Raw genomic sequence first — 57,079 nt, forward strand, 5'->3', positions numbered from 1 at the left:
GTCACCCATCGTCGACATGATCTGGAAGACGGCCGGCGCCAGCAGGATGACGAAGATCGCCGGGAAGATGCAGAACAGGGTGGGGAAGAGGATCTTGGTGGAGGCCTTCTGGGCCAGCTCCTCGGCCTGCTGCTTGCGGCGTCCGCGGATCGTCTCGGAGTGGGTTTTCAGGCTCTTGACCAGGCTGGCGCCGAATCGCTCCGACTGACCGATGACCGTAGAGAGCGCCAGCGCCTCGTCCAGGTCGGTGCGCTGGGCGAAGTGCAGCAGCGCCTCGCCAGGGGAGCGGCCGAGGTGGATCTCGCGGTCGGCGATCCGCAGCTCGAATCCCAGCAGCGGGTGGGCCGAGACGATCTCGTCGGCCACCCGCTTGAGCGCGCTCTGGAAGCTCAGGCCCCCTTCCAGGCAGATGACGAGCACGTCGAGCGCGTCGGGCATGGCCCGGCGGAGCTGGATTTGGCGCTTGCTCCGCCGCCGGTTCAGCCAGAGGCCCGGGCCGAACATGGCGGCGACGAAAACGGCTAGGGCGGCGGCGGCCGCGTAGGCCGGCGGAGCGGCGCCGGTCAAGCTCAGGCCGCCGCCGACCGCGAAGGCCAGCAGCATCAGCGACAGCTTGACGCCCAGGAAGACGTGGATCGCCTGGCGCTGGTAGAGCCCCGCCTGGACGAGCCGCGTGGAGAGGCGGTTGCGCTCGACCTCGTTCTCGGGCGCGATCACCTTGCCCAGCTTCGGCAGGGCGGCCCGCGCCAGCTTGGCGACGGACTCGGGCTTCTCCGACCTGTCGACCTTGCCCGCCAGCTCGTCGAGCCGGTCGTTCAACTTCCGCCCGCGCGACGAGAGGACCAGGCCGGCGAGCGTCGCCAGGCCTACGGTCGCCCCGAAGACGACGAACAAGATCCATGCTTCCTGATCCATGAGTGCCTCGTCCCGGTCGGGCTCAGAAGTCGAAGTTCACGATCTTACGGATCCAGAGCATCCCGACCACCTCCATGATGCAGGTCATCGTGAGGATCTCGGAGTGGTCGAACAGCATGATCGCGTAGCTGTAGTTCAACACCAGCATGACGAGCAGCATGATCGGCGGCATGGCCGCCAGGGTCCAGCCCTGCATCCGGCTCTCGGCGGTGAGGGACTGGATCTCCCCCCGGATCCGGTAGCGGTCGCGGACCACCGCGGCCAGCTTGAGGAGCATCTCGGCGAGGTTGCCGCCGGTCTGCTGCTGCACCAGGACCGCCAGGACGAAGATCTTCAACTCGACGATCCCCGTCCGCCGATTCAGTTCGCGGAAGGTCACCTCCGGCGAGAGCCCGAGGTTCTGCTGCTCGTAGCAAAAGGCGAACTCCGCCGAGATCGGCTGGGGGAACTCCTGGGCCACGCTGAGGACCGCCTGCGCCAGGCTCTGGCCGGCGCGGACCACCCGCGCCATCAGTTCGAAGGCTTCCGGGAGCTGCGAGCGGAGCCGCTCGATGCGGGCGTCTCGAACCTTCTTGACGTAGAACAGCGGCGCGACGAATCCCAGGGCCGCGGCCAGCCCCGCCTCCAGGGGCCGGCCCCGGACGACGAAGACGAGGAGACCGAGGACCCCCGAGGCCCCCCCCGCGATCGACAGCAGCCGGCCCGGCGTCACGTCCAGGCCGGACTGCTCCACCATCGACTCGAAGGACTGGGCCAGCGTGGGCGAGCCCTCGCCGGCGCGTACGGCGGCGTCCATCTGGTCCAGGTTCTTGAACAGCGACGCCTTCTTGGCCTTGGCGGCCGCCGCCTTCCTCTTGAGGAACTCCACGTCGACCCGGTCGTTCACCCGCGTCCGGTCGCGCAGGAACAGGTCCGAGGCGACCTGATAAACCGCCGCCACGAACGCGACGGCCGCCGCCGCCGCCAGCCCCAGGACGATCGTGTCGTTCACGACGCCCCCTCCCCTCGGCCCCGGCCGAACATCCCCCAGAGCTTGTCGCCGCCCTCGGCCTCAGGCACCCGCTCTTGCCGCGGCCCCGCCGTCAAGATCCGGCTCTCGAACATGTCGGGCGGCAGGACCATGCCCCCCTCCTCCAGGCGCTCCAGGCACTTGGGCCGGACCCCCGTGCAGTAGTGGTAGCCCTGGGCGGCCCGCGTCTCGTCCACCCCCGTCTGCTTGAAGACGAAGATGTCCTGCATGCTCACCACGTCGCCCTCCATGCCGACGATCTCCGAGATCTTCATGATCCGCCGCACGCCCCCGGAGAGCCGCGACGCCTGGACGATGAGATGGACCGCCGAGGCGATCTGACGGCGGATGATCCAGATGGGGAGGTCGAACCCCGCCATGCCGACCATCATCTCCATGCGGCCGATCGCGTCGCGCGTGTCGTTGGCGTGGATCGTGGTCATGGAGCCGTCGTGGCCGGTGTTCATGGCCTGGAGCATGTCGAGCGTCTCGGAGCCGCGGCACTCGCCGACGACGATCCGCTCGGGCCGCATCCGCAAGGAGTTCTTCACGAGGTCGCGGGTGGTGATGGCCCCCTCCCCCTCGATGTTCGGCGGCCGGGTCTCCATCCGGACGACGTGCGGCTGCTGCATCCGCAGCTCGGCCGCGTCTTCGATGGTCACCACCCGTTCGTCCTCGGGGATGAACGCCGAGAGCGCGTTCAGGAGCGTCGTCTTGCCCGAGCCGGTCCCCCCCGAGATCACCATGTTCACCCGCCCCCGGATGCAGGCGGAGAGGAAGTCCACCATCTCCTGCGCGATCGCCCGCTTCTCGACGAGGTCGTGGGCCAGGAGCGGCGTCTTTCCGGCGCGGCGGATCGACAGGATGCTGCCGTCGAGCGCCAGGGGGGGGATCACCGCGTTGACGCGCGAGCCGTCCGGGAGCCGGGCGTCGCACAGCGGCGAGGTCTCGTCGATCCGCCGGCCGACCCGGCCGACGATCCGCCGGACGATCTCCTGGAGGTGCTTCTCGTCGTTGAAGGCGACGTCGGTGCGCTCCAGCCGGCCCCGGCGCTCCACGTAGACGACCTTCGGCCCGTTGACCAGGATGTCGGAGACGGACGGGTCGCGCATCAGCCCTTCCAGCGGGCCAATGCCGAAGGTCTCGTCCAGCACCTCCTCGACCAGCTGCTCGCGCTGCGTGAGGCTCAGCAGGTCGTCGTGCCGCAGGCAGAGCTGCTCGGCGCCGCGGCGGATCTCGTCGCGGATCTCGGCCTCGCTCAGCGAGCCGATGGCGGAGAGGTCCATGTCCGAGATCAGCTTCTGATGCAGCTCCTTCTTGATGCGACGATGCCGCTCCTCGGCCGAGGGGGGCGCGGCGGCGCGACGATCCGTCATCTGGTCGTGGCTCGTGCTCATGGGGTGATTCCCTTCAGGGCGGCTGCCCGCCCCGGCCCCGCCGGACGTCGGGGGGCCCGGGCGGGGCCCGCTTCTACTCCAACTCTAGGGCGCATTCCGCGACGACGCCGCGACGGCCGGCTCACACCGCCGCCGCCGCACCCCGCTTCCGCCGGGCGAGCCATCCGGGAGCCTTGGCCGGGGCGGCCTCGGCCTGCGCCGGAGACAGTGCGCGGGCGATCTGCACCAGACTCCGGGCGACCTTGGAGGTCGGGGCCTCGATCACGAACGGGACCCCGTTGTTGTTGGCCCGCGCGACCGTTTTCGGGTCGTCCGGGACGCTGAACGCGATCGCGCCCCCCAGGGCCTCCTCGGCCTTCGCGCGCGGGACCTCGCCGGGCTGCCCGGCGCGGTTGACCGCCAGGCGGATCCGGTCGCCGGCCACGCCCAGCCGCGTCAGGTGTTCGAGCGACCGGTGGACGTTGCGCAGCGAATTGAAGTCCAGGCGGAAGGTGATCAGCAGGAGGTCGGCCTCGCGAAGCGCGGCGAGCTGCTCGTCGCGATACGTGTGGTCCACGTCCGCCACGACGACCGGGAAGATCGAGCGGGACAGGTCGAGCGCCCGGGCGACCCCCTCGGGGCGGACCAGGCCGGCGTCGGCCAGCCGCCGGGGCGCGGCCAGCAGGTGGACGCCCGAATCGTGCCTGGCGAACGAGCGCTCCAGCATCACGCCGTCGAACGGCGCGGCCGTCTTGCAGAGGTCGGCCAGAGTGTAGGTGGGCTTCAGGTCCAGCAGCGCGGCGAGGTCGCCGGCCTCCAGCTTCAGGTCGAACATCGCGGCCGAGCCGTGCTCCGCCGCCAGCGCCGCGGCGAGATTGGCGGCGATCGTGCTGGCCCCGGATCCGCCGCTCGGCGCCAGGATCGCGATCACCTTCGCACGCGACGCCCCGTTGTGGGCCGACGAGTCCATACGCTTGAGCGCGGCGGCCAGCTCGATCTCCAGGTCGGCCTTGTCCAGGTAGTCGCGAGCGCCGCCCCGCAGCGCCTGCACGACGAGCCGAACGTCGGTCGTCGGGCCCACGACCAGCAGCGCGCCGCCGCAGTGGGGGGCGAGCCGGGTCGAGAGCTCCAGGGCCGCCGCGGGGTCCGGGGGGAGCGCCGCGACCACCAGCTGGACCCCCTGCTCGCGGCTCAGCCGGGCCGAGGCCTGATCGCTCGGCAGGACGTTGGCCTTCGGGCAGTCCCGCTTGTGGAAGCCCAGCACGGCGCGGATGCGGTTGGCGATCGACTCGTCGTCGGCCACGATGAAGCAAGGCATGACTAATCCCTTACGTGAAAGGCGGCATTCCCTGAAACCGAGGCCGGCGGGCTCGCCGCATTCATCGCGCCTGTCGAGGGGGGGCGGGCGAGGCCAGGGCCGACACGCCCCGCCCGGACGGCCGGGCACGCTTGAGCACGGTGATCTCGTCGCGGCCGGAAAGTGTCCCGCGCAGGGTCCGGATCGAGAGCACCACCGGCGTCGGCTCGGCGGCGGGGGCGATCGACGGTTGCTGCTGCGGGAGGAGGTCGGCGACGGTCGCCGTGGAGTCCCCTTCGTCCGACACGTCGTCGGCGTTGCGGAGCGCGAGGTGGAGCGTCCCCTTGCTCTGGGCCAGGTCCAGGATCGACGCCTGCCTCGGCGTCACCAGCAAGGTGACCGACGGACACGTGGCGAGGTCGCCGGCCTTGCCCTTCGGCGCGACGACCGCATCGAGATCGTCCGGCGGGTCGACCTTGGTGTTGACGTGGGCGGCCAGCAGTTCGACGTTCTGCATCAGGGTGGTGGTGGTCGACTCGATGTCCTTGCCGGCGCCCGTGGGAGTCATGGTGAGCAAGACGTCCACCCGATCCCCCGGATGGAGCAGGCCGGCCAGGCTCGCCGAGAACGAGGGCGTCAAGATCGTCAGGGCCCGCATCCCGGGCGTGACCATCGACGCCATCTTCGAACGGTCTTCCTTGGCGGCAGGCGCCGGCGGCGCCGATCGATCCAGGCCGAGGTCCGCCAGCGTGGCCGTCGAGCCCTCGGCGTCCGTCTCGTCCGTGGGATTGCGGAGCGCGAGGTGGAGCGTCCCCTTGTTTTGGGCCAGGTCCAGGATCGACGCCTGCCTCGGCGTCACCAGGAGGGTGACCGACCGGGAATCCGTCGGGTTCGCCGGCTTCTCGGCCGTCGTCGCATCGACCATCGTATGCACGGCCAGCAATTCGAGGTTCTGCAGGACCGTGAAGCTCGTCGACTGGTCGGCCGACTGGGAGCCGTTGGAGCTCGACGTCAGCAGGACGTCCACCCGGTTGCCCGGTTGGAGGAAGCCGGCGAGGCTAGACGAGAAGGTGGGGGTCAAAATCGTGAAGGCCCGCATCCCGGGCTTGATCATCCCCGCCATGCCGGGCCTGCTCCCCTTGGGCAGGAGCTTGGGCTCGACGACGAACTCGCCTTTCAGCATCGGGATGGAAACCGTCCGCCCGACCGCCTCCTCGATGGAGGCGAACCCGGCGGCGGGGGCCTGGTCCTTGGGGACGTCGCGCACCGCGACCATCGATGCGTCGAGCATCTGGTCACGACGGAGGCTGGCCTTGGCGACGACCGCCGGCACGGTCGCCTCAGCGACGGGCGCCGGCTTCTTCAGGGCTTGCCGGACCCCCAGAACGGCGGCCAGGCCGCACCCCAGGGCCACCAGCACGACGGCCAGGGTCTGCATCCTCACGGCGTGCCCCCTTCATGGAACGAGACGGCGTCCGTCGAGGCAGTCGCGAGGGCCGGTCGCGGCTCGGATGGGGTGCGGAATTCGACGAGCTCGACGCCCCGCCAGGCGATCGTCACGAAGAAGCCCAGGCAGGTCATGGCGGCGAAAGGCACGAGCCGGCGACGGCGGTCGGGCCGGGCGGCCTCCTGTCGGATCGAAGGGGCCCCCGACGCGATGATCTCGCCGCGCCGCATGCGTTGGATCAGGAACAACAGGTCGACGGCCGTCGCAGCCAGGCCGCCGCTCAGGTACGTCAGCGCGAGCGAGTAGACCCCCGCGGCGATCGCCGAGGCGAGGAAGACCTGGACCGTCAGCGCGGGGCCGAGCCAGGCGCCGAGGGCCGTCAGCAGCTTCACGTCCCCCGCGCCCACGCCCCCCATGACGAAGAAGGCGACCAGCAATCCGAAGCCGGTCAGGGCCCCGAGACCGCTCGTCGCCAACCCGCCCCACCCGTTGAACCAGGCCGAAGCGGCCAGCCCGGCCAGGAGGACGGGGAACGTCAGGGCGTTGTAAACCTTGAACTTCCAGAGGTCGGTCGCGGCGGCGATCACGGTCGCGACCGCCGCCGCCGACAGGAACAGCACCTGCACGCGGTCCACGGGTCCGTCGCTCCCTTCCTTCTCATCGATTTCGAGGCAGTCCGGTTCGTTCAGGGGGCGCCCTCGAAGCCGGCGACCACCAGCTCAAATTTCAATGCGACGATGGGACCAACCCCGGATGCGGCCACGATCGCCACGCCGGCGATCACGCCGACTAGAAGTGCGTACTCGACCATGGTCGCGGCCTCGACGTCGCAAACCAGGTTTTTCAGGAGAAGTCTCGTAGTCGTCCCTCCTGAAAGAGCGGACCCGGGCGGGATAGGTTTCATCGGGCTGTCTCGGAGCAGAACGCCCCCCCTTTAAGAAAAGTAGGCGGGCCCGTCCTCGGGGGGGGGGCCCGCTCTGTGGCGGAGACGTCGATGGGCGAACCGGGGCGCTGCGGTCGCGAGGCCGTTACAGTGCGGTCGTGACCTCGCCGAACTTCGCGCTGAGGCCGGCTGAAAGGGCGGTCACGGCGACGATCGCGGCGACGGCGATCAGGGCGACCATCAGGGCGTACTCGACCATCGTGGCGCCGTCTTCTTCGGAAACGAGGCGGTTCATGAAGCTACGCATCGGGATCTCTCCTTGGGGCGGTTCTGGATGGGGAAGACTGGAGACGCCGGCATCCTCGGCCGGTCGTCCGGGTTCATCACGGCGGGCTGGGTCCGGCGGTCGGGGCGTTCGAGTTGAAGCCCCTGATGGAGCGAGGCGGGCGGCGAAGGACTTGTGAGAATCCCTTGAATCGTCGATCCGACTCGCTCGTTTCCGTCTCCTCCGTCGGCGGTCGGCGTTTCGTGCCGGCCTACACAGGTAATCAAGGTCACGAACGCCCCCGTGTCAAAGATTCGGCGGATCGAAGTGAAATCCGATTCATCGGCCGGCCCGTGATCTCCGGGCGTGCTCTCCGTGCACTCAATGGATCTCCCGCGTGCGCGCACGATCCGTTGTACCCCCGCCACACCGCCCCCCGACGGCGATCGCGACCTACTCTTGCCTTCAGGGGGTCGCGACGGGCCCTCGTTCCTCATGGCCCTCGGGCCGGGAGTCTCATCATGGTTCGCGTGAGTACGAGGAAGCGGAAGCCCCGTGGAGCCGCGGCGGTCGAGCTGGCGCTCTTGCTGCCGATGATGTGCTTCATCTGCGTGGCCGCCATCGACTTCTGCCGGGCCTTCGCCGACGCGATGACGGTCTCCGAGTGCGTGCACGTCGGCGCGCTGCGGGGGATGCTCGCCCCTGCTTCGACGCCCCTGCCGACCGCGACCATCGAGGCCGCCGCGCTGGAGCGGGCGGCGCGCCTGGAGACGCCCCCGGAGATCGTGGTCCGTTCGGGCTCGGACGCCGCCGGCACCCCCTATGTCGAGGTGGAGGCGAGCTACGTCATCCATCCCCTGTTCAACTACCCCGGGGTCCCCGAGACCATTTCGATCGTTCGGACGGTCCGGATGAGGCGGACCCCCTCGTGACCGCATTTCGGGAGATTGAAGACGATGATCAGGCGAGACCGTCAAGGCCGGGGTCGGCTCCGACGGGGCGTGGTGCTCGTGGAAGCGGCCATCGTCTACCCGGTGTTCCTCATGCTGATCCTGGGCACGATCGTGATGGGACTGGGGATCTTCCGCTACCACCAGGTCACCTACGTGGCCTGCGAGTCGGCGCGTTGGGCGTCGGTGCGGGGGCCGGCCTACCGGGCGGAGACCAATCAGGCGGCTCCGACGACGGCCGACGTGCTCACCTACGCTCGGGGCAAGCTGGTCGGCATGGACTCGAACGCGCTGACCGGCAGCCTCACGATGTCGACGACGTCGGCGACCGTGACGCTCCAATATCAGTGGGTGCCGGAGGCCTACTTCCCGGCGATCACGTTCACCAGCACTGCGACCGCGCCGATCACGTATTGAGCGGCGGCCCGGCCGCGAAGGGAGGCGACCGTTGACTCGCGACCGAACCGACGCCCGGAGGGGCGCCGTCGCCGTCGTGGCGGCGGTCAGCATGATCCCCCTGGTCGGCGTCCTGGCCCTGGTGCTGGACGCCGGCCTGCTCATGGCCGAACGTCGACGCGCGCAGTCGGCCGCCGACGCGGCGTCTTTCGCGGCCGTCTGCGCCTACAAGTCGGCGATCGACGCGGACGACGGCCAATCGTCGCAGGCCGCCGCGACCGCCGCCGCCCAGGACTACGCCGCCGCCAACGGCTATTCGAGCGGCGCGAACGTCACGGTGACCGTGCGCTCGCCGGTCGCGCCCAGCCGGTACGCGGGCAAGGCCGGGGCCTTCCAGGTGCTCATCGTCTCGAGCCAGCCCCGCCTCTTCAGCGCCATCTGGGGAAGTGATGATATCGACGTCGCCGCGAGTTCGGTCTCTTACGCCAAGCCCACGGCCCCCCCCTCGATCATCGTCCTCAACCCCAACGCCCAGGGGAGCCTCACGACCGACGGCGGCGCCAGCCTTACGACCGCGGGCGAGATCCATGTGAAGTCGAACCATGCACTCGCCGGCTCGCTCACCAACAACTCCTACGTCAAGGCCACCGGCCTGCAGATCGCTGGAGGCTATCACCACGCGGGAGCGACTCTCGACGTGGATCCCGCCGCGATCCGGACCGGGGCGGACCCGACCACCTTGAAGGACCCCTGGAAGGATCTCCCCCTGCCCAGTTCGGCCGGCCTGACTCCGCGCCCGCCGCCCGCCGTCGATCGCCCCGAAAAGACCGTGACGCTCGACCCGGGCCTGTACACGAGCGGTCTCAAAATGACGACTGGCCAGGGCGGAGTGGTCTATACCATGAACCCGGGCCTCTACTTCGTCAGAGGCGGCGATCTTCAAGTCGGCAATAACGTTCACCTGACCGGCAAGGGGGTCGTGATCTTCGTCGAGGACGGCAACGTCAAGATCGAGGGGGGCGACGGCGTGAACCTGCAGCCCCCCACGAGCGGTACGTACAAGGACGTCTCGATCTTCCAGCGCGCCGACAAGAATCCGATCACCGAGATGTATACCCCGCGCGTCCTCAACGTCGCGAATGGGACCGACAACGTCATCGGCGGAGTGATCTACGCACCTGGCGCCGCGGCGAGCTTCGCCGGGGGGTCGAACAACACGTCCGCCGCCGGGAAACAATTGATCGTGAACACGCTGAACCTCTCCAACAACGCCGTACTCAATCTGCCCGGTTGGCCGGAAGGGGCCAGCGTCTCCTGTTATCTGGTCGAGTGACCCCACGGCCCCGCCGCTGTCTCATTGAAGCCTGGGAGTTGACAGTCGGCCGCTTCCCTTCGGCTCCGACTCCGCCGGATCCCCTTACGTCGAGGTTCTGGTGAGCTATGCCGTCCGCCCCCTGTTCAGCTATCCGGTGGTACCCGACTCGCCCCTTGTCGTCCGGGACGGTCCGGCTGCGGCAGACCCCCTCGTAACCGCGTCGCCGGCAGGAGAGCCGCGGCAAGCTGGTCGGGATGGACCCGGCCGCACCGACGGGCGGCCTGGCGATGGACTCGGCCGGGGCGACCGTGACCCTGCATTAAATCCGGGTGCCGGAGGCCTACCTGCCGGCCGTGACGTTCAGCAGCACCGCGACCGCTCCGGTCACCTACTGACGGGCGACGGCCCGGCCGCGGAGGGGGGCGAGCCATGATCCGCGAGGGAATCCGAGATCGCGACGAACTACGGAGGGGCGCCGTCGCCGTCGTGGCGGCGGTCAGCATGATCCCCCTGGTCGGCGTCCTGGCCCTGGTGCTGGACGCCGGCCTGCTCATGGCCGAACGTCGACGCGCGCAGTCGGCCGCCGACGCGGCGTCTTTCGCGGCCGTCTGCGCCTACCAGGCGGCGGTCGTCGCGGCCGACGGCCAGTCTCCCCAGGCCGCCGCGACCGCCGCCGCACTGGACTACGCCGCCGCCAACGGCTATTCGAGCGGCGCGGACGCCACGGTGACCGTGCAGTCGCCGCCGTCGCCCAGCCGTTACGCGGGCAAGGCCGGGGCCTTCCAGGTCCTCATCGTCTCGCACCAGCCCCGCCTCTTCAGCGCCATCTGGGAAGGAGGGGACGTCGACGTCGCCGCGAGTTCGGTCTCGTACGCCAAGCCCACGGCACCCCCCTCGGTGGTCCTCCTCAATACGAAAGACCAGGCGAGCCTCTCGATCGTCGGCGGCGCCCGGCTCACGGCGCCCGGCGAGGTCCAGGTCAAGTCGAACCACCTGAAGGCCGCCACGGTCAACAACACGGGCTACATCAAGGCCCCGGTCCTCCGGGTGGGCGGCGGCCTGGACGTCTACAGCAGCGGCGTCATCGCCTCGGGCACTTCGACCCAGACCTGGAGCGACCCCGCCGCCATCACGGACCCCCAGGCGAGCCTCGCCCGGCCGACCGACGCGGGCCTGACGACGCGTCAGAGCCCCTCGGGGTGGAACCCCGTGAACCCCTTCCCCATCTATCCCGGCGTCTACGAGAACGGCCTGAACCTGAACGCGGGCGGGATGAAGTACACGATGAATCCGGGCGTCTACTACATCCGCAACGGCGACTTCTCCATCGTCAACGGCGTCCGCGCGACCGGCGACGGGGTGATGATCTACCTGGACAACGGCAACGTGAACATCCAGGGGGGCGACGGGATCACGCTGAATCCCCCCAAGAGCGGCCCCTACCAGGGCGTCTCGATCTTCCAGAGGTCGGACAAGAGCCCCGTGACCGGCGACTACACGCCGCGTACGATCTCGGTCGCCAACGGGACCAACAACAAGATCGGCGGGGTGATCTACGCCCCCGGCGCGACGGCGAACTTCGCCGGCGGGTCGAGCAACACCTACGGCACGCAGCTGATCGTCAACAAGCTGAACCTGTCGAACAACGCGATGATCACCCTTCCCGCGTATAATGGGCCCGTCAACGTCACCTACCACCTGGTCGAGTGAGCCGACGCCCTCCCCCGCCCGCTCACGGCCTGGGGGTTGACAGTCGCCGGCTTCCTCAGCATGCTGTTCGTTACCGGGCCGAAGTGGCGGAATGGCAGACGCGACGGACTCAAAATCCGTTCCCCGCAAGGGGGTGTGGGTTCAAGTCCCACCTTCGGTACTACTCGACCGTCCCATAAGTGGACCGGGACGGCATCGAGCGGCGTGGCAGGCGGATGAGAATCCGCACCCGCCCGAGCGACGTCGCCGACGAGCGATGGCGTCGGATCGAGCCCTTCCTCCCCGTACACGCCGGCGGGCGGCCCCGCGTGGCCGACGTCCGCCATGGGACGGCCGCTGGGCCGGCCGGACAGGGCCGATGCGTCGTGGCGCCTCCGGGCGTCGTTGAAGAGGGGGCTCGGCTGGGGACGCCCGCTGAAATCCCCATCGAGCCGTCTACATCTGCGGATCTCACACGCAACCGGAGCGAGGCTTCACGAGTTCAATCCCCCTGGACCGCCGTCGGGGTCGGCGAGTTGCGGTTACAAGGCGTGGTCCGCCTTGATCATCTCGGCCGCACGCTCGCCGATGATGGCGCAGGGGCCCTGCGTGTTGCCGGTGGTCACCCGGGGCATGATCGAGGCGTCGGCGATGCGCAGGCGCTCGATCCCATGGACCCTGAGCGCGGAATCGACCACGGACATCGCATCCCGCCCCATCTTGGCGGTGCAGCTCTGGTGCCAGTACGTGACGGCGGCGTCGCGGATGAAGCGATCCAGCTCCTCGTCGGAGAGTTCGCCCGGGATGGCCTCGCGTCGCACGAACGGCCGGAACGCGTACGCGTTGCCCAGCTCGCGGCACAGCTGGACGCAGGCCCTGGCCGTGGTCATGTCGGCGGGGTCCGACATCATGTTCGCGTCGATGACGACGGGCGCCAGGGGGTCCGCGCCCTTCAGTCGAAGTCGGCCGCGGCTGGCGGGCCGCGCGAGGCCGGCGAACATGCTCCACCCGTGCGTCGGCACGCCGCGCGTCGCCGTCCGCTCGCTCGGCGCCGGGAATTCGAGCTGGCAGAACAGCAGGTCGGGCGCGTCCAGGTCCGGACGGCTCTTCCAGTAGAGCGTGGCCTCGCTGCCGCCGTTGCGCGGGGCCATGGGCTCGAGGTACTCCCAGATGCAGCCGAACGAGGCGTGATCCTGCAGATTGCGTCCCACGCCCGGCAGATGGCGCACGACGGGGATCGAGTGACGGCCGAGCTCCTCCCGATCGCCGAGGCCCGAGTGCATCAGCACCTTGGGCGTGTGGATCGCCCCGAGCGAGAGCACGATTTCCGCCCGCGCGCCGATGGTCAGGACCCGCCCGCCGCGAGCCACCTCGACGCCGACCGCGCGACGGTCGTCGAGCACGACGCGCCGCACGAGAGTATCGGTCAGGACCGTGAGGTTGGGCCGGTCCAGCCAGGGGTGGACGTAGGCGCGATAGAGGGAATGCCGCCTGCCGTCGCGGATCAGCAGGTCGGAGACGGCGGCGCCGCCCGGGCCCTCCATCATGCGGCCGTTCGGACTCTCGAAGGTCGGGATGCCCAGCTCGCCGGCGGCCTCGAGCATGGCCCGGGCGATCGGGCTGGGGTCCGGCGCCGGCTGGACCCAGACGGGACCGGAGTTCCCGCGGTAGTCGGGATCGGGCGGCCCCTGCCAGTTCTCGATGCGGCGATAGATGTCGAGCACCCGCTCGTAGGACCAGGCCGGGTCGCCCGCCTCCGAAGCGAAGTCGTCCCAATCGCTCCGATGCCCGCGAGACCACACCATGACATTGATGCTGGAACCGCCGCCCAGGCCCTTGCCCATGGACATCGCCAGGGCCCGGCCGTTCAGGTGTGGGTTCGGCTCGGCCCGGAACCCCCAGTCGCGCGCGCTGCCGAGATTGGAAGGCCATTGGGCCGGATCCAGCACGGCCTCGGCCTCGTCGCCGCCCCCCGCCTCGATCAGCAGCACCTGCACATCGGTGTTTTCCGCGAGGCGTCCGGCGACGACGGAGCCGGATGATCCGGCGCCGCAGACGATGAAGTCGTAGGCGGGCTTCAGGCCGGCGGTCAGTCGCTCCTGGTTCTCGCGGCCCCGCCGGGCATGATCGCGATCGCCGGCACGTTCGACGTGGCTCATGGTCTGGATTTCCTCGATGGGGGAGATTCGGCCGAGACTTGAGGCCGGATGAGGGGCGAGCCCTGCCGAGGACGGCCCGACGAATCGGGCCGACCTCGCGTCGCCCGTTCGGATTCACGCGGTCGGCACCGTCCCGCCGTCGATGACGTACTCCACGCCGGTGATGGAAGCCGCCCGCGGCGAGACGAGGAAGGCGACGAGATCCGCCACCTCAGCGGGCCGCGCCGGGCGACCGATCGGGATCCCGCCCAGCGAGGCCATCAACGCCCCCCGGGCCCCGTCGAGGTCGGTCCCCATCTTCTCCGCCAGTTCCTCGACCAGGCCGGCGGCGGCGGTCGTCTCGACCCAGCCCGGTGAGACCCGGACCACGCGAACGCCCTTCGGGCCGACCTCCTTGGAGAGACCCTTGCTGTAGTTCGAGAGCGCGGCCTTGGCCGCCGCGTAGGCGAGGGTGGCCTCGGGCAGCGGCAACTGCCGCTGGATCGAAGTGATGTGGACGATCACGCCCGAGCCCCGGGCGACCATCGACGGGAGGAGCGCCCGATCCAGGCGGACCGCCGAGAGCAGGTTGAGATCGAGCGCGCGCCGCCATTCTCCGTCGTCGAGCACCGCGTGGCCGCCGGCGGGCGCCGAGGAGCCTCCGGCCACGTGGACGACGATGTCGGCGCCGCCGAGCCGGTCGTGGACCGCGGCGGCGACCGTCGCGCAGCCCTCGGGCATGGCAAGATCCGCCGCCACGAACAGGTCGCCGTCCTGGAACTTCGCCGGCCGCTCCCGGGCCGCGACGAGGACCTTCGCCCCCTCCTCGCGAAGCCGCGCCGCCACCGCCTCGCCGATCCCCTTCGTGCCGCCGGTAACGAGGGCCCGAAGCCCTTCCAGTTCGCGTTCTCGTCCCATCTCCACCTCCCCGTTAGGTTGCCGTGGGAGGCATTATTCGCCACACTGAAACCATGGCAAGAACTGACAAAAAAGTGGGGTACTCACCCACAGGTAAGCAAGAGGACGTCACGCCGCAGAGGGCGGCGAGCGGCGTCGAGGGCGCGTTCCGCATGCTGGAGGGCCGCTGGAAGATGGTCATCATCTTCCACCTCTTCGCGCGGGGCGTCCTGCGTTTCTCGGAGCTGGAGAAGTCCATCCCCGGCGTCTCGCAGAAGATGCTGATCCAGCAGCTGCGCGAGCTCGAACGCGACGGCGTCGTCAGCCGGACGGTCTATCCCCAGGTGCCGCCGAGGGTCGAATACGGGCTGACCGATTGGGGCGAGGCGATGTGCCCGGCGCTCGACGCCTTGCTGGAATGGGCGGCGATGCGTCCGGGGCGCGCCGCGAACGACGCGAAGTCGGGTTGATGGCCGGGCCGCTCCGGCCCTCGCGGCAAGGTGACCTGTCCGACTCCGGGTCGGCGATTTCCAGGACTGGGCCTGAACGCTCGGCATGGGGCTTCAATCGGAGGAAGTCCGGCGGAGCCGCGCCCCGTCAGTCTGTCGGGCTCGCCGATCCCGATTCCCGGCCGTCCGGGACCAGAGGGCGGCTGGGGTCGATGAGGAGCCAGCAGGCGGCGGCCAGGACGAAGGCGGCGACGTAGGTCGCGAAGGCCGACTCGTAGCCGGCGATCGCGGCGATCCGCTTGTCGGCCTCGGCGAGCGCGGCGGGGGCGACGTCCAGCGCGGCGGCCTTGGCGGCGATCGAGCCTTCTACCAGGGTCCCCGTCAGCCAGCCGGCCAGGGCGTTGCCCAGCGTCCCCACCGTGTTCATGCAGGCGGCCGTGGTCGCGGCGTGCCCCCTCCCCAGGTCCTGGCACGAAGCCCAGCAGGCGCCCAGCGTCAGGTCGATGGTGAACGCGGCGAGCGACGTCAGGATGCAGTAGGCGTGGACGTTCGTCGCCCCCAACGCCCCCCACCAGCACGCCGCGCCGAGCGAGAGGGCCGAGACCCCCAGGGCCCGCCGGGCGCGCCGGCGGTCGCCCAGCAGCCGGGCCAGGCCGTTGACCGCCGGCCCCCCGAGCAGGCAGCCGGCGGCCCCCACCCAGAGGGGGGCCCCCTTGTAGATCGCGCCGATCCGGTCGTCGGCCCCGATCCCGAACCGCTCCTCGACGTAGGTCGGCAGGTAGCTGAGGTTGAACGCCCAGGCGTAGTTGACCGACAGGTACATGACGCAGAGGGCCCAGAGCGTCCGGTTCGTCGCCAGGGCCTTCCAGGGGACGGCCGCGTGGGGGGACGGCCGGGCCTCGTCCTCGTGCTTGTCGCGGCGAGCGGCCTCGGCCGGCCGGTCGGGGAAGCCGAGCCGGAAGGCGACCGCCCAGGCGACGCCGATCGCCCCGAAGAGCAGGAAGGCCCCGCGCCAGGTGATCCAGGGGGCCGACGTCGCGGTCCCGCCCACGAGGACCGCCCAGAGGAAGGGGGTCAGCCCCCCCGCCAGCCTGCCGGACATGAACACCAGCCCCTGCGCCGTCTCCCAGCTCCGGGCCGGCAGCCGGTCGTGCAGGGCCCGGGTGATGTTCGGGTACGCGCCGGCCTCGCCGGCGCCGAACAGGAAGCGCAGGACGATCAAGGCGCCGACGCCCCCCATCACCGCGCCGCCGACCCGCAGGCCGATGAGCCCGGTCAGGGCCGTGCAGGCCGACCACCAGATCACGATCCGGGTCAGCATCAGCTTGGCGCCGTAGCGGTCTCCCATCGCGCCGGCGGGGATTTCGAAGGCCGCGTAGGCGATCGCGAAGGCCGTGATCGCCCACTTGAGCTGCGAGGCGTCCGCCAGGCCCAGCTCGCCGGCGATGGGCCGGAGCGCCATGCTGAAGCAGGCCCGGTCCAGGTACGTGATCATCGACAGGGTGCAGACGAACGCCAGCACCCGGCCGTGGTCGCGCAGCAGCCGAGTCGGGGGGGCGGTCGCCGCCGCCGTCACTTGGACTCGCTCACGAGGGTGGAGCGGACGAAGTCCTCGTCGATGGTCACGCCCAGGCCGGGGCGGTCGGGGACGGTGATCCAGCCGTCGACGGCCTGGATCTTCTCGTGGGTCAGCTCGTGCCGCAGCGGCGAGTCCTCCACGCAGTCCTCGAACAGGAAGGCGTCGCGGCAGGTGGAGAGCCAGTGCAGGCTCGCCGCCACGGTCACCGGGCTGGTGTAGCAGTGGTTGCAGAGCCGCGCCCCGATCTCCTCGACCCGCTGGCGGATGTAGGCGCTGTCGGTGAAGCCGTTGCGCGAGAGGTCGACCTGGTAGACGTCCAGGCAGCGGCCGTCAATGTAGGGGCGGAACGACTGCCGGCCGCACTCCTCCTCGCCCGACGCGATCGGCACCGGGGAGCGGTCGCGGAGCCAGCGGTAGCCCTCGTAGTCGTCCGGGTGGAGCGGCTCCTCCAGCCAGCCGATCCGCTGCTGCTCGAACGCCTTGGCCCGGTCGAGCGCCGTGCGGGCGTCCCAGACGCAGCCGGCGTCGATGAGCAGCTCGGCGTCGTCCCCGAGCCCCTTGCGGGCGCCGACGACCAGGTCGCGGTCGACGGCCTCGCTCTGGCCCATCGGCTCCCAGCCGAACTTCACGGCCGTGTAGCCGGCGTCGATCCAGCGCTTGCCGATGTCGGCCGTCTGCCTGCCGTCCTTGCCGAAGAGGATCGAGGCGTAGGCGCGGAAGCGGTCGTGCCGCTTGCCGCCCAGCAGCCGGTGGATCGGCTCGCCGTACTTCTTGCCCTTGATGTCCCACAGGGCCATGTCGATGGCGGACATCGCCGTGATGGTCGTGGAGCTGCGGCCGCAGTACATGGTGCGGCGGTACATCTTCTGCCAGATCCGGTCGGTCTCCAGCGGGTTCTCGCCGATCAGGAGCTGGCGAAGGCCGGTGGCGACGTTGTGGCTGAACGGGGCGTCGATGACCGCCTTGACCATCTCGGGCGAGGAGTCGGCCTCGCCGACCCCCTCGATCCCCTCGTCGGTCCGGACCCGCACGAGCACGGAATCCTGGCTGCTGGCCGTCTTGGCCTCCACGTTCTTGATGCGGAGGATCTGGCAGACGATCTCGGTGATCTTCATATGCGGGTCCGTTCGGTCCTTCGGGTCGGTGTCGGGCTCGGGGGGGAGAGGGGCGTTCTTCGATCCGATGCGATGCGGGTCAGGAGGCGACGCGGGCGACCACGACGATGTGCTGGCCGCGCGGCACCGGCGCGGCCCAGGCCTGCGCGAGCACCACGCCGTCCACCCCGGCGACGGCCGGCCAGGGCTCCATGTCGATGTGGTCGAAGTCGTGCAGCAGGCCCACCGCCTGGCCGCGACGGACGACGGTCCCGCACTCCACCAGCGGCTCGTAATGGCCGTCGAACGGGGCGACCGTGAAGCACTCGCGGTCGACCATCTCCACCACCTTCTGGGTGCCGTCGCGGTGGTGGTCGATCGGCTCGATCTCGCCCCGGAGCTGGCCCTGGCGGATCGCCGCGGCGAGGACGCCGTGCTTGCCGTAGCGCACGCCGTCGACGTTCACGGCCCGCCCCCAGCCCAGCTCGGTGCCGACGGTGATCTTGCCGAGCCGCTCGGCCTCGCTCGGCAGCAGGCCGGGCGTCTGGTTCTGGTAGACCATCAGGCAGGGCGTGCCGAACCAGCGGGCCGTCTGCTCGATCTCACGGGCGAGCTCCGGGTCGTCGACGCGGTGGTAGTTGGCGCAGAGCGCGAAGCGGGCGACGTCGCCGCCGGCGTGGAGGTCGATCACGGTGTGCACGCGGGGCCAGATGAACGCCCGCACGAACGCCGCGATCCGGTGGGTGATCCCCGCCAGGGCGGGCGTCGTCCCCGCCCCCTCGACGAACGCCCGGTTCAGGTTCACGCCGTCGTCGGGCCGGCTCTCGCGCGTCCCCGACCGGAAGGCCGAGGGGTTGAGCACCGGGATGAAAAGGATCCGCCCGCGCACGTCCTCGGTGCGGATCTGACGCATCAGGTGCTTCAGGGCGACGGGCCCCTCGTACTCGTTGCCGTGGTTGGAGCCGAAGGCGACCAGGCCGCGGCCCTCGGCGGCCTCCGGGCCGACCCAGACGGTCAGCGGGATCAGGTGGTCGCCCCAGATGCTGTCGTGCTCCAGCGCGACCCAGTAGTCGCGGCGGCCGGGCGAGTCCAGGTCCAGCTTGTCGGGGCGGGCGACGACGCGCGTCATGGTCGGGGTCGCTTCCTTTCGAGGGGAGTCAGGCGAGGATCGGCCGCACGACCTGGCCGTGGACGTCGGTCAGGCGGAAGTCGCGGCCGGCGTAGCGGTAGGTCAGGCGCTCGTGGTCGAAGCCGAGCAGGTGGAGCATCGTCGCGTGGAGGTCGTGGACGCTCACCGGGTCCTCGACCGCCTTGAAGCCGAACTCGTCGGTCGCGCCGTGGACCGTCCCCCCCTTCACGCCGCCGCCGGCCATCCAGACGGAGAAGCCGTAATGGTTGTGGTCGCGGCCGAGCGAGGCCTTCCCGCTGCCGTCCAGCTCGACGGTCGGCGTGCGGCCGAACTCGCCGCCCCACACCACCAGCGTGTCTTCGAGCATGCCCAGCCGCTTGAGGTCGGTCAACAGGGCGGCGATCGGGCCGTCCACCTGCGCGGCCAGCTTGCGGTGGTTGGCGGCCAGGTTGGCGTGGTCGTCCCAGGGCTGGCCGGCGCCGTGCCAGAGCTGCACGTAGCGCACGCCGCGCTCCAGCAGGCGGCGGGCGATCAGCGTCTGGCGGCCGTGCACGGTGTCGCCGTACAGGTCGCGGATCGGCTGCGGCTCGCGCGCCACGTCGAAGGCGTCGGCCGCCTCGACCTGCATCCGGAAGGCGGTCTCGAACGACTGGATCCGGGCGTCGAGCCGGGCGTCGGGCCGCTCGCGGCGGTGCGCCGAGGCCAGCCGGCGCAGCAGGTCGAGCTGCTTGCGCTGCGCCGCGGCCGAGGCGTGGGGGCTGCGGATGTTCTCGATCAGCTTGTCGACGTCGGCGAACTGGGGGTCGACGAACGTCCCCTGGTAGACCCCCGGCAGGAATCCGGAGGCCCAGTTCTCGGCGTCCTTCACCGGGTATCCGCTCGGGCACATGGCGACGAACCCGGGGAGGTTCTGGTTCTCCGTCCCCAGGCCGTAGAGCACCCACGCGCCGACGCTCGGCCGCGGCAGGACCGAGTCGCCGCAGTTCATCAGCATCAGGGACGGCTCATGGTTCGGCACCTGCGCGAACATCGAGCGGATCACGGCGATGTCGTCGGCGTGCTCGGCCGTGCGGGCGAACAGCTCGGAGATCTCCAGGCCGCTCTCCCCGTATCGTTTGAACTGGAAGGGGGAGGCGAACGCCGCGCCGGTCTTGCGCTCGGTGGTCAGGTCGAGCGGGATCGGCTTGCCGTCGTAGCGGGCGAGGGCCGGCTTGGGGTCGAACGTGTCGACGTGGCTGGGCCCGCCGTTGAGGAAGAAGTGGACGACGCGCTTGGCCTTCGCTGGGAAGTGCGGCGTCCTCGGGGCCAGGTCGCCCGCGTCGGCCCCGGAGGCCGCCGGGCCGGCTAGGGAGTCCCGCGCGCCGAGCAGGTCCGCGAGGCCCAGCGCGCCCAGGCCCATCGCCGAGCGCTGGAGCATCTCGCGGCGGCTCGTCGGCGTGCGGAAGAGGGGGTCAGGCATGTCGGGGCTCCTGCCGGGGGTCACCATCAGTCGACGAACAGGAATTCATTGGACATCAGGAGCACCTGGGCGAGCTGCTCCCTCGGCGTGAGGCCGGCGGCCGACGGGCCGTGGAAGTCGCGGGCCGCGTCCCAGAGGCCGCCCGAAGGCGCGGGCCCGGCGTCGATCCGGGAGGGGCGGATCTTCGGGGCCCAGAGGTGCTGGTCGCTGTTCAGGGCCTCGCGGACGTCGACCACGAAGTCGATCGCGTCGCCGGGCTCGACCTCGATCGCGTCGGCGTGGAAGTCCACCTTGGCGGCGTGGACCACGTCCGTCTTGAGGACGCCGCGACGGTTCGAGACCAGCCACCCGCGCACGCCGTCGCCGGCCGCCGGGACGTGCTCCAGGGTCGACTCCACGGCGACGACGCCCCGGATCGGCGACGTCCAGCGGCGGACGATCGAGCGGGCCAGGTCGTTCCCGGGGTGCCCCCCCTCGGCCGTGATCCGCGCCCAGCCCAGCGTCGGGTCGGGCCAGGTCGGTCCGCCGCCCCAGCCCTTCCCGTCGTAGAAAGGCATCGGGCGGAGGTCCTTCGAGGGCCCCGACGCAGGGTCGACCGTGGTGCAGCCGTAGGACCAGGCCAGGCTCTCCGCGGGGGGCGAAGGCGGGGGCGTCGCGGCGGCGTCGGCCAGGAACTCCCGCGCGGCGTCGGCCTCGTCGGCCGTCGGGTCGCGCTGGAAGGCGGCCTGGAAGGCGTCGCGGATCGCGGCGGCGTCGTCCTCCGGGAGCCGCGCGGCCAGGGCCCGGGCGCGGGCGGCGGGGAACGGGTGGTTCATGGCGAAGAGGGCCTGCTGCGGGACGGTCGTCTCGCTCCGCGAGGGGATGTGCAGGTCCGGGTTGGCGAAGTCGAAGACCCGGAAGACGCCGGGGAGGAACTGGCGGTCGACCACGCCATAGAGCGTGCGACGGCGGTTCTCAGCCCCGCCGAAGAGGGGCGTCCCCCGGCCGCCGAGCCGGGCGTCCAGCTCGCCGGTCGCGGCGAGGGCCGAATCGCGGGCCTCCTCGAACGTCAGGCGGTGGGGGTTGGCCCGCCAGAGGAGGCGGTTCTCCGGGTCCTTGAGCGCCGCCGCCTCGTCGTCCGGGCCGCCGCCGTTCGAGCGCTGGCGGTACGTCGAGGAGAGCAGGATCAGGCGGTGGATCGCCTTGGTGCTCCAGCCGCCGTCGATCAGCCGTCGGGCGAGCCAGTCGAGCAGCTCGGGATGGCTGGGGGGCTCGGACCGGATGCCGAAGTCGCTGGGGGTGCGCACCAGCCCCGCGCCGAAGTGGTAGGCCCAGATCCGGTTCACCCAGACGCGGGCCGTGAGCGGGTTCTCCGGGTCGATGATGGCGCGGGCCAGCTCCAGCCGGCCGCTCCCCCGCTCGAACGCCGGGGCGTCGGGGCCGGCGACGACCTGGAGGAACCGCCGCGGCACGAGGTCGCCGGGGTTGGCCGCATTCCCGCGCTTGAAGACGCGGGGCTCGCGGATCTCGGCCCGGTCCGCCAGGGCCGAGGCGTAGGCGGGCGCGGCGGGTGACTGCATCAGCCAGCGGTCGACCTCCCCCTGGAGGTTCCAGAGCTTGACGTCCTCGTTGTTGTCCAGGAACGCCTCGATGGTCACGATCGGCTCGTCGGGGATCCAGCAGGGGGACCGATCGGGCTCGTAGAGGACCCGTCGCAGGGCCTCGGCGTCGGGGTCGGCGAGCGCTGTCGCGGCGGGGTCGGCCTTGAGCGCCTCCTCCCACTCCTTGTCGACCTCGGCGAAGAGGCGGGCGTAGCGTCCCACGACCTCGGCCATCGCGGCCGGAGGCGTGGCGAAGGCGGACGCGACGCGCGGGTTCACCGGCGTCGCGCCCGGCCCGTCGGGCTCGGCCAGCGCGGCGGCGGCCCCCGCCGCGAAGTCGGCCTCGGGGAGCGCGGCCAGGCGGCGCCAGGGGCGGAAGATCGGGTCGTCGGCCTGGGCCGCGGCGGCCAGATACGCCTGCCAGCGGCGGACCGACGCGGGGACGATGTCGCTCGGGTAGAGGATCACGTCGAAGCCGTCCGCCGGGACCTTGGACAGGTCGAGCTGCGCCGCCAGGTAGTCGGCGATCCGCGACCGGATCCGCCGCGAGGCCTCGGCCCGCGCCGACGCCACGCCCGCCTCCAGGGCGTCCACGCGCTTCTTCAGCTCGGCCTCGAACGCCGATCGCTCCGCCTCGCTCCCCGACGGCTCGCCGAGCGGCGTGAGGCGCTCGGTGCAGTTCATGAAGACTCCGTAGAGCGCGTAGTAGTCGGCGGTGGGGATCGGGTCGTACTTGTGGTCGTGGCAGCGCGCGCAGCCGACGGTCAGGCCCATCGTACCCCGGGTCACCACGTCGATCCGGTCGTCGATGATGTCGTGAGAGACGCCCAGGAACCGTCGCCCGAGCGTCACGAACCCGAGCGCCGCCAGCGCGGAGGGGTTTTCCGGCTCGGCCTGGTCGGCGGCGATCTGGTCCAGGAGGAAGCGGTCGTACGGCAGGTCGTCGTTGAACGCCTTCACGACCCAGTCGCGATAGGCCGGCGCGTGGACGAAGAAGCGTTCCTCGCGGCCGTAGACGTAGCCCTTGGTGTCGGCGTAGCGCGCCACGTCGAGCCAGTGGCGGGCCCACTGCTCGCCGTACCGCTTCGAGGCCAGGAGGCGATCGACGAGCTTCTCGTAGGCCGTCGGGTCGGAGTCGGCGACGAACGCGGCGACCTCCTCGGGCGTCGGCGGCAGGCCGGTCAGGTCGTACGAGAGGCGGCGGATCAGGGTGCGGCGGTCGGCCTCGGGCGAGGGGGACAGGCCCGCCTCGGCGTGCTTCGCGGCGACGAAGGCGTCGACCGGAGTGCTGACCCACGAGGGGTCGCGGGGGGCGGGGGGCTCCGGGCGGGCCATCGGCCGAAACGCCCAGTGCCGCGCCCAGACGTCCTTGCGGGTCTCGACGGCCGGTGCGCCGTCGTCGGGCCAGGCGGCGCCGGCGGCGACCCAGCGCTCCAGCGCGGCGGACTGCTCGGGCGCGAGCGGGGCGTCCGGGGGCATCTCCAGCCCCCCTTCCCGCCGGACCGCTTCGATCAGGAGGCTTTCCCCGGGATTTCCCGGGACGACGGCCGGCCCGGTGTCGCCCCCTTCCAGGAGGGTCGCCCGCGAGTCCACCCGCAGGCCCCCCTTCTGCTTGTCGGGGCCGTGGCAGGACTGGCACTTCTCCACCAGCAGGGGGCGGACCTCCTTCTCGAAGGCCTCGACCTCGGCGGCCGACTGGGCCCGCGCCGGCCCGCAGGCCAGGCCGATCGCCAGGGCGAAGGCCGCCCCGATCGGCCGGATGCGGCGATGTTGGGACATGGGGTTCCTCCCGTCCTTGATGCCTCCGGAGGCCGGAGCCGGCCAGACACGTCGCCGAGATTGTAGACAATTTCAGGAATCCTGTCTACAAAATCCGGCCCGAACGAAGGATTATATTGTAGACAATGTGTCGCGGATCGTCTACATTCCAGCCCTCGCGGCCGGGGGCGTCGCGGGGAGACGACCCGTCGCCGGCCCCCTTGCACGGCCGGCGTATCCCATCGCGAGCTTCGAACCATGACGGCCCAAGCCGAGGACCATCCGGAATCCAGGGTCAGCCGGACGCTGCGGGAGGAGATCCTCACGGGCCGGCTCGCGGCCGGATCGCGGCTCACCGAGGCCGGCCTGTCCAGCCGGTTCGGGGTCGGCCGGGGCCTGGTGCGCGAGGCCTTCCAGAAGCTCTCCTCGCAGGGCCTGGTCATCAGCCGGCCGAACCGGGGGGCCGTCGTGGCGCCGGAGGCCCCCCGCGAGATCCGCAACCTGATCATCCCGATCCGCCGCACGGTCGAGGTCTACGCCCTCCGCCTCGTGTTCGACGAGCTGGACGACGCCGACTCCGCCGCCTGGGACGCGATCCTCGGCCGGATGCGCGACGCCTGCGCCCGCCGCGACTTCCACGCGATCGCCGAGGCCGACCTCGCCTTCCACCGCCGCCTTCTGGAGCGCGCCGGCCAGCCCGACCTGATCGTGATCTGGGAGACCCTGGTCGGCCGCATCCGGTCCCACTTCCGCGAGACCCAGAAGCGCAGCGCCGACGCGATGGAGATCCACGAGGAGCACCGGGCCCTCGCCGAATCGTTCCGGGGCCGGGACCTGGCCGCGGCCGTCCGCCTGCTCAAGGAGAAGATCACCTGACGCGGGGGCGCCGCCCCGCCTCGCCCCTCCCGCGACCGTGAGTGATCCGGCCCCGCCGGCGCGCCGGGCCCCCCTCTCCGCCCCCCGATCAGCCCCGCGCGGCCCTCCGCGCGGGGGCGGTCGTCGTCCGGCCTGCGCGCCGGCGTCGGCCGCGCCCTGGACCCTTCGTCGCCTCGCTTCCCCCGTCATCCCTCCCTTCTCAAGGAGTCCGTCATGCCCGGAAGAGCGACCGAACCCCGCCGCGGCTTCACCCTGATCGAGCTGCTGGTGGTCATCGCGATCATCGCCGTGCTCATCGCCCTGCTGCTGCCGGCCGTGCAGTCGGCGCGCGAGGCGGCCCGTCGCGCCCAGTGCGTCAACAACATGAAGCAGATCGGCCTGGCGATGCACAACTATCACGACACCGTCGGCAGCTTCCCGCCGGGCTCGCTGGTGAACGCCGACACCTGGGGCGGCTCGTGGTGGGCCTGGTCGGCCCTGATCCTGCCGCAGCTCGAGCAGGTGAACCTCTCCAACGCCATCAACTTCTCGCTCGGCAACGGCGCCAACGCCAGCCCGGAGCACACGACCGTCTTCCGCACGATCATCGCCGCCTACCTCTGCCCGTCGGACGACTCGAACCGGCTGTTCGACGACCGCAAGTGGACGAACATCAACGACCTGGGGACGTCGTACCTGGCCGCCCCGCTGAACTACGTCGCCAGCTGGGGCGACCAGAAGACGGGCAACCCGCTGTTCGACGTCTACTCGACGCAGGCCGCCGGCACCTACTGGGGGTGCAAGAACACCTTCTCCGGCATGTTCGGCGACTGCAGCTCGGGCGCCGTCACGAACCTGGCCGGCTGCACCGACGGCAGCAGCAACACCATGCTCGCCGGCGAGAACTCGCCGAACTACAACGGCCAGCTCATGTGGACCAACGGCCACGGGGCCTACGGCGGGACCATCATCCCGCTGAACTGGAAGACCAACCTGAAGGACGGCCAGCTCGACCCGACCGACGGCACGATCTGCAGCACGGCCTACATCACGTCGGTCGTCGCGACCCACTGCTTCCGCAACCAGGTCTACAACTTCGCCTTCAAGAGCAAGCACCCCGGCGGGGCCAACTTCACCTTCGCCGACGGCTCCGTCCGGTTCATCAAGCAGTCGATCAACCCGAGGACCTACGCGGCCGCCAGCACGCGCAACCGCGGCGAGATCATCTCGGCCGACGCCTTCTGACCTCCGATCGGCCTCCTCGGCCCGCCCCGCCGGAGCCCGGCGGGGGGGCCGCCCGCCTCGACCACACACACGGATTCAATCGGAGCCCGACATCATGCGCATCCAGACGCTCGCGACGGCCGCGATTCTGATCGCGACCGCCGCCGTCCTGCTGGCGACGACCGGCTGCGGCCCCGGCAACGGCCTGAGCCTGGCCCGGGTCAGCGGCAAGGTCACCTACAAAGGGGAACCGGTGACGTTCGGCACGATCCTGTTCGAGCCCGAGAAGCCCGACGTGCCGCCGGCCGCCGGGTCGATCGGCAAGGACGGCGGCTTCATCCTCTCCACCGAGGACCCGGGAGACGGCGCCGTCGTCGGCTCGCACCGGGTCGCGATCATCGGCCTGGAGGAGCTCGCCGAGGCCGACCAGGCGGCGATGCCCGACCCGGAGAAGTCGCCCCAGGAGTACATGGTCGCCAAGACCAGGGCCGGGACCACGCCGGCCCGCGCCAAGAAGGCGGACGACTCGACCTACACCGACAAGTCCGGCAAGGTCTTCCGGATCACGATCCCGACCAAGCTGAACCAGGCCGCGACCTCGGGCCTCAAGGTCGAGGTCTCCTCGGGGTCCAACTACGTCGAGATCGCCATCGACGAGGACGGCACGGCCCGGGTCAAGTCCTGACGCCCCGCGGCCCGGCCCGATCGGGACGGCCCTCGGCCAGCAGGGCCGCCAGGGCGTCCCGGTCGACGGGCTTGATGAGGTGGCGGTCGAAGCCCGCCTCCCTGGAACGCCGGCGGTCCTCGTCGCGGCCGTAGCCCGACACCGCGACGATCAGGGCGTCCTTGCAGGGGCCCTCGCGCCTCAGGCTCGCGGCGACCTCGTAGCCGTCCATGCCCGGCAGGCCGATGTCGAGCAGGACGACTTCCGGGCTGTGCTCGCGGGCGGCCGCGAGGGACTCGGGGCCGGTATAGGCCGTCTCGACCCGATGCCCCAGCAGGCGCAGGAGCTTCGCCAGGCCCGTGGCCGAGTCCATGTTATCGTCGACCACGAGGATCCGCAGCGGCCCGCCTCGCGGCCGCTCGGCCGTCGCGCCCGGCGCGGGGGCGTCCTCGCCGAGCCCGTCCGCGGCGGGGAGCCGAATCGTGAATTCGCTCCCCCGTCCGGGCCCTTCGCTGCGGACCTCGACCGTCCCGCCGTGCAGCTCGGCGAGCTTCCTCACCACGGTCAGGCCGATCCCCAGGCCCCCCTCGCTGCGAGCCAGCGAGCGGTCCCCCTGGGCGAACAGCTCGAACACCTGCCGGAGCTTCTCGGGCGGGATGCCGATCCCCTGGTCCTCGACGCGGATCACGACCTCCTCCCCCTCGCGACGGGCCGAGAGGCGGACGAGGCCGCCGTCGTCGCTGAACTTGGCGGCGTTGTTCAGCAGGTTGACGACCATCTGCTCCAGCCGCGTCGGGTCGGCGTCCAGCACGAGGCGGCCCCGATCGACGGCGACCTCCAGGTCGTGCCCCCGCCGCTCGATCAGCGGCCGGGCGCTGGCGACGGCGGCGTCCAGGACGGCCGCCGCGTCGATCCGCTCCTTCCGCAGCCGGATCTTGCCCCGGCTGATGCGGGAGACGTCCAGGAGGTCGTCGATCAGCCGGGTCAGGTGCCGGGTCTGGCGGCCGATGACCCCCGTCGCGAACGCGACGTCCTCGGGCGCGTCCGACGCCTCCAGCACGGCGACGGCGTTGCCGACAGCCGCCATCGGGTTGCGCAGCTCGTGGGCGAGCATGGCCAGGAACTCGTCCTTGCGGCGGTCGTTCTCTTTCAGCTCCTCCTCGGCGGCCACCCGGTCCTGGATGTCGACGCACGAGCCGATGGAGCCGGCGGCCTCGCCGTCGCGGCCCCCGAGCGGCACGCCGTCGTCGACGATCCAGCGGTACTCGCCGTCGCGGCGACGGAGCCGATAGTCCATCTTGAAGGGGGAGCCGGCCCGGGCCGACTCGTCGAGGACGCGGAGGCAGCGGTCGCGGTCGTCCGGGTGCACCCCCTCGGCCCAGCCGCGGCCGGCCTCCTGCTCCATCGTCCGGCCGGTGAACTCCAGCCAGGGCTTGTTGAACCAGCTCCGCCCGCCGTCGGGCCCCGCGAGCCAGATCAGCACCGGGGCGTTGTCGGCCGTCAGCCGGAACCGACGCTCGCTGGCCCGGACCTCCTCCTCGGCCCGTTCCCGGTCGGCGGCGGCCTTCACGCGGTCGGTGACGTCGCGGAAGACCAGGACGACGCCGGCGACCCGATCGTCCTCGACGATCGGGGCCGCGTTGGCGTCGATGAAGCGCTCCGCCCCGCCCCTGGCGATCAGGACGGCCTGGTTCGCGAGGCCGACGCGTCCCGTCCGGAGCACCTCCTCCGCCGGGTTCGCGACCGGCCCCCTCGTCGCCTCGTCGACGACCACGAACACGTCGCCGATCCTCGCGCCCCTCGCCTCGGCGAGCGTCCATCCCGTCAGGCCCTCGGCCACCCCGTTCAGGAACTCGACCCGGCCTTCGGCGTCGGCGGCGACGACCGCGTCGCCGATGCTGTCCACCGTCGCCCGGTAGCGCCGCCGCTCCGCCCGAACGCGGTCCTCGGCGCGGCGGCGGGCCGCGACGAGGCAGGCGATGAAGGTCGACACGGCGACGAACAGGAGGACCAGGATCGCGTCGTCCCGCTCCAGCGTGAAGACGCGGTAGGGCGTCATGAAGAAGTAGCGGCCGAGCACGGCGAGCGCGGCCGTCGCCGCGAGGCTCGCCCTCAGCCCCCCGTACCAGGCGGTCGCGATGACCGCCGTGAACAGGAACACCCACGGCGAGGACGGCGAGTGCGGCCAGGTCGCGAGACTCGCGAGCAGCGCGGCCGCGACCGCCGCCGCGGCGATCGCGTATCCGCGAAGCTCCACCCTGGACGTCGAAGCCGCCATGAAAACGTCCGTCCGGACTCGCGCCGCCCGTCGCCCCGAGCGAGACGACGGTCGGGCGGGAGGGCGTATCTTGGAACCTGGTTAAAGATAACCTCTGCGGCCGCGGACTCCTACTCCCGGCCCGCCCGGCGCGGTCGGGTCGTGCCGATCGACGGGGCTCGGAGACGCGGCCGACGCCGGTCCCTCAGCGGGCGACCGGGTCGGCCTTGGCGGCGGGGGCCTTCGCCTCGACCATGGCCCGGAACTGCTTCCAGGTGATGACCTCGATGCCGAGCCGCCGGATCTCGGCGGCGACGGCCGGGTCGGTGAAGATCCGCCGGTCGCCGTCGCGGCGGGGGGCGCTGGGGGTCGCGGCCCTCAGCTCCGCGTCGTCCTCGCCGCAGTGGATGATCAGCTCGGTGACGCCCGGCCCCAGCTCGCGGAGGGCCTTCATGTAGGTCTCGACGCGCCCCTCGTGGGTCTCGCCGCCGTAGAACTGCAGGAGGTTGTCGAGCACCGGCAGCCGCCTCGCGTCCAGCTCGGCGAGCAGCGCCTTGCCGCGCTCGCGGAAGGCGGGATACTCCTCGCCGATGGCCCCCTCGACGTCGCGCAGGAACAGCACCGGGAGGTCGTACTTCAGGCCGACCCGGACGTACACCTCGAGGATGTCCGCCCGGCTGACCAGCGCGCCCATGTGGGTGTCCAGGTGGCTGAGCGGGATGCCCATGGCGAGGGCCCGGTCGACCTGGGCCGTCAGCTCGATCTCGATCTCCTCGGCCTTGGCGTTCTTCGCCACGGCCTCGACCCCGCGATGGAGGTAGCCGTCGGCGTCCACCAGGCTCGGCACCCGATCCCGCCCGGCGACCGGGCCCCAGCGGTAGGTCGCCCACTCCGAGTTGAGCGTCAGGTGGACGCCGTAGTCCTTCTCGGGATGCGCCTTGGCGTACTCGGCGAACTCCTTGATCCAGGGGCACGGCATCATGGCGCTGCACGACGAGACGACGCCGTCTTCCATCGACTGGAACGTCCCCCGATTCACCGAGTGGCACATGCCGGCGTCGTCGGCGTGGATGATCAGGTAACGCTTCTCGTCGTCGGCCCCGAGGGCGGCCGAACCGAGCGACAGCAGCAGGGCGAACGTCATCCGGGCGCGAGGCATGGGGAGGTCTCCGGGGGCCTGGGAGCGAGAGGCGAACGCACCAGGATGCCCCGATCCCCCCGCCGCCGCAAGCGAGTCCCGGCCTCAGTCGAGGACGATCCTCGGGCCGTCCTCGACGTCGAGTTCGACCACGTCGCCGACGGCCATCTGCCGGCGCTTGCGGAGTTCCTGCTCGCCGTTGACGCGGACCAGGCCCTCGGCGACGAGGTTCTTGGCCTCGCCGCCGGACATCACGCAGTTGGCCCGCTTGAGCACCTGGATCAGGTTGATCGGCCGGTCCCCCACCTCCAGGCGGATCTCCTCGCGGTCGTCGCTCATCGGGGGGCCTTGGCCGGCGCCTTGGCGGGGGCGGGATCGGGGAGGAGGCTGTCGAGCCCCCGGTCGATGGCGTCGGTCACCGACTGCTCGAGCTTGCGGCGGCCCTGGTCGATCGCGCCGTCGGCCCCCTGCTCCAGCCGCTGCCGGGCGCGGAGGACCTCCTCCTGGGTGCGTTCGAGCCGCGACCGGGCGTCGCCGATCCGCCGCTGGACCTCGCCGGCCTTCCCCTGGAGCTGCCCGGCACGGCCCTGGAGTTGATCGGCCACGTTGCGTCGGGTCTCGTCGACCGCGCCGGTCACCTGGCCGGTCAGGTTGCGGCGGGTCTCGTCGACCGCGCCGGTCAGCGCGTTCTGGAGGCGGGCCTTGTCCTTCTCGATCAGGTCGCGGATCGTGGCCGCCTTGGCGTCCGGGTCGGAGTCGAGCGACTCGACCAGGGCCTGCTCGGCCTTCCGCCGGCCCTGCTCCACCAGGCTGTTCATGACCTCGCGGGCCGAGGGGATCCCGGCGTCGGCGGGGACGTCGACGGCGGGGGCGGGGACGGCGGCGTCGGCGGCAACGGCGGCGGCGGCGGGGACGGCCGCCGCGCCGGCCTCGCGGAGCCGGCCGACCTCGGCGTCGAGCCGGGACGTGGCGCGGGAGGCCACGGCGCGGACCTCGGGGTCGCGGCGGGGCGTCGCCTCGTCCGCCTCGGCGAAGCTCGGGCCGGCGTCGGCCCGGTCGGCCTCCTCGGCCTGGGCGTCGGCGACCGGGGCGTCGCCGTGCCAGAACGGGGCGAGGGCGTTGCGAACCTCGGCCGGCAGCACCGGGCCGACGTGGTGGACGACGTTGTTGACGACCTTGCCGGTGGGGCTGTCGAAGATCGGCTCGCGGGTCTTCGGGGCGACGCTGACGACGAGCATCGTCCCCAGGATGCCCACGGCCGCCCCCTCGACGCCGCCCAGCATCATGCCCAGGTGGCGGTCGTAGGCGTCGAACTTGAGCTTGCGGATGACGCCGCGGACCATCCAGGCGAGCCCGAAGACCGCGCCCGAGACCACCAGGTACGCCGCCGCCATCGACATCGCGCGGGCCGCCTCGGGCGTGCCCGGCAGGTGCGGGGCGATCAGGGCCGAGACCGGATACGAGAACAGGTAGCCCAGCACCAGCGACCCGATGCTCGCCAGCTGCCAGGTGATCCCCCGCCACGCGCCGCGGGCCATCCCCGCGATCAGGACGGCCGCCATGGCCATGTCGTAAGTCGTCATGCGTGCCCCTCCATGCCTCGACCTGATTCCCCGCGCCTCGTGCGCGGACGTGCCCAGACGGCCGGCCGCATGGTAGCCCACCCTCCCCCGGCCGGGAAGCCGGATTTCCTCAAGTCCACGCCCCGGCCGACCGACGACCGCCGCCCCGCAATCGGCTTCGTTCGCGCCGACCCCGAAACGAACCCATCGGACGCAACTTGTTTCGTCGAAGTCTTTTAACCACCGCCCAGCTCCCCGAAAATTGGCTTCGTTCGGCGCGCTTTCTGGGTGCGCCCGATCTTGCTCCCGCCGCCGTCGAGCCACGCCGGGCCGCCTCCGGGCGCAACATCCCTTATCGAGACAATGCGCCCGGAAGCCCGAATGCGAACGGTGTCGCTGGATCCCGGAATCTCTTCGGAGACGAGCGGACGGAAGCGAGGGGGCGCCCCCCGGACCGACGCTGGCGAGTGGCCTTGAGTTGGGTGCCACGGGTTCTCCGAACCCGTGGATCGGCGTCGGACGGGTCCCGAGCCTTCTCCCGGTTCCCCGGCCGGTCCACGGTTCTTCAGAACTCGCAGGCCCCGAAGGCTTTCCGCCAGGGCTCGGTGGAGTCAGGTCCGAGGGGATCGTCCGGGACTTCGCGCCGGGAGGCGCTGGCTCTCACAGGCCATCGGCCTCGAACCCGAGGCTGTAGGCCAGGTTTTGGAGCACGACGAGCCTCGTCGCCGGTGAGTCGATCGCCTCGGCCGTCTTCAAGGCCCCTTCGATGCCGTCGCCCTGGAAGGCCGCGTGGACCTTCGAGACGTGGTAGTTGACTTCCATGCCGGGGCTGATCGTGGACGTATCCATGTCGGGCTCGCCAGCGAGCCGTCGGATCCCGGGCAGCAGCGACGCCCGCTGGGCCGAGATCGGATGGAATGGCGTCTCCTGATCGTAGTCGAGGAACCCGTTCCGCATGACGCCGACGCTCTGGCCCGCGATCGGTCCGGGGTCGGACGGCCTGGGTTGGAGGCAGGCGAGGGCGCGACGGGCGTACGGGCGGGCGGCTTCGGGGTCGCCGTCGTCCCGCAACCGGACGGCGAGGGACCGGAGGGCGCGGGCCTTTTCGAGCCCGGGCTCGTCGCGGATCGCGTCGACGGTCCTCGCCGCCTCGGCGACGCCGCTCGTCCGGAGCTGGACCTGGGCGAGCCTTTCGAGCATCCGCGAACGCCGGGGCTCGGGCTGCTCAAGGGCTCGGGGGAGGGCGTCGGCGAGCATGGCGTTCGCCTCGTCGCCCCGCCCCGTCGCTTCGAGCTTCTGGGCCAGGACGATCTCGGCGATCAGCCGCTCCGCGTCGTGCGCCACCGCGGCGGTCAGTTCCTTCGACCGGGCGAACGCGGCGTCCGCGCCGGCCTCGTCGCCGGCCTGCGACCGCCGCCAGGCGATCAGGGCGAACGTGGCGGGCTTGACGGAGTCGTAGAAGCCGTCGTTGGGGCCGGGATGCTCGACGCGGCGGATGTCGGGGATCGCCTCGACCGTGGCGAGCGCGCCGGCGACGTCCCCCGCGCGGGCCTGGAGGTGGGCCGCCGCCGCGAGGGTCCGGGCCCGCAGGACGGGCTCGTCGGTCCCCTTCGCGACGGCCGCGATCTTCGCCAGCGCCGCGCGGGCCGCGGCGTCGTCCTTCGGCCGCAGCGCCGGGTCGCCGATCACGATCTTGATCCCGGACGCGTCGGTCCAGTCGATCGGGTCGAATGAGCAGAGGCCCTCGATCATGTCCCGCAGGGCCGCGTCCCGGCGGCGCGGCGGGAGCGTCGCGGCGAGTTCCAGCGCGGCGTCGAGGTCGACCTCGGCGATGGACCGCGCGAGCGTCCGGGCCAGGAACGTCTTCGATTCGCCTGCCGGGGCCTCGTCGACGAGCTTCCGGGCCCTGGCGATCAGCTCGCGTCCCGCCGGCTCGTCGCCCGCCCGGATCAACTTCACTCCCATGAAGCTGTCGAGGTTGACAGTCACGGCGGGGGAGTGCGACGGTCCGACCAGGCCGACGACGTACGCGACGACCGGTCGCATGGCCTCGAACTCGCGACGATCGGCGAGCGACTCCAGAAGCTGGCCGAGGATTTCCAGCTTCATCCCGACCAGCTCGGGATCGACCGGCTCGTCCCCCGGTTCCAGGGGGAGGTCCGACATCCTCTGGAGGGGCCTGGGGTCCTCGGGCACGCTCTGCTTGGCGCTGATGGCGTCGAACAGTTTCGTCAGCACGCGCATCATCGCGGCGTCGGCGGCCGGGTCGGGCTTCGCCACCAGCTCGACGACCTGACGGAACTGAGCCCGAGCCGTCTCGACCTCGCCCGCGTCGTACCGGATCGCAGCCGATTCGATCAGGATACCCAGATTCATGACCGCGACGAGGTCGCGCGAGAGATCCTTGCCGGCGAGCGGCCCGATCTTCACGCCGTTCAGAGTCTTCAACGCCCCCGCGCGATCGCCCTGGTCGAGCTGCTTCCGGGCGATCTGCGTCAGCGCGACGATCCGCTCGTCCGGCGGGGTCGGCCCGCCGGGATTCGGCACGTCGGGGAGTGCGGCGACGGCCTCGGCGATCCGTTGCAGGTCGGTGCGGACGTCGGCCTTCGGCTGCTCGGCCGGGGGTTGGGCTCGCGTCGGCAGGACGAGGGCGGCGGCGAGCAGGGTTGCGGCGGCCAGGGCGAGGGCTTCGGGGGCGGTGGGCTTCATCGTCATCGGGGGGTCCTCCTTGAGCAGGATGCGACGGATCCTCGTCGTGATGGGGCGTTCGGTCAGGGAGAGCGCGGGGGCCGGCGCGGGGCGGGCGGCGGCCAGGGCGGCGAGCAGCTCGGCGTAGGCGCGGGGGCGGTCGGTGCGGGCGACGACCAGGCGGTCGCAGCAGGTCTCGCGCTCCAGCCGGACCCAGGCCGAGAGCCACCACGTCGTCGGGTGGAAGAACAAGAGCGCCTCGGCCAGCTTCTGGAAGAGGCCCACCAGGTTGTCGCGACGGCGGAGGTGGGCCAGCTCGTGCAACAGGGCCATCTCCAGCTGTTCGGGGCTCCAGCCGGTCAGGGCGGCCGTCGGCAGCAGGATCATCGGCCGGACGACGCCGATCAGCACCGGCGCGGCGATCCGGTCGCAGGCCGCGACCGCCACGCGAGCGATCCCCAGCGACCGCGCCAGGGCCCGGGCCCGCTCGACGACCGGCCCGGCTTCGAGCGGCAGCGCCTCGCGACGGAGCCGCCCGACGCCCGCCAGCCCCGTCGCCAGCCAGGCCAGCGTGAGCGCCGAGCCGACGAGCCAGACGCCCGGCAGGACCGGGATCCACGCATCCAGGAATCGCAATCGATTCGGGCTTTCCGGCTTCGACGCCGGCGCGATCCAGGGCCGGCGAGCCGTGACGGCGGCGCGGGGAGCGGCGCGACTCGGGGTCGGCACTCTGGCGGCCGGCGGGTCGGCGATTGCGGCCGTCGCCGCCGGCGCGGGGACGTGGACGACGGCGAAGGTCCCGAACGGCGCGACGGTCAGGAGGACCAGGCTCGCCAGCGCCGCGGCGTGGCGGGCCTCGGCCGCCGCGCGGCGGAGCAGCCGACGGGCGATCGACGCGGCCAGGCCGATCGCCGCGCCGATCCAGAGCATGTGCAGGAAGGTCCAGCCCAGGGCCGTCCAGGCGGGCGAGTTCGGCAGCGGGCTCATGCTCGCCCCCCCTTCCGCTTCGGCGTCGGCTTCGGGGCCGGGCCTGCGTCGTCGGCCTCGTCGAGCAGGGCGCGGATGGCCTCGCGGTCGCGGTCGTCGAGCGTGCCCTGCTCGATCAGGTGGGCGACCAGGCCCCGGGCGGAGCCGTCGAAGACGTTCTGGACGAGCTTGCCGAGCAAGCCCGAAGCGGCCGCGCCCCGGCTGGTCTCGGCCGCCCACAGATAGCCCTTCGGACCGTCGTCGCGGCGGACGAGCTTCTTCGTCAGCATCACCTTGAGCGTCGTCGCGACCGTCGTCAGCGCAACGGGCCGCCGCGCCTGGAGGGCCTCGTGAACCTTCCCCAGCCCGGCCGGGCCGTGCTCCCACAACACCTGCAAGATCGCCAGCTCCGCGTCCGTCGGCTGGCCGCTCGGGCTCCTCGCCATGTCGGGCCTCCCTCCCCTTCAAGGCCGTCGCATCGGGACCGGGTCCGCGACCCGTCGTCGATACTGTTTCTATAAAAATAGAAATTAGCCGTCAAGGGGGGAGGCTGATGATGCGGGCGGAGGCCCGGAACGCGAACCGGCCGGCCGCCGCGTGGGTGCGGTGGCCGGCCGGCGATGGTCAGGTCGGATCGATTTGCGATCGGATCAATACTGGTCGGCGCTGATGACCTCGCCGCCGGCGCGGGTGGAGAGGGCCTGCCAGACGCCGAACTTCGACCCGGCGGTGAGGGTGATGCCGTAGGGCTGGGCGTTGGAGCCGCCGACGGGGAGGCCGTTGATCTGCGGGGTGGTGATGGTCCAGGAGTCGATGCTGTCCTTGACGAACCGCACGGAGCCGTCGCACATGGCCACGTTGACGCCGCCGGGGTGGAAGCTCATGGCGTTGCTGATCGCCCAGTTGCGCAGGGCCTGGTTGCTCGGGTCGCCGGCGGGGTCGGAGTACTTGCGGCCCCAGTTGGGGGCGAACCGGGTCTCCAGCGAGCCGCCGGCGGCGTCGTTGCCGCTCCAGATGTGGAACTGGGGGCGGGTCGTGGCGCCGAAGACGCCGTGGCCGTTCTCCGAGTACATCATCGTGTTGCTGGTGCCGTCGGTGATCCCGGCCAGGGTGACGAGGTCGGCGATGATGGCACCCTTGGCGTACTGGCCCAGGCCGCCGACGATGCTCAGGCCGGTCGGGCCGCCGGTCAGCCCGAAGGCGTTCCAGGGGCCGACGAAGCCCGAGTAGTGGCTGTGGACCTGGCGGAATGTCGGCGGGCCGAACTGGAGCCGCTCGGCCTCGCCCATCGAGGGGTCGCTCGGGCAGGTGAAGGTGGAGATGGCGATGCCGGGCACCGTCCAGTTCTCGGGCTGGAAGAACGCCTGCTGGAAGTTGGCGGCGTTGTGGGCCGCGTTCTGCTCGATGTACGGGCACAGGCGGACGAGCGACGTGAAGCCGAGGTTCGTCATGAACCCGGCGCCCTGGACCATCAGGACCGGCGGCAGCGCGCCGGTGTTCGACTCGTAATTCATGGCGCCGAGGGCGATCTGCTTCAGGTTGTTGGTGCACTGCATCCGGCGGGCGGCCTCGCGGGCGCTCTGCACGGCCGGCAACAGCAGCGCGATGAGCACCGCGATGATCGCGATGACGACCAGAAGCTCGATGAGGGTGAAACCTCGGCGCGGAAGGCGGCTCGTTTCCATTTCCGACTCCTTGAATGGGTATGACGGATCGACTTGAGGAGGCCGGCGCGGGAACGCCGTCGACGGACGACGCGCCGGTTCCCGGCCGCTCGGCCGGGGTGGAGCGATACGATTAAGATACGATGCGGATCAAGGGGCGCTAGCTCTTGGGCTTGTTCTTGCCCCTGGGGGTGACCTTGAGCTTCAGGTCCTCGGCCGGGATGTCGATCGAGCCGGCCCCGCGGACCGTCTCGTCGCGCTGGCAGCCCGCGACCGGGACGATGGCGGCGGCCAGCAGGGCCAGGGCCGCCCGACGACGCGACAGGAGATCGTGAGGATTCATGGGGATGACTTCATCTCCGTCGCGGCGCGGACCCGCAGGAGGTCCAGACGCGCGGGCCTTGGAATGGCGAGCAACATGGGCGTTTTGGTGATGATTCGGCGGCGGGTCGTCTTCGACCCTTCGCTTGATCGCCCTGATGGGAGGGAGTGGGCAGGGCGAGGCGGCGGTTCGGGTCGGGCCCGAAGGCCCGGGATGAGATGGGGAGGTTTCGGCTCGTTTCGCGACGGCGGCGGCCTCCTGTGTCCATCCGGGCCGGATGAGGCGAATCTCGACCCGCTCGTCCCCGTGACGCGAGGGGACGGAACGCGAAGTTCTTCGTACGACTTGCATCATAATTCGATGATGCCATCTCGGTCAATCGATTCCGCCGTCGGGGATGAAATACTGGTCGGCCGGGATCGGGCCCCGAGGCGAAACCGCATCAAGGCCGGCGTCGGGGGTGGTCCCGCCGGGGACGGGTCCGGGATCGGGGACGGGCCCGGGATCGGGGGCGGCCTGCTCGGGCGGGACCTCCGCCGCTTCGGGCGCGGGCAAGGCGACGCTCTGGGGCGGGAGGTCGATCGAGCCGGCCCCGCGGATCGTCTCGTCCGGCGGCTCGCAGCCGGCCAGGGCGATGAGGGGGCCGCAGGCGAGGAGCAAGAGCCCGGCGCGGCGACGCCGCGAGGAGGCGTGTCGGATCATGATGTCGGGACGCTCTCGAAGGGGATCGGGCCGGCCCGGTTCGGGCGGCCTCTCCCGATCGATGCTAGTCGCCGGGTCGCCTCGGGGTCAACGCGAGTTGGGCCCGCCCGCTCAGGCGCCGAACAGCGCGCCGATGGGCTGGCCGTCGCAGAGCTGGATGGGGCGGCCGAGGCGGTCGCGCAGTTCCGACGTCGGGTCGACCCCCAGCGCGTGGTAGAGCGTGGCGGCGAAGTCGCCGGGCGAGTGCGGGGGGCTGGCGGGGTAGGCGCCGATGCGGTCGGACGCGCCGATGACCTGGCCCCCCCGGACGCCGCCGCCGGCGAAGACGGCCGAGAAGACCTTGGACCAGTGGTCGCGGCCGTCGGCCGTGTTGTTGTTCCCGGTGCTCGCCCCGATCCGAGGGGTCCGGCCGAACTCGCCCGCCCAGACGACGAGCGTCTCGTCGAGCAGGCCGCGGGCCTTGAGGTCGTCGAGCAGCGCCGACATCCCCCGGTCGGTCGGCGGCAGCAGGTGGTCCTTCAGGTTCTTGAAGTTGGACGAGTGCGTGTCCCACTGCTGGACACGGCCGAGGTTCACCTGGACGATCGGCACGCCGGCCTCCACCAGGCGTCGGGCCAGCAGGAGCGACTGGCCGAACATGTGGCGGCCGTAGCGGTCGCGGACGGACGGGTCCTCCCGGTCGAGGTCGAACGCCCCCGACACCTTGCCCGACGACAGGAGCGACATCGCCCGCGCCCGCTGGTCGCTCATCGGGTCGCGGCCCAGGTCGGTGCCGGGGAGCATGGATTCGTTGACGCGGTCCAGCAGGCCCTGGCGACGGCCGAGCCGCTCGACGCTGAAGCCGACGGGGAGCGCCAGGCTCTCCACCTGGAAGCCCGGCTTGTTGGGGTCCTGCTTGATCTGCCAGGGGTCGTGGCGGGGGCCGAGGAACCCGGCGTGCTGGCCAGGCCAGGTGAGCGGGCCTTCCATCAGGAAGGTCGGCAGCATGACGCCGCTGGGCACTCCGTCGGTGCGCGGCTTCAGGTAGTCGAGGGCCGAGGCGTAGCATGGATAGTCGTCGCGCGACGCCACTTTGTCGAAGAACGCGCCCGGCTGGGAGTGCCCGGTGAGGATCTCGTGCGTGGCGTTCAGGTGGTTCGTGTACCTGTGCGAGAGCGAGCGGACCACGGCGAGGTCCCCGGCGCGCTCGGCCAGCATCGGCAGGTGCTCGCAGAACTGGACCCCGGATACGGCCGTGTCGATCGGCTTGAACTCGCCCCGGATGCCGTCGGGGGCGTCGGGCTTCATGTCGATCGAGTCGATGTGGCTGAGCCCGCCCGACATGAACGCGATGATGATCGACTTCGCCCGGGGCCCGGCCCCCGGCCGCTTGCCCGCCGCCCGCGCCGCCTGGTCCGCCAGCCCCCTCGCCGCGAAGACCTGCGGCAGGCTCATCCCCAGGAACCCGGAGAAGCCGACCTGGAGGACCTCGCGGCGGACGAACCCGCGCGTGTGGGTGTGACTGGGTTCCATCATCGCTCCCTCGTCCGACCTGAGCTTTCGCGACCGATTCGATTGAACACAAGTTTAACCGACGCCGGGGGGCTCGACCACCGCAATCGGCCGGGCTCGGGGGGACGAACTCAGGGCGAGGGCGTCGACATCAAGTAGGCGACGAGGTCGCGGAGCTTGGCCTCGCCCAGCACCGGGATCAGGCCGACGGGCATGATGGAGGTCGCCCCGGATCGGAGGTCGTCGATCTCGTCGCGGCGGATGGTGGTGGACTTGGCCTCGGTGTCGATCACGCGGACGGCGTCGGCGCCCTCGGCGCGGACGACGCCGGCGGCGACGCGGCCGTCCTTGAGCGAGACGGTGTGGGTGACGAAGTCGGGGACGATGACCTCGCTGGGCGCGGCGATGCTGCGATAGAGGTATTCGGCCCCCTGGCGGCCGGTCTGGGTGAGGTCGGGGCCCACCTCGCCCCCCCGCCCCTTGACGACGTGACACTGGGAGCAGAGGGCCTCCTTGCTGAAGAAGACCTCCTCCCCCTTCGCGGGATCGCCGCCGGCCAGGTCGGGGATCGTCAGCGGCTCGCGGTGCGACGAGGCGAGGGTGGTGGAGGCCCAAGGCAGCAGGAACCGCGACGGCTCCAGGTCGCGGGCGGGCGCGCCGTCGGCCGCCACGCTCAGCCGGACGACCGGCGCGGGGGCGTCGGGGCCGGTCCGGATCGTCAGCGACAGGAACGCCGGCTGCGAGGCGTCCGCGATCGCGAACCGCGCCCGGCCGCCGCCGTCCACTTCCGCGATCCCCCCTTCCGGCTCGCCGTCGCCGAACAGGCATTCGACGATCGGCGCGGACGATTCGATCACGGCTTCGAGCTTGCCGGCGGGGAGCTTCACCAGGGCGTCCAGCCGGAGCTGGCCGGGTTTGGCGAGATCGGCGGCCCATCGGCCGTGGGGCGCGGAGCCCCGCGCCGCCAGGTCGCGGAAGGCGGCGGGGTCGGGGCCGGGGAGCCAGCCTTTCCACGTCGGCTCCACGTCCGGTTCGGCCCCCTCGAACCAGGCGGCCTCCACGCCCCCCAGGTTGTACGCGATCCGCCCCGGGACGATCGGTTCGAGCGGCAGGACGTACCGCGACGGCCGAGCATGGGGGTCGGTCGCCAGCACGAGGGTCCGGCCGTCGTCCTCGGACCGGGCCCCGGCGACCTTCAGCGCGCCCAGCGGCTTCTCGTCGCCTTCGCCTTCGTCGTAATAGGGGATCGTCCGGCCGACGAGTTTCGCCGCCGCCTCCGAGTCGATGGGACGGGACAGGGCGACGACGACGTCGAGCGGGCCCGACGCCCAGGCCGCGACCACGCCCGGCGACGGGTCGTCCGCCGCGCCGAGGGCGAGGGACAGGCAGCCGATCCCGGCGAGGACTGAGCCGAACACGAGGCGGCGCGAGGAAGCGGGCATGAAGAGTTCCCTGCTGGCGACTGGAAGGGATCGTCGGGAGCCATTCGCGTCCCGCCTTCCATCCTAGCCGATCGATCAAGCCGGGTCGGCGCTTGGTGCCGCCGCCGGGCGCGGATAGGATCGGGGTCGAGCCCTCGCTCCCACGCAATCGCGGTCCCGCCCCCAGGCCGCTCCCCCTCCCCGGCAGGAGCCGATCCCATGAAGACTGTGCGTAAATCGTGGATATCCGCGTCCCTGTTCGTCGCGACGGCCCTGATCTCGGCCGCCCGCGCGGAGGAACCGCTGGCGGAGCGTTTCGCCGAGGCACCCCGCTCGACCCGCATCCTCAAGATCATCCACAACTGGCCCGACGAGCCCGCGAACCAGGACGCGCTGATCGCGAAGCTGAAGGACCAGGGGTTCGGCGGCGTCGTCTCCAACGTCTCGTTCGACCAGTACCTGGAGAGCGAGGCGAAGTGGCAAGCTTTCCGGCGCGGCATCGACGCGGCGCGCCAGGCGGGCTTCGCTCAGTGGCTCTACGACGAGAAGGGGTATCCCTCGGGCAACGCCGGCGGCCTGGTGCTCCGCGATCATCCCGAGTGGGAGGCGAGCGGCCTTTTAATCGCCGACGCCCGCACCGAGGGACCGGCCGTCGCGATCGCGTCGCCGCCGGGAGAGCTGATCCTCGCGGCGGCCTTTCCCGAGCGCGAAGGCCGCCTGGAAGGGGCCGCGAAGGTCGACCTGAACGGGGCGATTCACGACGGCAAGCTCAACTGGACGCCCCCCGCCCCCGGGGCCTGGCGGGTCCTGCTCGTCACGAAAAGCCGGCTGTTCGACGGCACCCACGCGGACTCGAACCTGTTCAGCCACCTCCCCTACCCCAACCTGCTGAGCCCCGAACCGACGCGGCGGTTCCTGGAGCTGACCCACCAGGCCTACGCCGACCGGCTGGGCCCCGACCTGAGGAAGACCTTCGAGGCGACGTTCTCCGACGAGCCTTCGCTGATGAGCTTCTTCCTCAAGCCGATGCCCTACCGCGTCCTCCCCTGGGCCCCGGCGCTGCCGGGCGAGTTCCGCGCCCGGCGGGGCTACGACCTGGAGCCGTTCGTCGCCGACCTGATCGTCGACGCGGGGCCGGAAGCCGCGCGGCATCGCCACGACTTCTGGCTGACGGTGGCCGAGCTGATCTCGGAGAACTATTTCGGCCGGATCCAGACCTGGTGCCGCGACCAGGGCGTCCCTTCGGGCGGGCACCTTCTGCTGGAGGAGCCGCTGGCGTCGCACGTCGCGAACTACGGCGACCTGTTCCGTTGCCTCCGCCGCATGGACGCGCCGAGCATCGACTGCCTGACCAGCCTGCCCGCCGAGGCCCCCTGGTTCGTCGCCCGGCTCGCGTCGAGCGCCGCCGAGCTGGAGGGCCGCACGCTCGTCATGTCGGAGACGTCGGACCACCTCCAGCAGCACCGGCCGAAGGGGGACGACCGCCCGCGCCGGATCGTGACCGAGGCCGAGATCCGGGGCACGATCAACCGACTGATGCTCGGCGGCGTGAACTGCATCACCAGCTACTACCGCTTCGAGGGGCTGGACGACGCGACCCTGCGGCGGCTCAACGAGCACGTCGGCCGCGCCGCGATGATGATCCGGGGCGGTCGGCAGGTCGCCGACGTGGCGGTGGTCTACCCGATCGAGTCGCTCTGGGCCGGCTTCGAGCCGTCGCGGCACCTGACCCGCGACGCCGCGGCCGCCAACCGGATCGAGACGATCTACCGCGAGGCCCTCGACCGCTTGTTCCAGGCCCGCCGCGACCCCACGATCGTCGACGCCCGGGCGCTGGCCGAAGCCTCGGTGGAAGGCGACGCGCTCGTCCACGGCGACCTGCGATGGCGGGTCGTCGTGCTCCCCGGCGTGGACACGCTGCCGACGGCGGCCTGGGAGAAGCTCGACAAGTTCATCGCGGCCGGCGGCGTGGTCGTGGCGATCGGCGCGCGGCCCGCGAACAGCGAGGCGAAGTTCCCCGACCCGGCCGTCCAGGCGATCGCCGCGCGACGGTTCGGCCCCGAGGATCCGACCGACGAGCCCCGGGCCGTCGCCGACGAGTCGGGCGGGGGCGTCGTCCGGCTCTCCGACGCCGCGGCGGCGCTCCTGCCCGCCGTGCTCGACGCGGTGCTCGCGCCCGACGTCGCGGCCTCCCGGCGCGGCTCGCCCCTGCGGGCGACGCATCGACGGATCGCCGACCACGACATCTACCTGATCGCCAACGACTCCGCCGAGGCCGTCTCCGAGGCCGTCCGGCTCCCGCTCGATCCGGGCGCGGCCGTCGAGCTGTGGGACCCGGCGACGGGCGGAGTCCGGCCGATCGAGGCGGGCGAGGGAGGCGGGATCCCCATCGCGCTCGGGCCGTACGGGGCGCTGATCGTCCGGACGTCCGAAGTCAAGCCGAGGGCTCGCGTCCCTCTCACGGCCGACGCCCTCCCGAACCTCGCCCTGACGCGGATCCCGCTCCCCGAGCCGGTCGTCGGCCGCGGCGAGTTCGTCCGCGAGTCGCTGGAGAGGGGCGAGGGCTCGTGGACCTTCCGCGGCACGCTGACCCGAGGCGCGGTCGACACGCACCTGTTCGCCGTCTTCCGGTTCCCGAAGCTCCTGAACCTGGCCGAAGCCGACAGCCTGGTCGTCGAGGCCGCCGTCCCGCCCGGCCAGCGGACGCCGACCCAGCTCATGCTCATGGTCGTCGAGGCCGGCGGCGGCGAGTTCCTGGCGACGACCTCGCGCCCGCTGGGCGAGCCCGGCGCCTCGCGCGTCTTCACGCCCTGGTCCACCTTCGCCAAGGCCGGCTGGTCCCGCGAGGGGGACGACGCGCTCGACCCCTCGCGGATCGCCGAGATCCGCATCGGCTGGGGCGGCTACTTCGGCACCGAGGGCGAGACCGTCGCGTTCCAACTCCTCGGCGTGGAGTCGGCCGCCGTGGGGGCGAAGTGACCAGAACAAGCTGAGGCTTGCCTCCCTTCCCCCCTGGTGGGGGAAGGTGCCCCGAAGGGGCGGATGAGGGGGACCATCAAGGGGGACCATGCAGAGGGTCGACGGCTTTCCGAGTCGCCCTCTCATCGGGCCTTTCACCTTCTCCCACGAGGGGAGAAGGACGACGGGCGTGGGCCGCCTGGTTCTCCGGACGGCGCTCGTGCTCGTCGTCCCCTCATCCGGCCCTGCGGGCCACCTTCCCCCGCCGGGGGAAGGGAGTGAACACTTCGGCCCTCAGGGGGCCTTCCGGGGCAGCGGCGCGGGGGACGGGTCGCCCTCGGTGATGCGGTAGCCGCGGTCGGCTGCAAGGTCCTCGAACACGTCGCGGCGGCCTGAGGGCCAGGCGATTTCGAGGCGGTCGACCTTGGGAGCGGAGCCGAGGCCGAAGTGGAGGCGGGGGCTGCCCGCGGATTGGTAGCTGCCGCCTCCGAATCGGACGCCGACCTGTCGACGCCCGGCGGCGGTCAGCGTGGCCTTGGCGCCCACGGCGTCGCGGTTCGAGGCGGCGCCGACGAGCTGGAGGGTGATCGATCGGCCGGGGGAGTCCGCCTGGTGGAAGCAGGCGAGGGGCTCGCCGTCGGCGACGATCAGGATCTCCGGGCGGCCGTCGTCGTCGAGGTCGCCGACCGCGAGGCCGCGGCCCAGGCGGGGCTTGGACCAGGGGGCTCCGGCCCGGGCGGAGACGTCGCGGAGCCGGCCCCGGCCGTCGCCGAGGAAGAGCTGGGCGGGCATCGCGTAGCGGGTGGCCGGGCTGTAGTCGTTGACGTGGCCGTTGGCCTGCGCCAGGTCGAGCCGGCCGTCGTTGTCGGCGTCGAGCGCGGACAGGCCGAAGCCCAGGACGTACCGAGTGGCCGAGGCCAGCCCGGAGGCCGCCGAGCGGTCGCTGAACAGGCCCCCGCCGTGGTTATGGTAGAGCGTGGTCGACTCGCCGTAGAAGTTCGTCACGGCCAGGTCGATCAGGCCGTCGCCGTCGAGGTCCCCGCAGGCGACCCCCATCCCCGCCAGGAATCCGCCCCCGGCCGACGCCGCCAGGCCCGACTCCATCGCCTGCTCGACGAACTTCAGCCCCCCCTGGTTGCGGAAGAACAGGTTCGACGTGGTGTCGTTGGCGACGAACAGGTCGACGAGCCCGTCGTCGTCGAGGTCGGCGGCGACGACGCCCAGCCCGCGGCCCTCGGGGTCGACGATCCCCGCCTCCTCGGTCGCGTCGACGTAACGTCCGCCGTCGTTGCGATAGAGCCGGTCGCCGATCGCGGGGAACAGGCGAGGGTCGCAGTAGGTCGTCCCCTTGCCGTCCTGATCGGGGCAGGACTGGGGATTCTTCTCGTCCCAGCGCAGGTAATGGCAGACGTAGAGGTCCAGGTCGCCGTCGTTGTCCAGGTCGGCGAACGCGGCCGAGGTCGGCCAGTCGCGGTCGCCTCCCAGGCCCCAGGACTCGGTGGCGTCCTCGAACGTCCCGTCGCCCCGGTTGCGATAGAGGGCGTAGCTCCGCCATCGGGTGACGAAGAGGTCGGCGCGGCCGTCGCCGTCGAAGTCGCCGACGGCGACGCCGTGGCCGTAGCCGCCGGGGAACCTGGCCAGGCCGGAGGACTCGGTGGCGTCCTCGAACGTCCCGTCCCCCCGATTGCGGAAGAGTCGGTCGCCGAAGGGGGCCGAGGGGGGCGGGGGGAACGCCCCCCCCTGGACCGCGTAGACGTCGAGCCGGCCGTCGCCGTCGTAGTCGAGGACGGCCAACCCGCCGCTCATCGTCTCGGGGAGCTGCTTCGCCTCGGTCCGGCCGTTGTCGAACGTGAAGCGGAGGCCGCGGGCCTCGGCGTCGTCGACGTAGGTCGGGACCGACCCAAAGGGCGTCGCGGCCTCGGCCGTCGCGAATCGGTCGACGAGCGGGCCCAGCCAGTCGGCGACGAGGCCCGTCGGGGAGGCGTCGGTCCGGGCGGAGAGGGCGCGGGCGCGGTCCTCGGCCTCGTCGCGCGCCGGGGCCTGGGAAGCGCGGCGGGCGGCCAGGCGCCACCAGAGGGCGGCCTCGTCGAGCGCCCCGGCGGCTTCCGAGACGCGGGCGATCTCGGCCGCGCGCGAGGCCGGGTCGGGCTCGCTGAACAGCACGCGGCGACGCTCGCGCGCGGCCTCGGCCTCGGCCTTGCGGCGGCGAAGCTCGGCGGCGATCGCGGGTCGGCCCGCCTCGGCCTCCAGGCCGGCCAGCCGTTCCAGCGCGGGGAGCGAGCCGGGCTCGGCCTCCAGCCAGGCGGCGAGGGTCGCGCGCTCGGCCTCGCGGTCGCCGGCGCGGGCGACGAGCCACGCGCGGAGCGCGAAGCGTTCGCCCGCGGAGAGCGTGTCGGCTGGGACGAGGCGGGCGGCCTTCGCGGCGGCCTCGGGGCGGTCGGCGGCCTGGGCCCAGAGGAGCCGCGACCGGGCGACGAGGGGGTCGGCGGGGGTCGCGGCCTCGCACTTCGAAAGCCAGCGGTCGGCGGCGTCGAGCGCCCCGGCGCGAAGCTCCAGGTCGGCCAGGGCGAGCCAGGTCCGGTCGTCGTCCGGGGAGCGGTCGTGGGCGTCTTCAAGGGCCTTGCGCACGCCGTCGACCGGGAAGGCGACGCCGTCGAGGGCCCAGAGCGTGCGCAGGGGGCCGCTCGGGTCGTTGGTGCGGCCGGCCTCGCGGAGCAGGAGCCGGCGGCGGTCGCGGGTCCGTCCGGCCAGGGCGTAGAGCCGGCCGAGGTCCTCCCACGCCTGGTCGGCGATCGGCCCGCCGCCCTTCGCGGCGCGGTCGAGGGCCTCCTCGGCGGCTCGGAGGCGTCCGGCCTCCAGCTCCAGCCGGCCGAGGTTCAGCGCGGCCTCGCGGGCGAGCGGGGAATCGGCCGGGATGCGGCGGAGCGCCGCGCCGGCCGCCTCAAAGTCGCCGGCCTCCCACGCCGAGACGCCCAGCCAGTAGGCGACGTCCGACCGGTCCGGCCGGCTCGCGGCCAGGGGTTCGAGCCGGGCGCGGGCGTCGGCGGGCCGATCCGCCGCGAGATCCTCGCGGGCGAGCCGAAGGGCCTCGTCGGCCCGCGCGTCGTCGAGCAGGTGGGAGGCGAACCAGCCCAGGGCCGCGAGGCCGACGAGCAGCGGGAGGATCAGGAACAGGCGACGTCGCATGGTCGGCTCGGCTCGTCGGGCTGGTCGGATCGGGATGGGTGGAGCGGCGGCGGGGAAACGCGAAGACCCGGCCGGGCGCGGGCGCCGGGCCGGGTCTCGGGATTTTACCGCATCGGAGCGTCGGGCGGGACGGGCTCGGGATCAGAAGGCGTCGGAGCCGATGACTTCGCCGCCGGCCTTGGTGCCGAGGGCCATCCAGGTCCGCATGTTGACGGAGTCCTTGACGAACTTCACCGAGCCGTCGGCCATGAGGGTGTTGACGCCGCCCGAGTGGTTGCTCTGGGCGTTGGAGTAGGCCGAGTCGTCGGGCCCGCATCCGCCGCAGTCGGGGCGGCAGGAGTTGAACGGGTACTGCGTGGAGTTGGGGGGGACGATGGTGTTGAACAGGGTCATCGTCATGGCGCCCCAGCCCCAGCGGGAGCCGTTGGCGTTGCTGATGTTGGTGTTGTTGTTGGTCAGGCCGGCCCGGTAGGCGACGGTGCAGGCCTGGAGCGACTGGATGAGGAGCGCGTCGGTCAGCGAGGACGCGTCCTGACGCAGCATGTTGTTGGCCCGGGAGGCCTCCACGCCGGTGACCGAATTGTTGCGGCGGGCCGTCGAGACGGCGGCCGGGTCGCCGACGAGCGACTCGGAGAAGGCGATGGTGTTGGAGCTGCCATCGGTGACGTCGCGAAGGCCGTTGGAGAGCCAGTAGACGAAGAGGCCGGTCGAGAAGGGGCTCTGGCTCGGCTGGCCGCCGAACCGCATCGGGTCGGGTCGTTCGCTGGAGTATCCGGGCCACTGCTCCCAGCGGGAGGTGGTGGTGCCGATGCTGCCGCGATAGCTGTTGATGTTGGCCGGGCCGGTCCCGATGGGCGCGCGGCCCCTGCCGGCGTTGCCGTCGGACGGGCAGAGGTAGCCGTTGACGACTGTCGTCCACGCCGTCCCGTTGATGTTCTGCGCGACCCCGTAGCCGCCGGCGAAGGAGAAGTTGATCGCGTTGTAGAGCGGCGTCTGCTCCAGGTAGGGCAGGATCATCGCCTGGGCGCTCCACTCGGTCCACCCGGCGTAGCCGGTGTAGGGCACGTCGGCGGCCGCCGCGAGCTGGCCCGGCGGGAACACGCCGACAGCCTGGTGATAGTTGTGCAACCCCAGGCCGATCTGCTTGAGGTTGTTGACGCACTGCGAGCGACGGGCCGCCTCGCGCGCCGACTGGACGGCGGGCAGCAGCAGCGCGATGAGCACGGCGATGATGGCGATGACCACGAGGAGTTCAATGAGGGTGAACCCCGACCGCTTGCGCAATGGCATTAGGCACGACTCCGATCAGAGGGGAGGAAGGAAAGAAAGAGATCGAGAGGGCGGCGGTCCGAAGGCGGGCCCGGCCGCCGAGATACAACTTGATCGGCAAGTCCGACGCCCCCCGGGTCGGCGATCCTCGGCGGATCCGCGACCTTCCGGGGGCGTCTTGAGGCGTCGGTTCAGGGCGCGGACTTCTCGGCGGCGGGCTCGGCGGCCTTCTCGGCGGCGGGCTCGGCGGGCTTCTCGGCGGCTTTCTCGGCGGCCTTTCCGGGGTTCTTCCCGGTCGGGATGCCGCGGCCGCCGTAAGCCTTGCGGCGGGCCTCCATTTCCCGGTCCTGCTGAGCCTTGATTTCGGCCTCGCTCATCACGGGGGGCGTGCCGGTGCTGTTGTCGCCGCAGCCCCAGACGAGGGGGGCCAGCAGGCCGGCGAGGGTCAGGCCCAGGATGCGCCGAGGCGCACGCGCGTTGCGGGAGATGATCATTGAGGAGACATCCGAACTGAGGGGCGGTTCAAGCGTGTAGACGACTTGCGGCGGCGTCGCGCTCATCCCAGAAGAATCCGACCGGTGGCCATCGAACTCAGAACGATTTGTATAAGGGATGAAGTCATCACGACGATCGCCATGAGAACCTCGCACATCCGGGAAAGTATCAGGCGCGGCAACAGGTGTCAACGAGTTGCCGACGTCCTCCGTATTTTCTGTCCACTAACTATTAAGGAGCCCACGCTCCGCGGTGCCGGGCGAAACTCAAGCCCGCGGCCGATCGCGCCGATGAAAGGGGATGTACGGACCGCGGCGACCCGCGACGGATCGAGCGGCGGCCGGCTTCCCAAGGAAGGGGACGTCCCAGGATGGCGAAGGACTCGTCGGATTCTCCGAAGGCGGCCTATGTCGCGGCGTCGGCCATGCTGGCGCTGGCGTTCCTGTTCCCGATCGCCCTGATGGTCTTCGATCCCACGCTCATGTTCGAGCGAGGATGGGAGCAGTACGTCGGGACCGGCATCTACTTCTGGGCGGTCCTCACGCTGGGCTTCGAGCTGCGCCGGCTGTGGCGCGACGAGCGGGCGTTCGACGAGTCGCCCGCCCTGCTCCGCTACCTGGGCGCGATGCTCCAGGGGGGCCCGGCGGAGCCGCCGCCGGCCGCCGTGCAGGCGATCGCGAGCGACGGCCGGGTCCTGCCGGTGCGGGTCCGCCAGCTGGCGAGCCAGGCCCGCGAGGCGCGTTCGGCGTCGGCCGGGCAGCTCATGGAGGTCAACCGCGAGGCGTCGGGGCTGGACCAGGAGCACGCCGCCGGGCGGTTCACGATCACCCGTTACATCCTGTACCTCCTGCCGGTGATCGGCTTCATCGGCACGGTCGAGGGCATTTCGAAGGCCCTCATGAACATCTCCAAGGTGCTCCCCCTTGTCAAGGACCTGGATGCGTTCCTGGGCAACCTGACGGGGGTGACCTCGGCCCTGCAGATCGCCTTCGACAGCACCCTGCTGGCCCTCTTCCTGAGCGCGTCCTTGATGCTGGTCCTGACCCTGGTCTACCGCCTGGCCGAGCGGCACCTGGCGCGGGTGGACCGCTGGGTGGTGGACCACGTCCTCCCCGCCGTCGCCGCCCGCGACCCGCTGGGGGACCGGCTCGACGACCTGATCGCGCCCCACGTCGAGCGGCTCCGCGAGGAGCTGGCGACCATCCTGGAGCCGGCCGCCCGCGCCTTGCAGGGGGAGGCCGAGAAGATCGGCCGCAGCCTGAACGCGCCGGTGGAGCAGCTCGCCTCGGCCGTCGACCGACTCCCCGAGGCGCTCGGCGCGTTCCGCGAGGGGGCCGAGGCGATCGGCCGGATCGGCGGCGAGTTCGAGGTGCTGGAGGCGTTCGGCGAGGCCTCGCGGCGGTCGGCGTCGTCGCTCTCGCGGATCGAGGACGCCCTGGCCCGCTCCGACGAGCCCGACCCGCAGCTGCTGGAGATCAAGCGGTCGCTCGACCGCAACACGGCGGCCGTCGAGGGCATGGCCTCGTCGTGGGCCTCGGCCTACGAGAAGTCCAGCCGGACGACCCAGGAGCAGCTCGCCAAGACGATGAGCAACCTCAAGGACGCCCTCGACCTGATCAACGTCAGCATCGAGCAGGGCAACTCGCTCTACCGCAACATCGTCAAGCGGATGTTCGACGAGCGGAGCGGGCGCGGCGGCAGTTCCGATTCGACCCGCGCGGCGTGAGGTCGGTTTCTCCAGGTCGGTTCTGTGCTGAAGGGGGTCGGCGGCCATGCGACGGAATCGGCGAGGGGGCGGGGGCGGCGGGCTGGAGTTCGGCGGCTCGGGCGAGGATTCGTTCGTCGCGGTCGTGGTGACCAAGCTCACCGGCGCCCTGCTGTTCATCCTGCTGCTCACCATGGTCATCATGGCCCTGCTGCCCAAGGCCGTGGACGTGCGGCCGGGCGGCCCCCAGGCGGCGGCCGAGGTCAGGCCGCTCAGGATCGCCACTCCGGCCGAGCTCCCCGAGGCGATCGCCGGCCGGCCCTACGCCGTCGCCCTGGCCGCCGACGGCGGCCGAGGCCCCCTGCGCTGGACGCTCGACGGCCCGCTGCCGGACGGCCTGGCGTTCGACGCCGATTCGGGCCTCCTCAAGGGGACGCCGAAGGCCGGGACGCCCGAGCCGCTCGACCTGGCCCTGCGCGTGAGCGACGGCGAGTCGATCGCGGCCGGTTCGCTGCGGCTGACGGTCTACCAGAGCGACGTCCCCCTGAGCACCCCCGCCTGGTGGAAGCCCGGCATCCCCCCGGTGCCGTGGCGGGCCTGGCTCGACCAGGGGGTCGGCTTCCTGATTCTCTGGCTCGTCCACCTCGTCGGCATGGGGGCCCTGGCCGGGCTCGAGCGCCAGTCCGCGGGCCTGAGCCTCGCGGTCGACGGCGGGGTCGGCGAAGCCTCCGCGGCCCTCGACTCCCGGCGGTTCGCCCTCTATCGCGGCCTGATCCGCCTGAGCACCCTCTCGGCCATGATCGGCCTGGCCGCCTGGCTCTGGTCGGCCCGCGCCTGACCGCCCCCCCCGTCCGGCCCCGGCTCCGGGGCGAGCCGCGTCCGGGGCGGCGCGATTTTCACGAAACCTCCGCCGGGTTCCGTAGCCATGCCTCCCTCGAAAACCGCTAAGATGAGGAGGTAAGGCTGAGGGACGGACGATGTCGTCCCCTCTCGTGCATCCGGTCATGGTGTCGTCCCAATCGCTTTGAAGGAGCCTCGACATGACGCGACATCGTCTCGGCGTGATCGCGGGGGGTCTCGCGGTCGCCCTGGCGTTCGCTTCCCTTACCGCGATGGCCCAGGAGCAGCAGGGCCGAGGGGGTCGCGGCAATCGCGGCGGCTTCGGCGGGGGTCCAGGCGGGCCCGGTGGTCCCGGCGGGCCGGGCGGGCCCGGAGGAGGCGGCGGTCGCGGCGGGTTCCGGGGCGGTCCGGGAGGTCCCGGCGGCTTCGGAGGCCCAGGCGGCTTCGGGATGTTCGGCGGCGGCTCGCTGATCGACTTGGCCACACGCGAGGCGATCCAGACCGAGCTGAAGATCACGGACGAGCAGAAGACCAAGATCCAGCAGCTCTCCGAGGAATCCCGCGCCAAGCGCGAGAAGGCCATGCAGCAGCTCCGCGAGCGGATGCAGCGGGACGGCGGCGACAGGGGGAACGGCGGCAACGGAGGCCCCGGGGGCAACCAGGGAGCCCGGAGGAATCGCCAGGGCGCGACGAGCCCCGCCTCCGCTCCCGCGAGGGCCGGCGTGATCCGCCGCGTCTCTTACCCCCAGGACGGCGGCTACGGCGGTTTCGGCCAGTCGGTCGGCGGCTTCGGCGACTCGCCCTACGCGCCGCAGCAAGACAACGTCGACCCGGCGCTCCAGCAGCAGATGCTCCAGCAGCAGCAACAGGCCATGCAGGAGCAGCAGCGCAACTTCCAGCGCATGCAGGGCATGAACGAGATGGCCCAGACCATGCAGAAGCTGCGCAAGGACGACGAGGCGGCCCTGGGCAAGATCCTCGACGCCAAGCAGATGAAGCGGCTGCGCGAGATCTCGCTGCAGATGGAAGGCCCGTTCGCCCTCCTGCGCAACCAGGAACTGGCCCAGAAGCTCAACCTCACCGAGGATCAGTACGCCGAGATCCAGGACGTCGAGCGTCAGGCCAACGAGCGGAACCGCGCTTCCGGCGATCAGATGCGCAAGGTCATGGAGCAGGTCCGCGCCAGCATGCCCCAGGAGCCGCAGCAGGACCAGGGGGGCGAGAACGGCGGTCGCGGCGGGCGCGGGGGCCGTGGAAACTTCAACCCCGAGGCGTTCCGCAAGGCAATGGAGCAGCCCGAGATCAAGTCGCAGATGGACAAGATGCAGGAGCAGCAGACCGCGATGCGCGATCAGAACTTCTCGCGCGTCTTCAAGGCCCTCGACCGAGGCCAGGCGTCCAAGTACAAGCAGATGCTCGGCGACAAGTTCGACACCAACGGCCTGATGCGCGGGATGTTCGCCGGTCCTCGCGGCCCGGGCGGACCCGGCGGTCCGGGTGGCCCGGGAGCCCCCGCCGGCGCGGCGCAGCCCGAGGCGGCGGCGGCGGCGACCCCGGCCGAGACGCCCAAGGCGGCGGCGACCCCCGCCCCCGCCGGACGCGGCACCAGCCTGCGCGAGCGTCGCGGGCTCGGCGCCCCCGCCGCGAAGCCCCAGTAACGCGACCTCGGTCGGATCGACCGAACGACGCGAGTGGACATGCGAAAGGCCCGTCGAAGCCCCCGGCTTCGACGGGCCTTTCGGCGTCCCGGGTCGGATCGTCCCGGCTTCAGTCGATCAGGTCGACGTGGGCGCGGTAGCCGGAAGGCATGGGGAGGGCGTCGAGCGCCCGCCGGGCGCCCCAGCGGTGCCAGAATCGCGAAGGCCTCGCCCGGATGGAGACGCTCCGGCCCGACACGCGGACCTGCACGTCCTTCACGCGGTCGCCCAGGGCTTCCTGCACCTGCTTCTCGACCCGGCGCTTCACGGCCGCCTCGACGGCCGGATCCCCCTTCGACTCGATGGAGAGGGCGTCGCGCCCGCCCTGGGCGTTCCCCGCCCCGCCGAGGAGTCGACCGAGGCCGGTGCCGGGCTTTCGCGAGGCCGACGAGGCGTCCGGCCTGGTCGTCCCGCGCACCTCGTCCTCGCGTCGCGACGGGGCGCCCGCGCGGCCTGGCTCGGCCGGCTCGTCGGGGATGGACTCCAGACGCAGCGGGATGCCCGGGCCGGGGTCGGGTCCGTCGAGCGCCGGGGGGGTCGCGGGGGCGGTGGTCGCCGCCGCCGCGTCGGCCGCCGGCTTGCGGGCGGTCCGCGACGGGTCCGGGGCCGTCACGCCCGGGATGACGAGGAGCGGACGGGACCGAGGCGGCTCGGCGTCGCGCCCCGGGGGGGCCTCGGCCGGCGGGGGGATCGGCGGCGCATCGGCCGAGGCCTGCGCTGGGGCCTCCAGCGCGGGGGGTTCCTGGGCTTCGCCGGGGCCGACCCCCAGCGTGAGCAGGCTCAACGTCCCGAGCACGATGCGTCGCGCCATGCTTGTCCCGCCTTCGTGAACGAGCCGGACGGAGGAAGGGCTGTCGATCCTCCCTGTCATCGGCCGCGGCCGGCGTCCTCCATGCGGGATTCCCGACGACCGAGAATCCGGTATTCTGGGTCCTGCGCATCCAGACGGTCGCACCGCCCGCCCGAGAGGTCCCCGCATGGCCACGGCTCAGGAAATCATCGACGCCCTCGCGCTCCAGCCCCACCCGATCGAGGGGGGCTTCTTCCGCGAAACCTACCGCTCCGCCGGCGCCGTGCCCGACGCCCACCTGCCGACGGGCTATCGCGGCAAGGGAAAGCGGGCGTTGGGGACCTCGATCTATTACCTGCTCACCGCCGAGACGTTCTCGGAGATGCACCGTCTGCCCACCGAGGAGGTCTTCCACGTCTACCTGGGCGGCCCCGCGCGGATGCTCCAGATCGACCCCGACGGCGCGCACCGCGAGATCATCCTGGGGTCGGACGTGCTCGCCGGCCAGAATCCGCAGGTCGTCGTCCCCCCCGACGTCTGGCAGGGGACGCACCTGGAGCCGGGCGTCGACTTCATCCTGCTGGGCGCGACGATGGCCCCCGGCTTCGATTACGCCGACTACGAGCAGGGCAAGGAGGCCGACCTCGTCGCCCGTTTCCCCTCGGCCGCCGCGATGATCCGGAGGCTGACGCGGGTGTGAGCCGGCGACCCGGCCGGGCGCGAGGCCCGGGGTGCCGCGATCGTTGCTTCGAGGCCGAACTTCGTCGAACGACCTCTTCCGGGCCAACGGGCGGGCCTCCCGAGTTCGAGACGGGTCGACATGCCGGGATCCGCCTGCCGCTTACGGCGAATTCGACGAGACGATGAGGATCGAATTCGGCCTTTCACCCCGCTCCAAACGATACGTCCGCTCCCGAGGGTCGGCAGGCGGCGACCTGGCGACCGATCGTACAAGGGTAACGCCCTGCGTGCATCGGTCAAACCAGACGACGTCGCCCTGCCGCACCGTGTCGACGAATCGAATGACGCCGACGATTTCCAGGTCGTCAGGGTAGGAGACTTCCCAGTCTTGCAGCCAAGCCGGCGGCTCCCAGGTGTATTGGTTTTCCTGGCCCGTCGCCGTCGTGTCGATGACGGTGGGGCCGTCGGTCCAATCGGCTGCGTGGTGCTCGAAACTCTTCAAGGACGGCCGCGACGCAGGCGGAGTCCCCAGCCCGAGCAGACCTCGGAGAAGCTTGAACATCTGCGTCCTCCCGGGAGATGGCGACTCGCGCGTCGGTCGCAGCCGCGAGATCAAAAAACTCCTTCCTCCGCACCGTTTCACGAGAGGGGCTCGTGGTCATGGCGCCCAGGTTCGAGAGGCCGCCGGAAGCGACGCTTCGCCCGACAGGCTGTTGGAAAAATCGCCTTCGAGTCGGCATCCTCGGCGACCGACGGGCCGTGAGATGGATTCCTGCCAGCTTGGAGAACGTCTCGCTTCCGGCCTCGGTCGCCTCATGGCCCCTGTTCAGGCGACGCCGGCAGCCCAGATCGCCCTCCGACTCGGGGTGGTCCTGGACCGAGCGCGGCGGACCGTCGCCAGTTGGATCCGGGCCCCAGGGCTGTGCGGCCGGCAGCAGTCATTCGACTTCGGGGAGCAGCGGGCCGGTGGCGCCCTGGCGGTGGTATTCGTCGTCCTGGCGCTTCCAGAGTTCGGCCATCTCCGCGACCTTGTCGGGGTGCTCGGCGGCCAGGTCGTGGGCCTCGGCGCGGTCCTTCGCCAGGTCGTAGAGCTGCCAGGGGGCGTCGACCGGTTTGGCGGGGGCGACGATCTTCCAGTCGCCGACGCGCAGGCCGCGATTCCCCTCGTGGTGGAAGTAGAGGAACTGGCGGCCGAGGTCCGCATCCTTCGCGAAGGCCGGGGCGAGGCTTCGTCCGGGGGACGTCGGGCGGTCCGCGCCGTCCCAGGCGGCCGGAGCCTTCAGCCCGGCCAGCTCCAGCAGCGTGGGGGCGACGTCGATCAGGTGGCCGGGGGTGCGGCGAATCTCGCCTCGGGCCGCGATGCCGGCGGGCCAGTGGGCGATCAGGGGGGTGGAGACGCCCCCCTCGTAGTTCCAGTACTTGTGCAGCCGGTGCGGGGTGTTGGCGGCCGTCGACCAGCCCGGGCCGATCCCCAGGTACGTCTTCGCCGACCCGAGCGGGGCGGCGGGGTCGTGGCCGGCGGATCGGATGATCTGCTCGGCGCTCGCGCCGTTGTCGGAGGCGAAGAGGATCAGGGTGTCGTCCATCGCGCCGAGGGCGGTCAGGCGTTCGAGGATGCGGCCGATCTCGCGGTCCATCCGGTCGACCATCGCCGCGTGGATCGCCATCTTGTCGGCCTGGAAGGCCTTCTGCACGTCCGTCAGCGAGTCCCAGGCGACGGCCCGGCCGACCTCGCCGGGGCCGATCCGGCGCTGCAGCTCCTCCTCGGGGAGGTTCCAGGGGGGGGCGGTCTCCGGGTCGCGGGGCGAGAGCGGGCCGTCGACGATCCCCAGCTCGCGCTGGCGGTTCCAGCGGCGATCGCGGATCGCGTCCCAGCCGTCGGTGTAGCGGCCCTTGTAGCGTTCGATGTCCTCGGGGAGGGCCTGGAGCGGGAAGTGGGGGGCGGTGAAGGCGACGTAGAGGAAGAAGGGCTCGCCGGGGTGCTCGCGATGATGGCCGTCCAGCCAGTCGACCGCGTGCGAGGCGATGGCGACCGTCGAGTAGTAGCCGTCGCCGGGCTGCGGCTTCGGCAGGGGCTGGTCGTCCAGGCGGTGGACCGAGGGGGCGAAGTAGTCGCCCATGTCGTCGACCCAGTACGAGCGGTCGAAGCCGCCTTCCAGCACCGGGCCGTCGACGTGCCACTTGCCCGAGTGATAGGAGCGATAGCCGGCCGGCCCGAGCAGGTCGGGGAGCAGCGCGGCCCAGACGGGCCGGCGGCGGGCCGGGTCGCGATTGACCTGCTGCGGGTAGTACCCCGTCAGCAGGGCCGCGCGCGAGGGCCAGCAGCGGGCCGTGTTGTAGAACTGGGTGAAGCGGACCCCGCCGGCCGCGAGCCGGTCCAGGTTCGGCGTGGCGATCTCCCCGCCGTAGCAGCCGAGGTCCGAGAAGCCGAGGTCGTCGGCCAGGATCATCACCACGTTCGGCGGGCCGGCCGCCGTCGCGAGCGGGGCCGGGCACAGGGCGGCGAGGAACGCGAGGGCCGCGAGGCGGAGAGGTCGGCGTGTCGTCATGGCGTCGGGCTCGTCGGGGCTGCGGGTCGTCCGGGACGGCGCGAAGCTCGCGCGCCGTCCCGGCGATGCTAGCACAGTCCCGTCAGGAATTCCCGGAGGCCGTCCTCGGCGACGACGCCGGCGCGAAGGCGAGTTCGAGCTGGCGCCAGCCCCGGGGCGGTTCGGCGGCGTCGATGCGGCCGGGGACCTCGGCCCGGCTCCGGCCCCCGAACCATCGCGAAGGCCTGAAGAACGAGCCCAGCGAGGCCAGCTCGTCGGGATCCAGGAAGAGCAGGTAGAACGCGGTCATCTGCTCGCCGAAGAGGGGGACGTTGACCATCGGCCAGATCC

At 71.6% G+C, this 57,079-nt stretch carries 46 protein-coding genes and 1 tRNA gene (1 of these 47 cut by a window edge); 14 read left to right on the forward strand and 33 right to left on the reverse strand.

The features are described from left to right. From G6O68_RS22825 to G6O68_RS22860, 8 genes are all read right to left on the reverse strand, one after another. The coding region (locus G6O68_RS22825) for a type II secretion system F family protein (RefSeq protein WP_165250969.1) at nt 1-915 on the reverse strand (915 nt) is incomplete at its 3' end. Between the two features lie 22 nt (nt 916-937). After that, a complete protein-coding gene (locus G6O68_RS22830; protein WP_165250970.1) occupies nt 938-1,906 on the reverse strand; it encodes a type II secretion system F family protein in 969 nt (322 codons plus the stop codon). Next, the gene (locus G6O68_RS22835) at nt 1,903-3,321 is read right to left on the reverse strand and encodes a CpaF family protein (RefSeq protein ID WP_240911463.1); all 1,419 of its coding nucleotides are present in this window, start codon (nt 3,319-3,321) and stop codon (nt 1,903-1,905) included. The genes G6O68_RS22830 and G6O68_RS22835 overlap by 4 nt, the downstream gene beginning before the upstream one ends. Nucleotides 3,322-3,442: 121 nt before the next feature. Continuing rightward, nucleotides 3,443-4,618: an AAA family ATPase gene (locus G6O68_RS22840; RefSeq protein WP_165250971.1), complete on the reverse strand. Its 1,176-nt coding sequence runs from the start codon at nt 4,616-4,618 to the stop codon at nt 3,443-3,445. Nucleotides 4,619-4,679: 61 nt separating this feature from the next. Next, a complete protein-coding gene (gene cpaB / locus G6O68_RS22845; RefSeq protein WP_240911473.1) occupies nt 4,680-6,035 on the reverse strand; it encodes a Flp pilus assembly protein CpaB in 1,356 nt (451 codons plus the stop codon). Between the two features lie 2 nt (nt 6,036-6,037). After that, on the reverse strand, nt 6,038-6,679 hold the full coding sequence (locus G6O68_RS22850; protein WP_165250973.1) for an A24 family peptidase: 642 nt from the start codon (nt 6,677-6,679) through the stop codon (nt 6,038-6,040). A gap of 50 nt (nt 6,680-6,729) precedes the next feature. After that, complete coding sequence (locus G6O68_RS33365) at nt 6,730-6,855, reverse strand: hypothetical protein (RefSeq protein WP_261345611.1); 126 nt, start codon at nt 6,853-6,855, stop codon at nt 6,730-6,732. 217 nt (nt 6,856-7,072) lie between these two features. Next, the gene (locus G6O68_RS22860; RefSeq protein ID WP_165250975.1) at nt 7,073-7,234 is read right to left on the reverse strand and encodes a Flp family type IVb pilin; all 162 of its coding nucleotides are present in this window, start codon (nt 7,232-7,234) and stop codon (nt 7,073-7,075) included. Nucleotides 7,235-7,713: 479 nt separating this feature from the next. Here G6O68_RS22860 and G6O68_RS22865 point away from each other — a divergent pair, with 479 nt between their 5' ends. The 5 genes from G6O68_RS22865 (at nt 7,714) to G6O68_RS22885 (ending at nt 11,723) form a co-directional block, all read left to right on the forward strand. Beyond that, nucleotides 7,714-8,124, forward strand: coding sequence for a TadE/TadG family type IV pilus assembly protein (locus G6O68_RS22865; protein ID WP_165250976.1), 411 nt, complete (start codon nt 7,714-7,716; stop codon nt 8,122-8,124). Nucleotides 8,125-8,148: 24 nt separating this feature from the next. Beyond that, nucleotides 8,149-8,559, forward strand: a complete 411-nt coding sequence (locus G6O68_RS22870) for a TadE family protein (RefSeq protein ID WP_165250977.1) — start codon at nt 8,149-8,151, stop codon at nt 8,557-8,559. A gap of 31 nt (nt 8,560-8,590) precedes the next feature. Beyond that, entirely contained in the window at nt 8,591-9,871 is a 1,281-nt protein-coding gene (locus G6O68_RS22875; protein WP_165250978.1) for a pilus assembly protein TadG-related protein, read from the forward strand. A 411-nt stretch (nt 9,872-10,282) separates the two neighbouring features. Further along, nucleotides 10,283-11,563: a pilus assembly protein TadG-related protein gene (locus G6O68_RS22880; protein WP_165250979.1), complete on the forward strand. Its 1,281-nt coding sequence runs from the start codon at nt 10,283-10,285 to the stop codon at nt 11,561-11,563. Between the two features lie 77 nt (nt 11,564-11,640). Then, nucleotides 11,641-11,723 (forward strand) — tRNA-Leu (locus G6O68_RS22885). A 361-nt stretch (nt 11,724-12,084) separates the two neighbouring features. Here the strand turns inward: G6O68_RS22885 and G6O68_RS22890 are convergent. After that, complete coding sequence (locus tag G6O68_RS22890) at nt 12,085-13,701, reverse strand: GMC family oxidoreductase (RefSeq protein WP_165250980.1); 1,617 nt, start codon at nt 13,699-13,701, stop codon at nt 12,085-12,087. Nucleotides 13,702-13,815: 114 nt separating this feature from the next. Further along, nucleotides 13,816-14,598 (reverse strand): SDR family oxidoreductase, encoded by a 783-nt coding sequence (locus G6O68_RS22895; protein ID WP_165250981.1) that lies wholly within the window; start codon nt 14,596-14,598, stop codon nt 13,816-13,818. A 53-nt stretch (nt 14,599-14,651) separates the two neighbouring features. Here G6O68_RS22895 and G6O68_RS22900 point away from each other — a divergent pair, with 53 nt between their 5' ends. Beyond that, nucleotides 14,652-15,047 (forward strand): winged helix-turn-helix transcriptional regulator, encoded by a 396-nt coding sequence (locus G6O68_RS22900; protein WP_165250982.1) that lies wholly within the window; start codon nt 14,652-14,654, stop codon nt 15,045-15,047. 127 nt (nt 15,048-15,174) lie between these two features. On the opposite strand, the gene G6O68_RS22905 is transcribed toward G6O68_RS22900, so the two are convergent. The 5 genes from G6O68_RS22905 to G6O68_RS22925 form a co-directional block, all read right to left on the reverse strand. Then, a complete protein-coding gene (locus tag G6O68_RS22905; RefSeq protein ID WP_240911467.1) occupies nt 15,175-16,602 on the reverse strand; it encodes an MFS transporter in 1,428 nt (475 codons plus the stop codon). After that, a complete protein-coding gene (locus tag G6O68_RS22910) occupies nt 16,599-17,720 on the reverse strand; it encodes a mandelate racemase/muconate lactonizing enzyme family protein (protein ID WP_165250983.1) in 1,122 nt (373 codons plus the stop codon). Before G6O68_RS22910 ends, G6O68_RS22905 begins: the two co-directional genes overlap by 4 nt. 79 nt (nt 17,721-17,799) lie before the next feature. Beyond that, complete coding sequence (locus tag G6O68_RS22915) at nt 17,800-18,828, reverse strand: succinylglutamate desuccinylase/aspartoacylase domain-containing protein (RefSeq protein ID WP_165250984.1); 1,029 nt, start codon at nt 18,826-18,828, stop codon at nt 17,800-17,802. A 28-nt stretch (nt 18,829-18,856) separates the two neighbouring features. Further along, nucleotides 18,857-20,287: a DUF1501 domain-containing protein gene (locus G6O68_RS22920; protein WP_165250985.1), complete on the reverse strand. Its 1,431-nt coding sequence runs from the start codon at nt 20,285-20,287 to the stop codon at nt 18,857-18,859. Between the two features lie 26 nt (nt 20,288-20,313). Then, nucleotides 20,314-23,646, reverse strand: a complete 3,333-nt coding sequence (locus G6O68_RS22925) for a PSD1 and planctomycete cytochrome C domain-containing protein (protein ID WP_165250986.1) — start codon at nt 23,644-23,646, stop codon at nt 20,314-20,316. A 237-nt stretch (nt 23,647-23,883) separates the two neighbouring features. On the opposite strand from G6O68_RS22925, the gene G6O68_RS22930 reads away from it, so the two are divergent. From G6O68_RS22930 to G6O68_RS22940, 3 genes are all read left to right on the forward strand, one after another. Next, complete coding sequence (locus G6O68_RS22930; protein ID WP_165250987.1) at nt 23,884-24,501, forward strand: GntR family transcriptional regulator; 618 nt, start codon at nt 23,884-23,886, stop codon at nt 24,499-24,501. A gap of 213 nt (nt 24,502-24,714) precedes the next feature. Continuing rightward, entirely contained in the window at nt 24,715-25,725 is a 1,011-nt protein-coding gene (locus G6O68_RS22935; protein WP_165250988.1) for a DUF1559 domain-containing protein, read from the forward strand. Between the two features lie 94 nt (nt 25,726-25,819). Continuing rightward, complete coding sequence (locus G6O68_RS22940; RefSeq protein ID WP_165250989.1) at nt 25,820-26,389, forward strand: hypothetical protein; 570 nt, start codon at nt 25,820-25,822, stop codon at nt 26,387-26,389. On the opposite strand, the gene G6O68_RS22945 is transcribed toward G6O68_RS22940, so the two are convergent. The 11 genes from G6O68_RS22945 to G6O68_RS22995 form a co-directional block, all read right to left on the reverse strand. Next, the gene (locus G6O68_RS22945) at nt 26,379-28,646 is read right to left on the reverse strand and encodes a hybrid sensor histidine kinase/response regulator (protein WP_165250990.1); all 2,268 of its coding nucleotides are present in this window, start codon (nt 28,644-28,646) and stop codon (nt 26,379-26,381) included. The two genes, G6O68_RS22940 and G6O68_RS22945, sit on opposite strands and share 11 nt — an antisense overlap. A 184-nt stretch (nt 28,647-28,830) precedes the next feature. Next, the gene (locus tag G6O68_RS22950; protein ID WP_165250991.1) at nt 28,831-29,784 is read right to left on the reverse strand and encodes a polysaccharide deacetylase family protein; all 954 of its coding nucleotides are present in this window, start codon (nt 29,782-29,784) and stop codon (nt 28,831-28,833) included. Between the two features lie 84 nt (nt 29,785-29,868). Continuing rightward, on the reverse strand, nt 29,869-30,102 hold the full coding sequence (locus G6O68_RS22955) for an RNA-binding S4 domain-containing protein (RefSeq protein ID WP_165250992.1): 234 nt from the start codon (nt 30,100-30,102) through the stop codon (nt 29,869-29,871). Continuing rightward, nucleotides 30,099-31,346 (reverse strand): CvpA family protein, encoded by a 1,248-nt coding sequence (locus G6O68_RS22960; protein WP_165250993.1) that lies wholly within the window; start codon nt 31,344-31,346, stop codon nt 30,099-30,101. Before G6O68_RS22960 ends, G6O68_RS22955 begins: the two co-directional genes overlap by 4 nt. A gap of 639 nt (nt 31,347-31,985) precedes the next feature. After that, nucleotides 31,986-35,000: a M56 family metallopeptidase gene (locus G6O68_RS22965; protein WP_165250994.1), complete on the reverse strand. Its 3,015-nt coding sequence runs from the start codon at nt 34,998-35,000 to the stop codon at nt 31,986-31,988. Beyond that, on the reverse strand, nt 34,997-35,425 hold the full coding sequence (locus G6O68_RS22970; protein WP_165250995.1) for a BlaI/MecI/CopY family transcriptional regulator: 429 nt from the start codon (nt 35,423-35,425) through the stop codon (nt 34,997-34,999). The genes G6O68_RS22965 and G6O68_RS22970 overlap by 4 nt, the downstream gene beginning before the upstream one ends. 204 nt (nt 35,426-35,629) lie before the next feature. Then, nucleotides 35,630-36,664: a DUF1559 domain-containing protein gene (locus G6O68_RS22975; protein WP_165251078.1), complete on the reverse strand. Its 1,035-nt coding sequence runs from the start codon at nt 36,662-36,664 to the stop codon at nt 35,630-35,632. Nucleotides 36,665-36,803: 139 nt separating this feature from the next. Continuing rightward, the gene (locus G6O68_RS22980; protein WP_165250996.1) at nt 36,804-36,986 is read right to left on the reverse strand and encodes a hypothetical protein; all 183 of its coding nucleotides are present in this window, start codon (nt 36,984-36,986) and stop codon (nt 36,804-36,806) included. Between the two features lie 354 nt (nt 36,987-37,340). After that, a complete protein-coding gene (locus tag G6O68_RS22985) occupies nt 37,341-37,667 on the reverse strand; it encodes a hypothetical protein (protein WP_165250997.1) in 327 nt (108 codons plus the stop codon). 111 nt (nt 37,668-37,778) lie between these two features. Then, a complete protein-coding gene (locus G6O68_RS22990; RefSeq protein ID WP_240911468.1) occupies nt 37,779-39,182 on the reverse strand; it encodes a DUF1501 domain-containing protein in 1,404 nt (467 codons plus the stop codon). A 107-nt stretch (nt 39,183-39,289) separates the two neighbouring features. Then, the gene (locus G6O68_RS22995) at nt 39,290-40,600 is read right to left on the reverse strand and encodes a c-type cytochrome (RefSeq protein ID WP_165250998.1); all 1,311 of its coding nucleotides are present in this window, start codon (nt 40,598-40,600) and stop codon (nt 39,290-39,292) included. A 198-nt stretch (nt 40,601-40,798) separates the two neighbouring features. Between G6O68_RS22995 and G6O68_RS23000 the strand changes: the two genes are divergently transcribed. Further along, complete coding sequence (locus tag G6O68_RS23000) at nt 40,799-43,558, forward strand: glycosyl hydrolase (RefSeq protein WP_165250999.1); 2,760 nt, start codon at nt 40,799-40,801, stop codon at nt 43,556-43,558. A gap of 273 nt (nt 43,559-43,831) precedes the next feature. Here G6O68_RS23000 and G6O68_RS23005 read toward each other — a convergent pair whose 3' ends face one another. From G6O68_RS23005 to G6O68_RS32455, 3 genes are all read right to left on the reverse strand, one after another. Beyond that, a complete protein-coding gene (locus G6O68_RS23005; RefSeq protein WP_165251000.1) occupies nt 43,832-46,723 on the reverse strand; it encodes an FG-GAP-like repeat-containing protein in 2,892 nt (963 codons plus the stop codon). Nucleotides 46,724-46,864: 141 nt separating this feature from the next. Further along, nucleotides 46,865-48,013 carry a DUF1559 domain-containing protein gene (locus G6O68_RS23010; protein ID WP_165251001.1) on the reverse strand — a complete coding sequence of 383 codons (1,149 nt, stop codon included), beginning with the start codon at nt 48,011-48,013 and terminating at the stop codon, nt 46,865-46,867. Between the two features lie 170 nt (nt 48,014-48,183). Continuing rightward, a complete protein-coding gene (locus G6O68_RS32455) occupies nt 48,184-48,486 on the reverse strand; it encodes a hypothetical protein (protein ID WP_206108184.1) in 303 nt (100 codons plus the stop codon). A 371-nt stretch (nt 48,487-48,857) separates the two neighbouring features. Between G6O68_RS32455 and G6O68_RS23020 the strand changes: the two genes are divergently transcribed. The 3 genes from G6O68_RS23020 (at nt 48,858) to G6O68_RS32460 (ending at nt 52,690) form a co-directional block, all read left to right on the forward strand. Continuing rightward, nucleotides 48,858-50,213, forward strand: coding sequence for a MotA/TolQ/ExbB proton channel family protein (locus G6O68_RS23020; protein ID WP_165251002.1), 1,356 nt, complete (start codon nt 48,858-48,860; stop codon nt 50,211-50,213). A 46-nt stretch (nt 50,214-50,259) separates the two neighbouring features. Then, entirely contained in the window at nt 50,260-51,030 is a 771-nt protein-coding gene (locus tag G6O68_RS23025) for an Ig domain-containing protein (RefSeq protein WP_165251003.1), read from the forward strand. Between the two features lie 202 nt (nt 51,031-51,232). Next, nucleotides 51,233-52,690, forward strand: coding sequence for a Spy/CpxP family protein refolding chaperone (locus G6O68_RS32460; protein ID WP_206108185.1), 1,458 nt, complete (start codon nt 51,233-51,235; stop codon nt 52,688-52,690). 109 nt (nt 52,691-52,799) lie between these two features. Here G6O68_RS32460 and G6O68_RS23035 read toward each other — a convergent pair whose 3' ends face one another. Continuing rightward, the gene (locus tag G6O68_RS23035) at nt 52,800-53,540 is read right to left on the reverse strand and encodes a hypothetical protein (RefSeq protein WP_165251004.1); all 741 of its coding nucleotides are present in this window, start codon (nt 53,538-53,540) and stop codon (nt 52,800-52,802) included. A gap of 166 nt (nt 53,541-53,706) precedes the next feature. Here G6O68_RS23035 and G6O68_RS23040 point away from each other — a divergent pair, with 166 nt between their 5' ends. Next, nucleotides 53,707-54,219 carry a cupin domain-containing protein gene (locus G6O68_RS23040; protein WP_165251005.1) on the forward strand — a complete coding sequence of 171 codons (513 nt, stop codon included), beginning with the start codon at nt 53,707-53,709 and terminating at the stop codon, nt 54,217-54,219. 141 nt (nt 54,220-54,360) lie between these two features. Here G6O68_RS23040 and G6O68_RS23045 read toward each other — a convergent pair whose 3' ends face one another. The 3 genes from G6O68_RS23045 to G6O68_RS23055 form a co-directional block, all read right to left on the reverse strand. Then, nucleotides 54,361-54,762, reverse strand: a complete 402-nt coding sequence (locus G6O68_RS23045; protein ID WP_165251006.1) for a hypothetical protein — start codon at nt 54,760-54,762, stop codon at nt 54,361-54,363. A gap of 376 nt (nt 54,763-55,138) precedes the next feature. After that, nucleotides 55,139-56,749 carry an arylsulfatase gene (locus G6O68_RS23050; RefSeq protein WP_165251007.1) on the reverse strand — a complete coding sequence of 537 codons (1,611 nt, stop codon included), beginning with the start codon at nt 56,747-56,749 and terminating at the stop codon, nt 55,139-55,141. 82 nt (nt 56,750-56,831) lie between these two features. Next, nucleotides 56,832-57,079 carry the 3' end of an HTTM domain-containing protein gene (locus G6O68_RS23055; protein WP_165251008.1) on the reverse strand. The gene runs 772 nt beyond the window's last position, so the window shows 248 of its 1,020 coding nt (coding positions 773-1,020); its start codon lies off the right edge, out of view; it ends in the stop codon at nt 56,832-56,834.

It is taken from the genome of Paludisphaera soli (assembly GCF_011064595.1).
In the GTDB taxonomy this organism is placed as follows: domain Bacteria; phylum Planctomycetota; class Planctomycetia; order Isosphaerales; family Isosphaeraceae; genus Paludisphaera; species Paludisphaera soli.

Bases quoted from the DNA above. Each gene is read 5' to 3' on its own strand.
- G6O68_RS22990 (WP_240911468.1), bottom strand. From the start codon at position 39,182: ATGATGGAACCCAGTCACACCCACACGCGCGGGTTCGTCCGCCGCGAG.
- G6O68_RS33365 (WP_261345611.1), bottom strand. From the start codon at position 6,855: ATGGTCGAGTACGCACTTCTAGTCGGCGTGATCGCCGGCGTGGCGATC.
- G6O68_RS22895 (WP_165250981.1), bottom strand. From the start codon at position 14,598: ATGGGACGAGAACGCGAACTGGAAGGGCTTCGGGCCCTCGTTACCGGC.
- G6O68_RS22950 (WP_165250991.1), bottom strand. From the start codon at position 29,784: ATGCCTCGCGCCCGGATGACGTTCGCCCTGCTGCTGTCGCTCGGTTCG.
- G6O68_RS22940 (WP_165250989.1), top strand. From the start codon at position 25,820: ATGCGCATCCAGACGCTCGCGACGGCCGCGATTCTGATCGCGACCGCC.
- G6O68_RS23025 (WP_165251003.1), top strand. From the start codon at position 50,260: ATGCGACGGAATCGGCGAGGGGGCGGGGGCGGCGGGCTGGAGTTCGGC.
- G6O68_RS22880 (WP_165250979.1), top strand. From the start codon at position 10,283: ATGATCCGCGAGGGAATCCGAGATCGCGACGAACTACGGAGGGGCGCC.
- G6O68_RS22835 (WP_240911463.1), bottom strand. From the start codon at position 3,321: ATGAGCACGAGCCACGACCAGATGACGGATCGTCGCGCCGCCGCGCCC.
- G6O68_RS22960 (WP_165250993.1), bottom strand. From the start codon at position 31,346: ATGACGACTTACGACATGGCCATGGCGGCCGTCCTGATCGCGGGGATG.
- G6O68_RS23040 (WP_165251005.1), top strand. From the start codon at position 53,707: ATGGCCACGGCTCAGGAAATCATCGACGCCCTCGCGCTCCAGCCCCAC.
- cpaB (WP_240911473.1), bottom strand. From the start codon at position 6,035: ATGCAGACCCTGGCCGTCGTGCTGGTGGCCCTGGGGTGCGGCCTGGCC.
- G6O68_RS23000 (WP_165250999.1), top strand. From the start codon at position 40,799: ATGAAGACTGTGCGTAAATCGTGGATATCCGCGTCCCTGTTCGTCGCG.
- G6O68_RS22870 (WP_165250977.1), top strand. From the start codon at position 8,149: ATGATCAGGCGAGACCGTCAAGGCCGGGGTCGGCTCCGACGGGGCGTG.
- G6O68_RS22965 (WP_165250994.1), bottom strand. From the start codon at position 35,000: ATGAGCCCGCTGCCGAACTCGCCCGCCTGGACGGCCCTGGGCTGGACC.
- G6O68_RS22860 (WP_165250975.1), bottom strand. From the start codon at position 7,234: ATGCGTAGCTTCATGAACCGCCTCGTTTCCGAAGAAGACGGCGCCACG.
- G6O68_RS23005 (WP_165251000.1), bottom strand. From the start codon at position 46,723: ATGCGACGTCGCCTGTTCCTGATCCTCCCGCTGCTCGTCGGCCTCGCG.
- G6O68_RS22975 (WP_165251078.1), bottom strand. From the start codon at position 36,664: ATGGAAACGAGCCGCCTTCCGCGCCGAGGTTTCACCCTCATCGAGCTT.
- G6O68_RS22890 (WP_165250980.1), bottom strand. From the start codon at position 13,701: ATGAGCCACGTCGAACGTGCCGGCGATCGCGATCATGCCCGGCGGGGC.
- G6O68_RS23020 (WP_165251002.1), top strand. From the start codon at position 48,858: ATGGCGAAGGACTCGTCGGATTCTCCGAAGGCGGCCTATGTCGCGGCG.
- G6O68_RS32460 (WP_206108185.1), top strand. From the start codon at position 51,233: ATGACGCGACATCGTCTCGGCGTGATCGCGGGGGGTCTCGCGGTCGCC.
- G6O68_RS22970 (WP_165250995.1), bottom strand. From the start codon at position 35,425: ATGGCGAGGAGCCCGAGCGGCCAGCCGACGGACGCGGAGCTGGCGATC.
- G6O68_RS23010 (WP_165251001.1), bottom strand. From the start codon at position 48,013: ATGCCATTGCGCAAGCGGTCGGGGTTCACCCTCATTGAACTCCTCGTG.
- G6O68_RS22840 (WP_165250971.1), bottom strand. From the start codon at position 4,618: ATGCCTTGCTTCATCGTGGCCGACGACGAGTCGATCGCCAACCGCATC.
- G6O68_RS22900 (WP_165250982.1), top strand. From the start codon at position 14,652: ATGGCAAGAACTGACAAAAAAGTGGGGTACTCACCCACAGGTAAGCAA.
- G6O68_RS23045 (WP_165251006.1), bottom strand. From the start codon at position 54,762: ATGTTCAAGCTTCTCCGAGGTCTGCTCGGGCTGGGGACTCCGCCTGCG.
- G6O68_RS22925 (WP_165250986.1), bottom strand. From the start codon at position 23,646: ATGTCCCAACATCGCCGCATCCGGCCGATCGGGGCGGCCTTCGCCCTG.
- G6O68_RS22920 (WP_165250985.1), bottom strand. From the start codon at position 20,287: ATGCCTGACCCCCTCTTCCGCACGCCGACGAGCCGCCGCGAGATGCTC.
- G6O68_RS22865 (WP_165250976.1), top strand. From the start codon at position 7,714: ATGGTTCGCGTGAGTACGAGGAAGCGGAAGCCCCGTGGAGCCGCGGCG.
- G6O68_RS22945 (WP_165250990.1), bottom strand. From the start codon at position 28,646: ATGGCGGCTTCGACGTCCAGGGTGGAGCTTCGCGGATACGCGATCGCC.
- G6O68_RS22915 (WP_165250984.1), bottom strand. From the start codon at position 18,828: ATGACGCGCGTCGTCGCCCGCCCCGACAAGCTGGACCTGGACTCGCCC.
- G6O68_RS22955 (WP_165250992.1), bottom strand. From the start codon at position 30,102: ATGAGCGACGACCGCGAGGAGATCCGCCTGGAGGTGGGGGACCGGCCG.
- G6O68_RS23035 (WP_165251004.1), bottom strand. From the start codon at position 53,540: ATGGCGCGACGCATCGTGCTCGGGACGTTGAGCCTGCTCACGCTGGGG.
- G6O68_RS32455 (WP_206108184.1), bottom strand. From the start codon at position 48,486: ATGATCATCTCCCGCAACGCGCGTGCGCCTCGGCGCATCCTGGGCCTG.
- G6O68_RS22985 (WP_165250997.1), bottom strand. From the start codon at position 37,667: ATGATCCGACACGCCTCCTCGCGGCGTCGCCGCGCCGGGCTCTTGCTC.
- G6O68_RS22995 (WP_165250998.1), bottom strand. From the start codon at position 40,600: ATGCCCGCTTCCTCGCGCCGCCTCGTGTTCGGCTCAGTCCTCGCCGGG.
- G6O68_RS22980 (WP_165250996.1), bottom strand. From the start codon at position 36,986: ATGAATCCTCACGATCTCCTGTCGCGTCGTCGGGCGGCCCTGGCCCTG.
- G6O68_RS22910 (WP_165250983.1), bottom strand. From the start codon at position 17,720: ATGAAGATCACCGAGATCGTCTGCCAGATCCTCCGCATCAAGAACGTG.
- G6O68_RS22935 (WP_165250988.1), top strand. From the start codon at position 24,715: ATGCCCGGAAGAGCGACCGAACCCCGCCGCGGCTTCACCCTGATCGAG.
- G6O68_RS23050 (WP_165251007.1), bottom strand. From the start codon at position 56,749: ATGACGACACGCCGACCTCTCCGCCTCGCGGCCCTCGCGTTCCTCGCC.
- G6O68_RS22930 (WP_165250987.1), top strand. From the start codon at position 23,884: ATGACGGCCCAAGCCGAGGACCATCCGGAATCCAGGGTCAGCCGGACG.